Annotated in this window: 58 protein-coding genes, 1 other RNA gene and 3 pseudogenes (2 of these 62 cut by a window edge); 38 read left to right on the top strand and 24 right to left on the bottom strand. The window is 45.2% G+C overall.

Annotation, left to right across the window (positions count from 1 at the left end; all coding sequences use genetic code 11):
• Positions 1-75: the 5' portion of a LysR substrate-binding domain-containing protein gene (locus FTT64_RS05425; RefSeq protein WP_005178537.1), read on the bottom strand. 885 nt of this gene lie to the left of the window's left edge; only the first 75 of its 960 coding nucleotides appear in the window; it begins with the start codon at positions 73-75; its stop codon lies beyond the left edge, outside the window.
• A 247-nt stretch (positions 76-322) separates the two neighbouring features.
• Between FTT64_RS05425 and FTT64_RS05430 the strand changes: the two genes are divergently transcribed.
• The 4 genes and pseudogenes from FTT64_RS05430 to FTT64_RS05445 form a co-directional block, all read left to right on the top strand.
• Positions 323-1,546 (top strand): acyl-CoA dehydrogenase, encoded by a 1,224-nt coding sequence (locus tag FTT64_RS05430; RefSeq protein WP_016659032.1) that lies wholly within the window; start codon positions 323-325, stop codon positions 1,544-1,546.
• Between the two features lie 388 nt (positions 1,547-1,934).
• Positions 1,935-2,520: pseudogene (locus FTT64_RS05435) on the top strand (transposase).
• A 1-nt stretch (position 2,521) separates the two neighbouring features.
• Positions 2,522-2,722: pseudogene (locus FTT64_RS05440) on the top strand (MFS transporter); the annotation flags it as partial.
• Positions 2,709-3,377: pseudogene (locus FTT64_RS05445) on the top strand (CaiB/BaiF CoA transferase family protein); the annotation flags it as partial. The pseudogenes FTT64_RS05440 and FTT64_RS05445, both read left to right, overlap by 14 nt.
• Positions 3,378-3,470: 93 nt before the next feature.
• Here FTT64_RS05445 and FTT64_RS05450 read toward each other — a convergent pair.
• Positions 3,471-4,379: an alpha/beta fold hydrolase gene (locus FTT64_RS05450; RefSeq protein WP_168408541.1), complete on the bottom strand. Its 909-nt coding sequence runs from the start codon at positions 4,377-4,379 to the stop codon at positions 3,471-3,473.
• 21 nt (positions 4,380-4,400) lie between these two features.
• Positions 4,401-4,946 carry a PadR family transcriptional regulator gene (locus FTT64_RS05455; protein WP_160243061.1) on the bottom strand — a complete coding sequence of 182 codons (546 nt, stop codon included), beginning with the start codon at positions 4,944-4,946 and terminating at the stop codon, positions 4,401-4,403.
• A gap of 134 nt (positions 4,947-5,080) precedes the next feature.
• Between FTT64_RS05455 and FTT64_RS05460 the strand changes: the two genes are divergently transcribed.
• The 3 genes from FTT64_RS05460 (at position 5,081) to FTT64_RS05470 (ending at position 8,985) form a co-directional block, all read left to right on the top strand.
• Positions 5,081-7,105: an NADPH-dependent 2,4-dienoyl-CoA reductase gene (locus tag FTT64_RS05460; protein ID WP_005178520.1), complete on the top strand. Its 2,025-nt coding sequence runs from the start codon at positions 5,081-5,083 to the stop codon at positions 7,103-7,105.
• Positions 7,106-7,382: 277 nt separating this feature from the next.
• Entirely contained in the window at positions 7,383-7,790 is a 408-nt protein-coding gene (locus tag FTT64_RS05465) for a nuclear transport factor 2 family protein (protein WP_075166817.1), read from the top strand.
• 82 nt (positions 7,791-7,872) lie between these two features.
• Positions 7,873-8,985: a YheT family hydrolase gene (locus FTT64_RS05470; protein WP_180182120.1), complete on the top strand. Its 1,113-nt coding sequence runs from the start codon at positions 7,873-7,875 to the stop codon at positions 8,983-8,985.
• 83 nt (positions 8,986-9,068) lie between these two features.
• Here the strand turns inward: FTT64_RS05470 and FTT64_RS05475 are convergent, their stop codons facing one another.
• Positions 9,069-9,485 (bottom strand): hypothetical protein, encoded by a 417-nt coding sequence (locus tag FTT64_RS05475; RefSeq protein WP_005178512.1) that lies wholly within the window; start codon positions 9,483-9,485, stop codon positions 9,069-9,071.
• Positions 9,486-9,710: 225 nt separating this feature from the next.
• On the opposite strand from FTT64_RS05475, the gene FTT64_RS05480 reads away from it, so the two are divergent.
• The 6 genes from FTT64_RS05480 (at position 9,711) to rodA (ending at position 15,919) form a co-directional block, all read left to right on the top strand.
• A complete protein-coding gene (locus FTT64_RS05480; RefSeq protein ID WP_005178510.1) occupies positions 9,711-11,348 on the top strand; it encodes a CTP synthase in 1,638 nt (545 codons plus the stop codon).
• Positions 11,349-11,378: 30 nt separating this feature from the next.
• A complete protein-coding gene (gene kdsA, locus FTT64_RS05485; protein WP_005178509.1) occupies positions 11,379-12,236 on the top strand; it encodes a 3-deoxy-8-phosphooctulonate synthase in 858 nt (285 codons plus the stop codon).
• 44 nt (positions 12,237-12,280) lie between these two features.
• Positions 12,281-13,570, top strand: a complete 1,290-nt coding sequence (gene eno / locus FTT64_RS05490) for a phosphopyruvate hydratase (RefSeq protein ID WP_016659026.1) — start codon at positions 12,281-12,283, stop codon at positions 13,568-13,570.
• 7 nt (positions 13,571-13,577) lie between these two features.
• A complete protein-coding gene (locus tag FTT64_RS05495; RefSeq protein ID WP_075167982.1) occupies positions 13,578-13,979 on the top strand; it encodes a septum formation initiator family protein in 402 nt (133 codons plus the stop codon).
• Positions 13,939-14,676: a 2-C-methyl-D-erythritol 4-phosphate cytidylyltransferase gene (ispD, locus tag FTT64_RS05500; RefSeq protein WP_005178503.1), complete on the top strand. Its 738-nt coding sequence runs from the start codon at positions 13,939-13,941 to the stop codon at positions 14,674-14,676. Before FTT64_RS05495 ends, ispD begins: the two co-directional genes overlap by 41 nt.
• Before the next feature lie 106 nt (positions 14,677-14,782).
• Positions 14,783-15,919 (top strand): rod shape-determining protein RodA, encoded by a 1,137-nt coding sequence (gene rodA, locus FTT64_RS05505; protein ID WP_005178500.1) that lies wholly within the window; start codon positions 14,783-14,785, stop codon positions 15,917-15,919.
• A 47-nt stretch (positions 15,920-15,966) separates the two neighbouring features.
• Here rodA and FTT64_RS05510 read toward each other — a convergent pair whose 3' ends face one another.
• On the bottom strand, positions 15,967-16,821 hold the full coding sequence (locus FTT64_RS05510; protein WP_168384670.1) for a YbgF trimerization domain-containing protein: 855 nt from the start codon (positions 16,819-16,821) through the stop codon (positions 15,967-15,969).
• A gap of 288 nt (positions 16,822-17,109) precedes the next feature.
• Here FTT64_RS05510 and ffs point away from each other — a divergent pair.
• Positions 17,110-17,206: signal recognition particle sRNA small type (gene ffs, locus FTT64_RS05515), an RNA gene on the top strand.
• A gap of 138 nt (positions 17,207-17,344) precedes the next feature.
• On the opposite strand, the gene FTT64_RS05520 is transcribed toward ffs, so the two are convergent.
• The 4 genes from FTT64_RS05520 to FTT64_RS05535 all read right to left on the bottom strand — a co-directional run bounded on the left by FTT64_RS05520 (position 17,345) and on the right by FTT64_RS05535 (position 20,354).
• Positions 17,345-17,956, bottom strand: coding sequence for a regulatory protein RecX (locus FTT64_RS05520; protein ID WP_005178497.1), 612 nt, complete (start codon positions 17,954-17,956; stop codon positions 17,345-17,347).
• A gap of 89 nt (positions 17,957-18,045) precedes the next feature.
• Positions 18,046-19,089, bottom strand: coding sequence for a recombinase RecA (gene recA / locus FTT64_RS05525; RefSeq protein ID WP_005178495.1), 1,044 nt, complete (start codon positions 19,087-19,089; stop codon positions 18,046-18,048).
• Positions 19,090-19,234: 145 nt separating this feature from the next.
• The gene (locus FTT64_RS05530; protein ID WP_005178493.1) at positions 19,235-19,675 is read right to left on the bottom strand and encodes an RNA-binding S4 domain-containing protein; all 441 of its coding nucleotides are present in this window, start codon (positions 19,673-19,675) and stop codon (positions 19,235-19,237) included.
• Complete coding sequence (locus FTT64_RS05535) at positions 19,668-20,354, bottom strand: HAD-IA family hydrolase (protein ID WP_005178491.1); 687 nt, start codon at positions 20,352-20,354, stop codon at positions 19,668-19,670. Before FTT64_RS05535 ends, FTT64_RS05530 begins: the two co-directional genes overlap by 8 nt.
• A 12-nt stretch (positions 20,355-20,366) precedes the next feature.
• Here FTT64_RS05535 and FTT64_RS05540 point away from each other — a divergent pair, with 12 nt between their 5' ends.
• The 3 genes from FTT64_RS05540 to FTT64_RS05550 all read left to right on the top strand — a co-directional run bounded on the left by FTT64_RS05540 (position 20,367) and on the right by FTT64_RS05550 (position 25,054).
• Positions 20,367-21,224: a 3'(2'),5'-bisphosphate nucleotidase CysQ gene (locus tag FTT64_RS05540; RefSeq protein WP_005178490.1), complete on the top strand. Its 858-nt coding sequence runs from the start codon at positions 20,367-20,369 to the stop codon at positions 21,222-21,224.
• A gap of 55 nt (positions 21,225-21,279) precedes the next feature.
• On the top strand, positions 21,280-22,014 hold the full coding sequence (locus FTT64_RS05545) for a histidine phosphatase family protein (protein ID WP_005178488.1): 735 nt from the start codon (positions 21,280-21,282) through the stop codon (positions 22,012-22,014).
• Between the two features lie 361 nt (positions 22,015-22,375).
• On the top strand, positions 22,376-25,054 hold the full coding sequence (locus FTT64_RS05550) for a M66 family metalloprotease (protein ID WP_373685924.1): 2,679 nt from the start codon (positions 22,376-22,378) through the stop codon (positions 25,052-25,054).
• A 281-nt stretch (positions 25,055-25,335) separates the two neighbouring features.
• Here FTT64_RS05550 and rpsT read toward each other — a convergent pair whose 3' ends face one another.
• The gene (rpsT, locus tag FTT64_RS05555; protein WP_005178484.1) at positions 25,336-25,605 is read right to left on the bottom strand and encodes a 30S ribosomal protein S20; all 270 of its coding nucleotides are present in this window, start codon (positions 25,603-25,605) and stop codon (positions 25,336-25,338) included.
• 212 nt (positions 25,606-25,817) lie between these two features.
• Between rpsT and FTT64_RS05560 the strand changes: the two genes are divergently transcribed.
• From FTT64_RS05560 to FTT64_RS05590, 7 genes are all read left to right on the top strand, one after another.
• Complete coding sequence (locus FTT64_RS05560) at positions 25,818-26,483, top strand: NAD(P)H-binding protein (protein ID WP_005178483.1); 666 nt, start codon at positions 25,818-25,820, stop codon at positions 26,481-26,483.
• Between the two features lie 11 nt (positions 26,484-26,494).
• Positions 26,495-27,007 carry a ribonuclease E activity regulator RraA gene (gene rraA, locus FTT64_RS05565; protein ID WP_005178481.1) on the top strand — a complete coding sequence of 171 codons (513 nt, stop codon included), beginning with the start codon at positions 26,495-26,497 and terminating at the stop codon, positions 27,005-27,007.
• A gap of 54 nt (positions 27,008-27,061) precedes the next feature.
• Complete coding sequence (locus FTT64_RS05570; protein ID WP_034597779.1) at positions 27,062-27,838, top strand: glutathione S-transferase N-terminal domain-containing protein; 777 nt, start codon at positions 27,062-27,064, stop codon at positions 27,836-27,838.
• A 123-nt stretch (positions 27,839-27,961) separates the two neighbouring features.
• Complete coding sequence (locus FTT64_RS05575; protein WP_005178476.1) at positions 27,962-28,318, top strand: hypothetical protein; 357 nt, start codon at positions 27,962-27,964, stop codon at positions 28,316-28,318.
• Positions 28,319-28,447: 129 nt separating this feature from the next.
• Entirely contained in the window at positions 28,448-31,909 is a 3,462-nt protein-coding gene (gene mfd / locus FTT64_RS05580) for a transcription-repair coupling factor (protein WP_180182122.1), read from the top strand.
• Between the two features lie 218 nt (positions 31,910-32,127).
• Positions 32,128-32,562: an HIT domain-containing protein gene (locus FTT64_RS05585; RefSeq protein ID WP_005178471.1), complete on the top strand. Its 435-nt coding sequence runs from the start codon at positions 32,128-32,130 to the stop codon at positions 32,560-32,562.
• An 83-nt stretch (positions 32,563-32,645) separates the two neighbouring features.
• A complete protein-coding gene (locus FTT64_RS05590; RefSeq protein ID WP_171525163.1) occupies positions 32,646-34,103 on the top strand; it encodes an adenylate/guanylate cyclase domain-containing protein in 1,458 nt (485 codons plus the stop codon).
• 95 nt (positions 34,104-34,198) lie between these two features.
• Here FTT64_RS05590 and fdx read toward each other — a convergent pair whose 3' ends face one another.
• The 8 genes from fdx to FTT64_RS05630 all read right to left on the bottom strand — a co-directional run bounded on the left by fdx (position 34,199) and on the right by FTT64_RS05630 (position 40,370).
• Positions 34,199-34,537, bottom strand: a complete 339-nt coding sequence (fdx, locus tag FTT64_RS05595) for an ISC system 2Fe-2S type ferredoxin (RefSeq protein ID WP_005178469.1) — start codon at positions 34,535-34,537, stop codon at positions 34,199-34,201.
• 15 nt (positions 34,538-34,552) lie between these two features.
• Positions 34,553-36,412: a Fe-S protein assembly chaperone HscA gene (hscA, locus tag FTT64_RS05600; protein ID WP_180182123.1), complete on the bottom strand. Its 1,860-nt coding sequence runs from the start codon at positions 36,410-36,412 to the stop codon at positions 34,553-34,555.
• A gap of 39 nt (positions 36,413-36,451) precedes the next feature.
• Positions 36,452-36,967 carry a Fe-S protein assembly co-chaperone HscB gene (gene hscB, locus FTT64_RS05605; RefSeq protein WP_016659013.1) on the bottom strand — a complete coding sequence of 172 codons (516 nt, stop codon included), beginning with the start codon at positions 36,965-36,967 and terminating at the stop codon, positions 36,452-36,454.
• A gap of 104 nt (positions 36,968-37,071) precedes the next feature.
• A complete protein-coding gene (gene iscA, locus FTT64_RS05610) occupies positions 37,072-37,392 on the bottom strand; it encodes an iron-sulfur cluster assembly protein IscA (protein WP_005178462.1) in 321 nt (106 codons plus the stop codon).
• Between the two features lie 37 nt (positions 37,393-37,429).
• The gene (gene iscU / locus FTT64_RS05615; protein ID WP_005178460.1) at positions 37,430-37,816 is read right to left on the bottom strand and encodes a Fe-S cluster assembly scaffold IscU; all 387 of its coding nucleotides are present in this window, start codon (positions 37,814-37,816) and stop codon (positions 37,430-37,432) included.
• A 102-nt stretch (positions 37,817-37,918) separates the two neighbouring features.
• Positions 37,919-39,136, bottom strand: a complete 1,218-nt coding sequence (locus FTT64_RS05620) for an IscS subfamily cysteine desulfurase (RefSeq protein WP_005178458.1) — start codon at positions 39,134-39,136, stop codon at positions 37,919-37,921.
• A gap of 1 nt (position 39,137) precedes the next feature.
• Positions 39,138-39,611, bottom strand: coding sequence for an Rrf2 family transcriptional regulator (locus FTT64_RS05625; RefSeq protein ID WP_005178455.1), 474 nt, complete (start codon positions 39,609-39,611; stop codon positions 39,138-39,140).
• A gap of 111 nt (positions 39,612-39,722) precedes the next feature.
• Complete coding sequence (locus FTT64_RS05630) at positions 39,723-40,370, bottom strand: hypothetical protein (RefSeq protein ID WP_180182124.1); 648 nt, start codon at positions 40,368-40,370, stop codon at positions 39,723-39,725.
• Positions 40,371-40,556: 186 nt separating this feature from the next.
• Between FTT64_RS05630 and FTT64_RS05635 the strand changes: the two genes are divergently transcribed.
• The 3 genes from FTT64_RS05635 to FTT64_RS05645 all read left to right on the top strand — a co-directional run bounded on the left by FTT64_RS05635 (position 40,557) and on the right by FTT64_RS05645 (position 43,467).
• A complete protein-coding gene (locus tag FTT64_RS05635; RefSeq protein WP_005178447.1) occupies positions 40,557-41,024 on the top strand; it encodes a phasin family protein in 468 nt (155 codons plus the stop codon).
• Between the two features lie 169 nt (positions 41,025-41,193).
• The gene (locus FTT64_RS05640) at positions 41,194-41,466 is read left to right on the top strand and encodes an HU family DNA-binding protein (RefSeq protein ID WP_005178445.1); all 273 of its coding nucleotides are present in this window, start codon (positions 41,194-41,196) and stop codon (positions 41,464-41,466) included.
• Positions 41,467-41,595: 129 nt separating this feature from the next.
• A complete protein-coding gene (locus FTT64_RS05645; protein ID WP_168399949.1) occupies positions 41,596-43,467 on the top strand; it encodes a SurA N-terminal domain-containing protein in 1,872 nt (623 codons plus the stop codon).
• 70 nt (positions 43,468-43,537) lie between these two features.
• Here FTT64_RS05645 and FTT64_RS05650 read toward each other — a convergent pair whose 3' ends face one another.
• Complete coding sequence (locus tag FTT64_RS05650) at positions 43,538-44,410, bottom strand: DUF2797 domain-containing protein (RefSeq protein WP_075174536.1); 873 nt, start codon at positions 44,408-44,410, stop codon at positions 43,538-43,540.
• A 35-nt stretch (positions 44,411-44,445) separates the two neighbouring features.
• Here FTT64_RS05650 and FTT64_RS05655 point away from each other — a divergent pair, with 35 nt between their 5' ends.
• On the top strand, positions 44,446-44,916 hold the full coding sequence (locus FTT64_RS05655) for a DUF6231 family protein (protein ID WP_005178437.1): 471 nt from the start codon (positions 44,446-44,448) through the stop codon (positions 44,914-44,916).
• A gap of 107 nt (positions 44,917-45,023) precedes the next feature.
• The gene (locus FTT64_RS05660; RefSeq protein WP_104498286.1) at positions 45,024-45,635 is read left to right on the top strand and encodes a YidB family protein; all 612 of its coding nucleotides are present in this window, start codon (positions 45,024-45,026) and stop codon (positions 45,633-45,635) included.
• 107 nt (positions 45,636-45,742) lie between these two features.
• On the opposite strand, the gene FTT64_RS05665 is transcribed toward FTT64_RS05660, so the two are convergent.
• The 5 genes from FTT64_RS05665 to FTT64_RS05685 all read right to left on the bottom strand — a co-directional run bounded on the left by FTT64_RS05665 (position 45,743) and on the right by FTT64_RS05685 (position 49,906).
• The gene (locus tag FTT64_RS05665; RefSeq protein ID WP_180182125.1) at positions 45,743-46,783 is read right to left on the bottom strand and encodes a porin; all 1,041 of its coding nucleotides are present in this window, start codon (positions 46,781-46,783) and stop codon (positions 45,743-45,745) included.
• A gap of 354 nt (positions 46,784-47,137) precedes the next feature.
• Positions 47,138-47,551, bottom strand: coding sequence for an HIT family protein (locus FTT64_RS05670; protein WP_180182126.1), 414 nt, complete (start codon positions 47,549-47,551; stop codon positions 47,138-47,140).
• A gap of 27 nt (positions 47,552-47,578) precedes the next feature.
• A complete protein-coding gene (locus FTT64_RS05675) occupies positions 47,579-47,848 on the bottom strand; it encodes a YARHG domain-containing protein (RefSeq protein WP_045795400.1) in 270 nt (89 codons plus the stop codon).
• Between the two features lie 82 nt (positions 47,849-47,930).
• On the bottom strand, positions 47,931-48,803 hold the full coding sequence (locus tag FTT64_RS05680; protein WP_180182127.1) for an NAD(P)-dependent oxidoreductase: 873 nt from the start codon (positions 48,801-48,803) through the stop codon (positions 47,931-47,933).
• On the bottom strand, positions 48,800-49,906 hold the full coding sequence (locus FTT64_RS05685; protein WP_180182128.1) for an alpha/beta fold hydrolase: 1,107 nt from the start codon (positions 49,904-49,906) through the stop codon (positions 48,800-48,802). The genes FTT64_RS05680 and FTT64_RS05685 overlap by 4 nt, the downstream gene beginning before the upstream one ends.
• 137 nt (positions 49,907-50,043) lie before the next feature.
• Between FTT64_RS05685 and FTT64_RS05690 the strand changes: the two genes are divergently transcribed.
• The 9 genes from FTT64_RS05690 to trpB all read left to right on the top strand — a co-directional run.
• Entirely contained in the window at positions 50,044-51,231 is a 1,188-nt protein-coding gene (locus tag FTT64_RS05690; RefSeq protein WP_005178426.1) for an O-succinylhomoserine sulfhydrylase, read from the top strand.
• Positions 51,232-51,311: 80 nt separating this feature from the next.
• Complete coding sequence (locus tag FTT64_RS05695; protein ID WP_005178423.1) at positions 51,312-51,641, top strand: YbaB/EbfC family nucleoid-associated protein; 330 nt, start codon at positions 51,312-51,314, stop codon at positions 51,639-51,641.
• A 12-nt stretch (positions 51,642-51,653) separates the two neighbouring features.
• Positions 51,654-52,250 carry a recombination mediator RecR gene (gene recR / locus FTT64_RS05700; protein WP_005178420.1) on the top strand — a complete coding sequence of 199 codons (597 nt, stop codon included), beginning with the start codon at positions 51,654-51,656 and terminating at the stop codon, positions 52,248-52,250.
• Positions 52,251-52,469: 219 nt separating this feature from the next.
• Positions 52,470-53,612 (top strand): HRDC domain-containing protein, encoded by a 1,143-nt coding sequence (locus tag FTT64_RS05705; RefSeq protein ID WP_104472778.1) that lies wholly within the window; start codon positions 52,470-52,472, stop codon positions 53,610-53,612.
• Between the two features lie 129 nt (positions 53,613-53,741).
• Positions 53,742-54,050 (top strand): YcgL domain-containing protein, encoded by a 309-nt coding sequence (locus FTT64_RS05710; RefSeq protein ID WP_005178417.1) that lies wholly within the window; start codon positions 53,742-53,744, stop codon positions 54,048-54,050.
• 21 nt (positions 54,051-54,071) lie between these two features.
• Positions 54,072-54,455, top strand: coding sequence for a hypothetical protein (locus FTT64_RS05715; protein ID WP_045795396.1), 384 nt, complete (start codon positions 54,072-54,074; stop codon positions 54,453-54,455).
• Positions 54,456-54,492: 37 nt separating this feature from the next.
• Positions 54,493-55,344 carry a MoxR family ATPase gene (locus FTT64_RS05720; protein ID WP_045795395.1) on the top strand — a complete coding sequence of 284 codons (852 nt, stop codon included), beginning with the start codon at positions 54,493-54,495 and terminating at the stop codon, positions 55,342-55,344.
• Positions 55,345-55,359: 15 nt separating this feature from the next.
• Positions 55,360-56,547, top strand: a complete 1,188-nt coding sequence (locus FTT64_RS05725; RefSeq protein ID WP_005178414.1) for a VWA domain-containing protein — start codon at positions 55,360-55,362, stop codon at positions 56,545-56,547.
• Positions 56,548-56,573: 26 nt separating this feature from the next.
• On the top strand, positions 56,574-56,796 hold the 5' end (the start) of the coding sequence (gene trpB, locus FTT64_RS05730) for a tryptophan synthase subunit beta (protein WP_180182129.1). It continues 986 nt past the right edge of the window; the window shows 223 of its 1,209 coding nt (coding positions 1-223); it begins with the start codon at positions 56,574-56,576; its stop codon lies beyond the right edge, outside the window.

A 56,796-nucleotide genomic window follows, 5' to 3' on the forward strand; every position in this document is an offset into this window, starting at 1 on the left:
ATGAGTATAACTGCAATGCTTGGCTGCCGACTCAAAGCAGAGCAAGGCCTGTAAAGAGGGAATATTACGCCGCATTTCAGATCATCCTTTATCTGCACAGGTATTTGAAAATAGCATAGATGAAGGCACTATGATCGCCAATTTGTTTATTTTTTATTGTTTCTTCACAGGTTTTAGCGCGATGCGCAGCTCCAGTATGAATATGCTTATTTAAGATATGCGGAGAATGCATATCTGCATTAAAAAATCTCGTTTGAAAATATTATTTTTCACACATAGTATCAACACAAACAACGAGAACATCATTCAGGCAGAGGAAGCTATGAATCAAATGGTAAATTCACATTCAGGCCGTAAAGTACATTTTGACTGGCAAGACCCATTCCTGCTGGAGCAGCAGCTGACTGCAGAAGAACGCATGATCCGTGATACTGCTGCGGCCTATTGTCAGGACAAGCTGATGCCACGTGTATTAGAACAGTTCCGTCATGAAAAAACCGATCCGACCATTTTCCGTGAAATGGGCGAGCTCGGTTTGCTGGGCCCGACCATTCCTGAGCAATACGGCGGTGCCGGTTTAAATTATGTCAGCTATGGTCTGATTGCCCGTGAAGTTGAGCGTGTTGATTCAGGCTACCGTTCTATGGCCAGTGTACAAAGCTCGCTGGTGATGGTGCCAATTAATGAATTTGGCTCGGAAGAACAAAAACAGAAGTATTTACCAAAATTAGCTACGGGTGAATATATTGGCTGCTTTGGTCTGACCGAACCGGATCATGGTTCTGACCCGGGCAGCATGATTACCCGTGCCAAAAAAGTCGATGGCGGTTATCGTTTAACAGGCGCAAAAATGTGGATTACCAACAGCCCAATTGCCGATGTATTTGTGGTCTGGGCCAAAGAAGTTTCACCTGAAGGCAATGTCGGTGACATTCGCGGCTTTATTCTGGAAAAAGGCTGGGAAGGGCTGTCTGCGCCTGCGATTCACGGCAAGGTCGGTTTACGTGCTTCCATCACCGGTGAAATTGTAATGGATAACGTATTTGTCCCAGAAGAAAATGCTTTCCCAGAAGTCCGTGGCTTAAAAGGTCCGTTTACCTGTCTGAACAGTGCCCGTTATGGCATTGCCTGGGGTGCGATGGGTGCGGCGGAGTTCTGCTGGCATACCGCACATCAGTACACCATGGACCGTAAACAGTTTGGTCGTCCTTTGGCTGCCAATCAGTTAATCCAGAAAAAACTGGCTGATATGCAAACTGAAATCGCTTTAGGTTTACAGGCCGCATTACGTTTTGGCCGCATGAAAGATGAAGGTATTGCCTCGATTGAAGGAACATCTTTAATCAAGCGTAATAACTGTGGCAAGGCGCTGGATATTGCCCGTTTGGCCCGTGACATGATGGGTGGTAACGGTATTTCGGATGAATTTGGTGTGGCGCGTCATCTGGTGAATCTGGAAGTGGTGAATACCTATGAAGGGACGCATGACGTACATGCCTTAATTCTGGGCCGTGCACAGACCGGAATCGCTGCATTCTGTAATTAATGTCATAGAAAAATAGCCAGGATGTTCAGGATGAACATCCTCAGGATAGTTGTGTCTAAAAAATCTGATTCATAACGTAAATAAAGGATTCATCGGCAGACTCTCGGGTCTTGCTGTGGGCGAGTTTTGGCTGTCATGCGCTACTGAATAAAAAAGAATAAAAAGCAGAAAGGCAGAACCCATAGCAAAAAATACCGGTGACTCATTTGGGAAAATGAGATAACGACAAGATGAAAAACGATATACACGCTGAAGCCGGAACACTGGGCTTAAAACTGCCATCGAATGTGGGTACCGCCCATCGAATTAGGGTCTGTTGACATTTACTGTGCAAAAAAAAATAGCGAGAAAGTAGAGTTTAATCGCCAAACCAAATCTACTCCTCGCTATGCCTCGTACAATGTTGACTGATCAACACTGGTCTAAGTTAGAAAACATTTTCCGTAATTTTCGTATTTATCTCAAACAAAATCTTCGAAATTTTATTGAAGCTATTCTTTATAGAATCCGTACAGGCTGCCCGTGGCGGGATTTACCTGCTGCCTTCGGAAAGCCAAACTCCATATTCAAGAAATTTTCCCGGTGGTCGAAAGATAATAAGTTATTAAAAATATTTAAGTTAATTTCATCTAATGCTGATCTAGAGTGGGTGTTTATTGATGCTAGCCATATTAGTTAACAATATAGACCTGCACGAGACAGAAATTCTCTGTGCCGATAAGGGTTATGACTCTGAATCCTTGAGAGAACAGATAGAAAAAACGGGAACTCAAGCTAATATTCCCAAGAAATCCAATACACTTTCAAATAATGATCATGTGGATTGGTATTTTTATAAAATCAGGCATTTAATTGAGAATACTTTTGCTAGATTAAAGCAATTTAGAGGAATTGCCACACGCTATGACAAGCTAAAGCAAAGCTATGAAAATTCTGTTGCCTTAGCTTGTATCTTTATTTGGCTACCATTATGAAATGTCAACAGACCCTAATAAAAACACCTGGAAACTGGCCTTTATTTTTGCCTTTGTATCTTTGGTGATTGATGGCGTAGACATCATGCTGCTGTCTTTCAGCTTAACCAGTTTAAAAGCAGAATTTGGTTTAACCACCTTTCAGGCCGGAATGCTCGGCAGTGCATCACTGGCCGGCATGGCCTTGGGTGGCGATTCAGGCAGCATTATTGGCGCGGCATCATACCGGACGTGGACAATATATTGATCTGTCTTTATTGGATGTTCAGGTGGCAACGCTGGCCAATCAGGGCATGAATTATCTGAGCAGTGGCCAGTCACCGCAGCGCATGGGCAATAAACACCCGAATATTGTGCCGTATCAAACCTTTAAGGCTAAAGATAAGGAATTTATTATTGCCTGTGGTAATGACAAACAGTTCAAGGACCTATGTCTGGCCATTGGTTATCCGGAATTATTGAACAATCCGAAATTCTTACGTAATCAGGACCGGGTCAAATACCGCGATGAGCTGATTCCAGCTCTGGCTGAATTTTTTCTGAGTCAGGATGCGGAGGAATGGGTACGCCGGATTCATGCGGTCAAAGTACCGGTCGGTGTAATTAACTCGATTGAAGATGCCTTGGCTGAGCCGCAAATTCAGCATCGGCAGATGCTGGTCAATTTGCCGCACAGTTTAAATGCGCAATTTAAAATGATTGCATCACCGATCAAGCTGTCAGATACACCGGTCGAATACCGGCAGGCACCACCGCAACTGGGTGAACATACGGCCTATATTCTGTCCCGCTTTAAATCTGCTGAAGAACTGCAGGCTTTAAAACAGCAGGGCATTATTGATGGGAAAATTGCCTAGTGCTTTGCCTTGATTGTTAGTCTTCACTTGCTTTTTGCCGAACCTTACACCGTTCGGCTTTTTTTATTCAGCTATAAATATTGATGTAGATATTTACTGATGCTGCAATAAAAAGCGTTTAAGTTCGCGGGTAAATTTCAGCGGCTCAGTCAGTAGCGGAGTATGCCCTGATTTTTCAAACAACACCTGCTGTGCCTGTGCCACACTTTGGGCAATCAGGGTTTGTCCCTGTACCGGATAGAGCACCGATTGCACCCCGCTAAAAAACACCGTAGGACAGTTCAGCTGGCTTAAGGCTTCACGATAATCTTCGGCATGTTCTAAATAGTTGCGGATATACCAAGTCATATAGTCCAGTCGAGATGAGGGTAACAGCAGATGTTGTAAACGTGGCTGTTGCAGGATTTTACAAAAGATGGCTCGCTGGCGAGGGTTGTTATTTTGCAGCTCAATAAACTGCATCCATAAAGCAAACAGTTGATCTTTGGCCGTATCATTTAAATCGTGAATCCACTGGAGATGTGCGTGTTCCGTAAATAGCGCGGACAGTTCGGATAAGATCTGTTTGAAGCGGCTGTGCTGCTGGCCAAACAGGCCATAGGCCCAGTGTTCATCCACCATGATTTTCGGGGTCTGATCAATATGCAAATAAGCTTTTAACTGCGCTGCCAGCTGTCCATATTGCATACCATGCATGGCAGTGGTCGCACCCATCGAATAGGCAACGATTATAAACTGTTGCAGCTGTAGTTGCTGAATTAAGGATTGCACATCCTGCCAGTGGCTGGAAATGGCATCCAGCTCCGGAATCCGGCACTGTTTCGAACCGCCAAAGCCGCGCCAGTCGGGAATAATAAAACGGAACTGTTTGCGTAGCGGCCACAAAAACGGCAGCCATTGCCAGCTGTGCATGCCCAAACCGGACAGCACCAGCACCGGCTGGCCCTGACCAAATTCACGCACAAATAAACCTTCGCCATCGGGCATGACATAATACGGCATGAGATTTCATTCCTTGAAATTTTATTGTTGTTGATCAAAAGCTTTTAGCGCCGGAATCACCGCTTCCAGCCAGCGAATCCAGCCGATTTCCTGCTCGATACCCAGCTGTAAAATCATTTTATGAATATATAAGGTACGATTTTCGTCGGTCTGCTGGGCAAAGTCTTTGGCATAAATGGCCTGATACAGCTGCAATTTTTCCTGATGCAACTGTAAATGCCGCTCTAGTTCGGGCAAAACCTCATTACCGCCGAGTTGTGCTTCGGCCCGTAAACGCACCATCAGTTCTTCACGGAGCTGCGCCGGAGGACCTTGCTTGACCATCCAGTCGGCCAGTTCGACCCGGCCTGCGGCCTCAACTTGATAGGTTTTTTTACGGCCTTGGGCATCTTCTTCAGCCAAAGTGGAAATCCAGCCTTTGCTGAGCATGCTGTTTAATTCACGATAAATCTGCTGATGGGTAGCATTCCAGAAAAAGCCCATCGAGCGATCAAAGCGCCGGGCCAGTTCAATGCCCGTACTGGGTTTTTCAATCAGGCTGGTGAGTAATACATGGGCTAAAGACATAGACGAGATCATGCAAGTATGAATCTAAAATATTATGCAACATGTTGCATAAAAGTCAAAATTCGCATATAAATTTATGCAACAAGTTGCATTAACATAAAAATAGCCCGCTTTTGGCCAGCCAAGGAGAGAATATGTCGAATTATCCGCATCTGTTAGCCCCGCTTGATTTAGGCTTTACCACCTTAAAAAACCGCGTACTTATGGGTTCTATGCACGTGGGTCTTGAAGAAGCACCAAATGGTTATGCACGGATGGCAGCATTCTATGCAGAGCGTGCCAAAGGCGGCGTGGGCCTGATTGTGACCGGCGGGATTTCTCCAAATGATGCCGGCTTAACCTTTGCAGGTGGCAATAAACTTGACACCTTGGCCGAAGCTGAAAAACATAAAGTGGTCACCCAAGCCGTGCATGAAGCGGGCGGTAAAATCGCCTTGCAGATTTTGCATACTGGACGTTATTCCTATCAGCCGGATATTGTGGCGCCATCCGCGATTCAGGCGCCTATTAACCCGTCTAAACCGCATGCACTCACCTCGGCCGAAGTACAGCAGACCATTGCCGATTTTGCCAACTGTGCCAAGCTGGCCAAATATGCCGGTTATGACGGTGTTGAAATTATGGGTTCGGAAGGCTACTTGATTAACGAGTTTATTGCCAAGCGTACCAATCATCGTGATGATGAATGGGGCGGCAGCTATGAAAACCGGATTCGCTTTCCAATTGAAATCGTGAAACGTACCCGTGCTGAAGTGGGTGAAAACTTTATTATTATCTATCGTCTGTCAATGCTGGATCTGGTCGAAGGCGGATCAAGTTTTGAAGAAGTGGTGCAGCTGGCCAAAGAAATTGAAAAAGCGGGTGCGACCATTATTAATACCGGTATTGGCTGGCATGAAGCACGTATTCCGACCATTGCCACCAAAGTGCCGCGTGCGGCTTTTAGCTGGGTCACAGAAAAGCTCAAAAGTGAAGTCAAAATTCCTTTAATCACCTCCAACCGGATTAACACCCCGGAAATGGCAGAGCATGTACTGGCGACTGGCCAGGCCGATATGGTGTCGATGGCGCGTCCATTTTTGGCAGATGCCGATTTTGTAGTAAAAGCCGAGCAGGGCCGTAGCGATGAAATTAATACCTGTATTGCCTGTAACCAGGCCTGTCTGGACCATATTTTCTCCATGAAAATTGCCTCCTGTCTGGTCAATCCGCGTGCCTGTCATGAAACCGAACTGATCTTTAAAGAAGCCAGCCAGCCGAAAAACATTGCGGTGATTGGAGCGGGTCCAGCCGGTTTAAGCTTTGCAATTTATGCGGCAGACCGTGGTCATGAAGTGACGATTTTTGAAGCCTCTAACCAGATTGGCGGGCAGTTTAATATTGCCAAGACCATTCCGGGCAAAGAAGAGTTTTATGAAACCTTGCGTTATTTCAAACGTCAAATTGAGTTGCAGCCACGCATTCAGCTAAAACTGAACCATACGGCCAGCTTTGATGAGCTGAGCAAAAGCAGTTTTGACGAAATTGTGGTGGCAACCGGGGTGACTCCACGTCAGCTGGAGATTGAAGGAATTGATCATCCTAAAGTTCTGAGCTATCTGGATGTGCTGAAAGAGCGTCGACCGGTGGCGAAACGGGTTGCGATTATTGGTGCTGGTGGAATTGGTTTTGATACCGCAGAATACTTAAGTCATGCCGGTGAAAGTGGCAGTCTGAATCCGGAAAAATTCTATGATGAATGGGGGATTGATACCGAATATGAGCATGTCGGTGGCCTGAAACCGGCACAGGTAGAAGCCTCCAATCATGAAATCTATTTATTGCAGCGTAAAGCATCTTCGGTGGGAGCAGGCCTGGGCAAAACCACCGGCTGGATTCATCGTACCGGCTTAAAAAACCGCGATGTTAAAATGATGGCAGGCGTAAGCTATCAGAAAATTGATGATCAGGGCCTGCATATTACGGTCAATGACCAGCCGATGCTGTTGGAAGTTGAAAATGTGGTGATCTGTGCCGGACAAGAATCTTATACTGCTATGTACGATCAGCTGCAAGCTGCGGGTAAAAATGTGCATCTGATTGGCGGTGCCAAGGAAGCCGGTGAGTTAGATGCCAAACGCGCAATCCGTCAGGGCGCAGAGTTGGCGGCGAAAATTTAATGCAATTCCTTCACCCTCTCCCTATGGAAGAGCGCTGGGGAGAGGGTGAATAACCGCCTCTGCCCTGTGCAGCAGGGTTGCTCATCTTCTGGAAGCTGAGGGAATTCACTGAATAGAATCAACTCCTTCCTTTGAAAAAGGGAGGTTGGGAGGGATTCTTGTAGAAAAACCCTTCTAAATCCCCCTTTCTTGCACTTCGTTTTAAAGCAATGCTTTAAAACTTGCTCAGGGGGAGTTTATATAGCAATGAAATATCAAAATAAAAAAGGACCCAAAAATGACCTTACACATCACCAAAACCGCGATTGCCCGTTGGCACCAGATGCTTGAACAGCGTGATATGGCCATCCTGAATGAACTGCTGGCCGATGAGGTGGTGTTTCGTTCTCCGGTGGCCTATCAGCCTTATGCCGGCAAGCAGGTGGTGTTTTTTATTCTGACCAATGTAATTCAGGTCTTTGAGAACTTTAGCTATCACCGTGAATTTTATGCTGCAGACGGTAACAATGTTGTGCTTGAGTTTTCTGCCCAGGTGGGAGATAAAAAACTCAAGGGTATTGATATGATCCGCTTCAATGATCAAGGTCAGATCATTGATTTTGAAGTGATGATTCGTCCTAAAAGCGGCCTCGAAGCTTTGGCTGCCGAGATGGGACAACGGATGGCACAATTTATGCCCACCTGATCTAAGCCCTGAACTCAACTGACTTCATAACATGAGAGAACTAGCATGATATAAGCCAAACCATACAAGGGGGGAACAAAACATGAAATTTGTGATCCAGAAAATGGCCCAGCTCACCCAGCGCTTGATTGATGAATGGACCGGCGCCGCAGAACCGACCTTATATTTTAATCCCGAAGGTCAAATCCGGCGCTGTATAGATGTTTTACCGCAACTGAAACAGAAATACCGGCCAACCCCGTGGCTGTCCAATACCCATGCGCATCTGCTTTATTTTGACTTAATCAAGAAAAAAACCATCCGCCTGCATTACGATGCCATTGAGCAGCTGAACATGTCCGATGGTGGCGTAACGGCTATTGCCTGGTACGGTCTGCATCTGCCACCACGCACCCCAACCATTATTGTAATGCACACCATTGTCGGAACTGCCGAGAGCATGAGCGAGCTGGTGCGGGATTTACATCAGCAGACCGGCTGGCGTATTGCCTTATGTTTACGCCGTGGTCATGCCAACTTGCCTATGCCGGTTCCGAAAATCTGCCTGTTTGGTTCCACCGAAGATTTACGGGAACAGATCCAGTTTATTCAGAAAAAATTCCCGGTTTCTGCCCTATATGGGGTAGGTTCATCGGCCGGTACCGGTTTGCTGGTGCGTTATTTAGGTGAAGAAGGCGATAAAACGCCGTTAAAAGCCGCTTTTGCACTGTGCCCGGGGTATGACACTGAAATTGGCTTTAACCATGTCCATCCGTTTTATAGTAAGGTCATGACCAAAAAGGTGATTCAGGCCTTTATTGAGCCTTATCGGAGTAGCTGGCAGAAAACCAAATCGCTGGCCAAAGTCATTACCGCGCAAAATCTGGCCGAATTTGAACAGGCCTATTTTGAGATGGCCGGCTATCATGATTATGAAAGTTATAGCAAAGCCATCAACCCGATTTATGTGTTCCAGAATGTCAAAATTCCCCTGATGATTTTAAACGCCGAAGATGATCCGGTTTGTCATATTAAAAATCTGGAACCGTATAAAGAAAGTATTCAGAAAATGCCGAATATTATGGTGGTGACCACCAAAAAGGGCAGTCATTGCGGTTTTTATGAAGGTTTAGGTGCGCCACAGTCCTGGGCCACACGTTTAATGGCTGATTATTTAAAGAACCAGCATCAACAGGGTGAACGTTCTTATTCCTGAATGGAACAGCTTCATAAAAAGGCCAATAAAAAACCCAGTACATGGACTGGGTTTTTTTATGCAACAGTGCTTGAAGGCTGAAATCAGTTTTCAAGCGCTGGGGTTGCTGCGGCAATGGCTGCGGCAACAGCGTCATCTTGTGACTGGCTGTCCGGGTCCGGGTTGGCTGGACGGGCTTCTACCGGCTTGTCTTCAGCAGGAGCGGCCTGAGCTGGCTGAGGGGCTGGCGCAGGTTCACGTGGCGTCACTTCACGACGAATTTCAGTTGTGGTGTTTTCAGTTTCAGTACGTTCAACTTCGTATTCCACTGGCGCTTCAGTTTCAGACACTTCTGGCGTTTCTGCTTCAAGTGGCTCGAACTGGGCTGGCTCAGTGATCTGCTCAGTTTGCTGAACCTCAACTTCAACCTGTTCTTCTTCCTGAGGTGCTTCTTTTTTAACACAGGCACTCAGGAATAAACTGGTTGCAATTGCACCACAAATCAAAAATTTTTTGTTCATAATCTAAAAAAGGAGGGTTCAACGAGATGCGCGTATTATAACAGCAAAAAATCAGATGAAAATCCTATGAATAAAATCTAATTTTTTATCGGAAATGCTGATAGAATAGCCAATTGTTTATTGTTCTATGAATTGATGCGGAATGACTTTGCTTTATAGGTGCAGAGTAAAGTAAAATTGCGCAACATTGCAGGCCAGTTTAGGCTCGATTGTACGAGAAACCCAATGACCCATTTTATTTTCGTGACTGGTGGTGTTGTTTCATCACTAGGTAAAGGTATTTCAGCTGCTTCAGTTGCTGCACTTTTAGAAGCCCGTGGTTTGAAAGTAACCATGGTCAAAATGGATCCATACATCAATGTCGATCCAGGGACGATGAGTCCTTTCCAACATGGTGAAGTTTTTGTCACAGAGGATGGTGCTGAAACTGACTTAGACTTGGGTTATTACGAACGTTTCTTGCGTCGTGCGAAGATGACGAAGTTAAACAACTTCACATCAGGTCGCGTGTACCAAGACGTCTTAAATAAAGAGCGTCGTGGTGATTATCTGGGCGGTACCGTTCAGGTGATTCCACACATCACAGATAATATTAAAGAGCGTGTCCTTCGCGCAGGTGAAGGTTATGACGTTGCCATCGTTGAGATTGGCGGCACGGTCGGTGACATTGAATCTCTCCCATTCATGGAATCGGTCCGTCAGCTTATGGTTGAGCTCGGTCATAAACGTACCATGCTGATGCATTTAACCCTGTTGCCATACATCAAGTCTGCAGCAGAGTTAAAAACCAAGCCAACCCAGCACTCGGTTAAAGAATTACTGTCAATCGGTATTCAGCCAGATATCTTAATCTGCCGTACTGAGCACGATGTAGACGCAGATACTACCCGCAAAATTGCACTGTTCACCAACGTTGAAGCGCGTGCAGTTGTGGTGTGCAAAGATGCCAAAACCATTTATCAAATTCCACGTACCTTCTATGAGCAGGATGTGGATGATCTGATCTGTGAACGTTTTGGTTTTGATGTGCCAGAAGCAGACCTGTCTGACTGGGATAACGTGGTTGAAGCCTTACTGAATCCGGAATATACCGTACGTGTAGCGATGGTTGGTAAATACGTTGAACTGCCAGATGCCTATAAATCGGTGAACGAAGCATTATTGCATGCCGGTATTCAAAACCGTGTCAAAGTACAGATTGACTATGTCAATGCAGAAGACCTGGAAAGCCAGGACGTTGCAGCCGTACTGAAAGATGCTGACGCAATTCTGGTACCAGGCGGCTTTGGTGAGCGCGGTACTGAAGGCAAAATGGCGGCCATCCGTTATGCACGTGAAAACGGTGTACCATTCCTGGGCATCTGTTTAGGTATGCAGCTTGCCGTGATCGAATACGCACGTAATGTTGCCGGTATTGCAGATGCGACTTCAACTGAATTTAACCGTTCAACCAAATCTCCATTAATTGGTCTGATTACCGAATGGTTAGATGAGCGTGGTGAAGTACAGCAGCGTTCAGTTGATTCTGACCTCGGCGGTACCATGCGTTTAGGTGCACAAAAATCAGAACTGGTTGAAGGCACCAAAACCTGTGAAGTGTACGGTTCAGCAGAAATTATTGAACGTCACCGCCACCGCTATGAAATGAATAACCGTTATATTCCTGTTCTTGAAGAAAAAGGCATGAAAATCTCAGGTTATTCACCAGTACAGCACTTGGTGGAAACAGTTGAAATCCCTCAACATCCTTGGTTTATTGCGGTACAATTCCACCCAGAATTTACCAGCTCGCCACGTGATGGACATCCGCTGTTTGCAAGCTTTATTGATGCTGCCAAAAAGCAGTACCAAAACAAGCACTAAGCGGTAAAAGGAATAAACCAGGAAGTTTAAATGTCACAATTAAAAGCACAAGAAGTTGTACGTTTAGGCGATATACAAATGGCAAACCACTTGCCATTTGTACTATTCGGCGGCATGAACGTACTTGAGTCCAAAGATTTGGCCTTTGAAATTGCAGAAACCTATATTGATATCTGCACACGTTTGAATATTCCTTACGTTTTTAAGGCCAGCTTTGATAAAGCCAACCGTTCAAGCCTGAACTCATTCCGGGGCCCAGGCCTGGAAAAAGGGATTGAGTGGCTGGCAGACATCAAAAAACACTTCAATGTTCCGATTATCACCGACGTGCATGAGCCGTATCAGGCTGCGCCGGTGGCTGAAGTTGCTGACATTATTCAGCTTCCTGCCTTTTTAAGCCGTCAGACCGATTTAGTTGAAGCTATGGCCAAAACACAGGCCATCATCAACATTAAAAAAGCCCAATTCCTTGCGCCGCATGAAATGCGTCATATCCTGCATAAATGTCTGGAAGCTGGTAATGACAAACTGATTCTTTGTGAACGGGGCTCAGCCTTTGGTTACAACAATCTGGTTGTTGACATGCTGGGCTTTGACATCATGAAAGAGATGAATGTGCCGGTATTCTTCGATGTGACCCATGCGCTGCAAACGCCGGGTGGTCGTGCCGATTCAGCAGGTGGTCGCCGTGCGCAAATCACCACACTGGCGCGTGCTGGTATGGCGACCGGGCTTGCAGGTTTATTCCTGGAAGCGCATCCAGATCCGGATGTGGCCAAATGTGATGGCCCGTGTGCGCTGCGCCTGTCACAATTAGAGCCATTCTTGGCGCAATTAAAAGAATTGGATACTTTAGTTAAAGGATTCAAAAAGTTAGATACTCATTGATGCCCGCAACAGCATCTATTATTCAATCAACTGAGGAATTGTTCATGAGCCAAATCGTTGACATTCGTGCACGTGAAATTTTGGACTCTCGTGGTAACCCAACCATCGAAGCAGACGTAATCTTAGCATCTGGCGTAGTTGGCCGTGCATGTGCACCATCTGGTGCTTCAACTGGTTCTCGTGAAGCTTTAGAACTTCGTGATGGCGATAAAGCACGTTACTTAGGTAAAGGTGTGAAAACTGCCGTAAACAACGTTAACACGCTAATCCGTGATGCGCTGGTGGGTAAATCAGTATTTGAGCAAAAAGACATCGACAATACGATGATTGCTTTAGACGGTACTGAAAACAAAGAAAAATTAGGTGCAAACGCAACGCTAGCCGTATCTTTGGCTGCTGCACGCGCTGCTGCTGATGAAAAGAAAATTCCTCTTTTCCAATACATCGCAGATTTACGTGGTCAAACCATTTTGACTATGCCTGTGCCAATGATGAACATCCTGAACGGTGGTGCGCACGCAGACAACACTGTTGACATCCAAGAGTTCATGATTGAGCCAGTAGGCTTCACTTCATTCGCTGAAGCATTACGTTCAGGCGCTGAAGTATTCCATGCGTTAAAATCAGTATTAAAGAAAAAAGGTTTGAACACAGCTGTAGGTGATGAAGGTGGTTTCGCGCCGAACTTACGTTCAAACGAAGAAGCAATTACCGTAATTCTTGAAGCAATTGAACAGACTGGCTACAAGGCAGGTTCTGACATGATGCTTGCGCTTGACTGTGCATCTTCTGAATTCTACAAGAATGGTCAATACGTACTGGAAGGCGAAGGCAACAAAGCATTCACCAGCAACCAGTTTGCTGACTATTTAGCTGGCTTGGTAAACCAATATCCAATTATCTCAATTGAAGATGGTTTAGATGAATCTGACTGGGAAGGCTGGTCTTACCTGACGTCAATTCTTGGCGACAAGATCCAGTTGGTCGGTGATGACCTGTTCGTGACTAACCCTAAAATCCTGCAACGCGGTATCAACGAAAAAGTGGGTAACTCGATTCTGATTAAATACAACCAGATTGGTACCTTGACTGAAACTTTAGATGCCATCTACCTTGCAAAAGCCAATGGTTACTCGACTGTTATTTCTCACCGTTCAGGTGAAACTGAAGACTCGACCATTGCCGATCTTGCAGTAGGTACAGCAGCAGGTCAAATCAAGACTGGTTCTCTATGCCGTTCTGACCGTGTAGCGAAATATAACCAATTACTTCGTATTGAAGAATTGACGAATGCTGCATATCGCGGTAAAGCTGAGTTTAAAGGTTTAAACTAAGCGACAGATGTCAATGTTAAGTGTATTCGACTCGAAATCGAGTAAAGTACTGTTGGGCCTTGCGATCGTTCTGATCGCAGGGTTTCAATATTTATACTGGTTTGGTGAAGGTGGTTATCGTGAACATCAGGAACTGACCCAGAAAATACAACAACAAACCGAACTCAATAATGAATTAAAAGAACGTAACCGGGTTTTGGCCGCGGAAGTTTATGATTTAAAAAATGGTGTAGAAGCCATCGAAGAACATGCCCGTCTTGATCTGGGCTTAATTAAACCACATGAAACTTTTGTACAGATGAGTACCATCAGTACCCAATATAAGCCGATTTATATCAATCCGAATGCCCAGGTAGATTTACGTACCAATGAAGCACCACAGCCAGCTGCAACAACCCCTACACCATAAACTTTGGGCCGTTATTCCGGCAGCAGGCTCGGGCAGTCGCTTTTCCAAATCCGAACTCAAGCAATATCAGATGATCCAGGACCACACGGTGCTGGAGCATACGGTAGCACGTTTAAACCAGTTGCCGCTGGCAGGTTATGTGCTGGCCATTGGTGCACAGGATGATGTGGCCCAGCGTTTGCCGTTTGCACATCAGGATAAAGCCCATTTTTGTCTGGGTGGCGCAGAGCGGGTCAACTCGGTGCTGAATGCCTTGCAGTATTTATCTGCTATTGCATCGGACGAGGACTGGGTGCTGGTGCATGATGCCGCGCGTCCCTGTGTGGCGGTTGAAAACTTATATGCGCTGGTGAATCAGGCGGTACACAGCAACCAGAGTGCCATTCTGGCCATTCCGGTCCGTGACACCCTCAAGCGCGTAGAGACGCAGCAGCAGATTCAGACCACAGTAGACCGTGCCCAGCTGTGGCAGGCGCAAACCCCGCAAATGGCGCGCTTAGGTGAGCTAAAACGCGCGATTGAACAGGCATTGGCGCAAGAGGTGAATATTACCGATGAAGCCAGTGCGCTGGAGCATGGTGGCTATCCGGTACAGGTGGTACAGGGACGCTCGGACAATATTAAAATTACCTATCCCGATGATCTGGAGCTGGCGCGTTTAATTCTGCAAGCCCAGCACGCCGCAACCACTGCATAAAAAATCTTTGCTGAAATCATGAGTCGAGTGTGTATTTCCGATTCACTCTGCGCATGGTTCATCCTATAATTGCCGATGATTTGTTATCTGGATTGAATGGGGCGCAATGATACCTTCTCAGCAGTATCGTTTTTTACGTCACTCTTTACGTGATGGAAGAAGCATTAAAAGCGATACCTCTCGCTGGACCAAACTACACCTCGATCCTTGGCTATTATGCTTCCTGATCCTGAATGCAATTTTAGGGCTGATGGTGGTGTATAGTGCCACCGCACAGGATATGGGAATGGTGATGCGTCAGGGCATCAGCTTTGGTATCGGCTTTATTGCCATGTTTATCTGTGCGCAGATTCCGCCCAAGGTCTATCAGGCCGCCAGTCCCTATTTTTATGCCCTGGCCGTGCTCATGCTGGTACTGGTGCTGCTGATTGGTGAAACCCGCATGGGGGCCAAACGCTGGATCAGTCTGCCCGGTATTGGCAGTATGCAGCCCAGTGAATTCATGAAATTTACCATGCCACTGATGATGGCCTGGTATTTTGCTCGTAAACCGTTTCCACCCAAATTCCTGCAAATCGTCGGTGCGCTGGTGCTGCTCGGTATTCCTTTTGTGCTGGTGGCACTACAGCCGGACTTGAACATTGGCCTGATTATTCCAGGCATTTTTGTATTGTTTCTGAGCGGTATGTCCTGGCGTTTAATTGGCGGGGCATTTGCGGCGATGGCCATTGTTGCGCCGCTGGCCTGGATGTTTTTATTACAGGAATATCAAAAGAAACGGATTTTAACCCTGTTTGATCCGGAATCTGATGCACTCGGCGCCGGCTGGAATATTATTCAATCCAAAATCGCCATTGGTTCGGGCGGCCTGACCGGTAAGGGTTATCTGGAAGGCACTCAGTCGCATTTGGGTTATTTGCCGGAGCATCATACTGACTTTATTATGTCGACCTATGCTGAAGAATTTGGCTTCTTTGGCGTATTTTTACTGTTCGCGCTGTTTGCTGCAATTATTATCCGCTGCCTGATTATCAGCCTGAGCTGTTTTCATAATTTCGGTCGCCTATATGCCGGTGCAGTTGGCTTGACCTTCTTCTTCTTTGTGTTTTTAAACTCCGGTATGGTCAGCGGGATTTTACCGGTAACCGGCGATCCATTACCGTTAATGAGTTATGGCGGTACGGCTGTGGTCAGTCTGTTGGCCGGGATGGGCATTGTTATGTCAGTACATACCCATCGTTAAACACGATCCTGCTGTTATAAAAAAAAGCCTCATCTGAGGCTTTTGGGTTATGAGCTTTTCACAAAGCTGGCTTCCTGGGAAGACGGGTATTTGGTCAGCAGGGTGCTACGATACTGCGCGGCCAGTGCATCATTCTTGTCGACATTTTTGGCAATACTATACAGACGATACACCGCATTGGAGGCTTTAGACGAATTTGGATATTTGCTGGCAACAATTTCAAAATTCTTTTTGGCTTCGCTGTAATTGGTCGGTTCAATTGCCAGATTAAACTCGGCCAGCCAGAAATAGGCATTGCTGATATACACGCTATTCGGATGGTTTTTAATAAAGTTCTGCATCGGGGCAATGGCTTTTTTGGCCCCGCCTTGTTTATAGGCATCCAAAGCGATGGTATAGGCGGCTTTTTCCAGTTCTTCCGTCGAGCTTTGTGTGCTAACCACGGTGGTCGCTGCTGGTGCTGGGGCAGCGGTATTATTTACGGGGTTACTGGTGGGTTGGCTGCTGCTGGCTGTACTGGGAGAACTATCCTGTTGATTATCCTCCTCTACAGCAGGTGCTGCTTCCGGATCAATTTTCTGATTGAGCAGTTCAAGACGCTGGTCTAAATCGGTATAACGGTTGGTCAGTTCATGCTTGAGCTGGGCAATCTCGTTTTCCTGTTCTTCCATTTTGCCACGCAGGGTGCGAATATCATTTTCAAGCTGCTGGTTTTTTTGCATCAATTGCCAGTTCAGGTTGGTGGTGACCGGAGCGCCGCTATTGGAGGCGCCAATGGCCGCCGGGGTGCTGGCGCTGCCGCTGTTCTGACTTAAGCCGCGTGATTCAATGGGAATATTGGCCAGTGCTGGCGCAGAGCAGAGCAGGGTGAGTGCACAGAGCGTATGCTTTTTTAGCATCATTTTCATATCCATCTTTTATCTTTACTGGGAATGTGCGGTCAGGAAAGGGCTCATTCCAAATCATCATGTGCACATTAAAAACGGCCCGAACCCGAATTGCAATAAGCTTTTACAAAGTTGTCATGAATTAGGCATCTGTCAAAATTCTCGGAATTCTGTTGCAAAATAACCAATTAAATACAAACTGTTTTTTTAATAATCAAATAGATGGCTGATTTATATAAAAGCGCAATCAGGACTTGCAAGTTCAATAAAATTGTCTATACTCTGTTTCTGCAATGGTAGCCCTGCCGGTTACTTCGCAATTTCACCCTGTGAACCCCGCCAGGACCGGAAGGTAGCAACGGTAGCAGACGTGGGATGTGCCGAAGCTTTGCTGGTAGGGTTGCCACCATTTTTATAATTCTTAGAATATCGCTTTTTTCTTTTTAATTTCCTTTCGATTTAATCCCTATATTATTTTCTTATATTTGTCGATGTTTCATCCTAGTTAGATGCTTATCTACATCTCTAGCTTCAGTTTTTAATCTTCTGCTTTACGGTTAATCGCCTTCATAATCGCATCCATTTCAAAACCACGATACATTAAAAAGCGGATCTGTCTGGCTTTCAGTTTCGGATCTTTCGTGACATCAGGACCAAACTTTTTAACTTTTAATTCGTAGGCTTGCTGCACCCAGTCGGTTTCTTTCAGTTCTTCTGAAATTAAAGCGGTATCAATTTTTTTGCTTTTCAGCTTCATTTTAATCTGATTGGGGCCTTTGCCTTTGCGCTTTTGGCTGGACAGCAGGGTTTCGGCCACACGCTGGTCACTCTGGTAATTCTCGCGTGACAGTTCATCGACCAAAACGACCACTTCTTCACGGTTTTCTGCATACAGCGCCAGTTTCTCAATCAGTTCAGCTTTGGAATATTCTTTACGGGTCAGGACTGCAAAGGCATAAGAGCGCAAACGTGAACCGCTTAAACCGGGTTTGTGTTCCTGACTGTTATTATGATCGAATAAACGTTCTTCAGGATCAAATTCAGGCGGGGCAGTTGCAGATACAGATGGTGCTGGCTGATCTTCTGCATCGCCAAATTGCTGCTTTAAGGTTTCATAGTCCAACAGTTTAGTGAATTTCGCATCTGACATAAGCATCTCGCAGAAAAGGGCCATCAGCATAATAACAAAACGCCCCGTAGGGCGTATTGTGTAATGTCTAAAGTCTCAACAGTTGAGTCTTACAGATCTAATGAAAAGTCAGGTTCCTCTTCGTCTTTTTCTTCCACCACATTGCCTGTGGTTAACAGTTGTTCACGAATCAGTTTTTCAATGGTCTGTGCCAGTTCAGGATGTTCTTCCAGATGGCGAATGGTATTGTTTTTACCTTGGCCAATCTTTTCACCTTGATATGAATACCAAGCACCAGCTTTTTGCACAATCTCTTGCTGCACAGCCAGGTCGACCAGTTCACCTAAATGGTTCACACCTTTGCCGTACAGAATCTGGAACAGCGCTTCACGGAACGGAGGTGCCATCTTGTTTTTCACCACTTTCACTTTGGTTTCAGAGCCGACAATTTCGTCACCTTCTTTAACCTGACCAACACGGCGAATATCTAAACGTACTGAGGCATAGAATTTCAGTGCGTTACCACCAGTGGTGGTTTCCGGGCTACCAAACATCACACCAATCTTCATACGGATCTGGTTAATGAAGATCACCATACAGTTAGAACGTTTGGCATTACCGGTAATTTTACGTAGCGCCTGGCTCATCAGACGAGCCTGCAAGCCCATATGTGAATCACCCATTTCGCCTTCAATTTCGGCACGTGGGGTCAGGGCTGCAACAGAGTCGACAACGATCAGGTCAATTGCGCCTGAACGTACCAGCATGTCTGCAATTTCTAGCGCCTGTTCACCGTTGTCCGGTTGCGAGACCAGCAGGTTGTCAATATCTACACCCAGTTTGCGTGCATATTGAGGATCAAGAGCATGTTCGGCATCAATAAAGGCACAGGTGCCGCCGGCTTTTTGACATTCCGCAATGGCTTGCAGGGTCATTGTGGTTTTACCTGAAGATTCAGGGCCATAAATTTCAATAATACGGCCTTTTGGTAAACCGCCAATACCGAGCGCGATGTCCAGCGTTAATGAGCCGGTAGATACTGCTTCTACAGCCTGTACGGTATTGTCACCAAGACGCATTACTGTGTTTTTACCAAACTGTTTTTCAATCTGGCTTAGGGCAGCATTTAGCGCCTTGCTTTTATTCTCATCCATCTTACAACCTCAATACGATGTCACCAAACAATATACTCAAGTGGATGTATGTACTTCAAACTCTTTCCACCCGAGTATAGTGACAGAATTTATGTTTCTCTTCTATGAAAATCAGTGGCCTTGCGACACATTCTGACGCTTAAAATTAATCATCATGATATGACCAGGACTGGTCATAGGACTGATCATTTTCTTGTTTAAATTTACTGATTTGTCGTCGGTCTTTTTTACTTGGACGATGATCAGGCCGTGCTAGATTATGCAACTTTCTTTGTGATGCAATCAATTCCCGACGAGCAATACTGACCTCAGTTTCTTCATAAAGTTGCTGGGCCACCGGTGCCGGACCACGGACTGCCGATAAAGACAGCACTTTGACCGTTTTGCGGTCAAAGCCCTGTTGTACGGTCAGCTCCATGCCAACCCGGATTTCCTTGGAAACTTTGACGCGCTCACCATTATGATGCACCTTGCCGCCTTCAATGGCTGCTTTGGCAATTGAACGGGTTTTAAAAAAGCGGGCCGCCCAGAGCCACTTGTCAATACGCATGCTTTCTACAGCTTCGTGTTGAGCAGATTTAGGCATATATTTTGTTTTCCTCAGCGTGTTGCAATAGGGGAATCAGGTCGGTCAGCGCATGCAGCATCGGATAACGGCTGTCTGCACGGGCTGCTTTGCCTGATGAAGGCTGCTGAATGGTCAGCAGCTGTTGAATACCGAATTTTGCTGCACCATTGAGTACTTTTTCGGTATCATCAATAAAGTAACAGCGGGCAGGATCAAAAGGATGCTGCTGTGCCAGGTGTTGCCAGAACGCGACAAATTCTTTGGCATGTCCAACGCTTTCACTGCTGATCATGACATCAAAATAGTCGGCCAGACCAGTCTGCTCAAGTTTAAAGGCCAGGCCGGCGCAGTCGGCATTGGTGGCCAGCCAGATTGGATAGCCATTGGCTTTTAGGTAATCGAGCAGCTCGATACAGCCCGGTCTTAAAGCCACCTTATGTTTGTGCTCAATCTGCATGGCCAGTACATCGACCCCGACTTTACTGGTCCAGAAGCGCGATGAATACCAGTTGAGGGTATGGTTGTGTTCCTGATAAAACTGGAACAGGGTATCCCGGCTTTCGGCCAGACTGCATTGATGCAGCTCGGCATAGCGCACCGGTAACAGCTCATTCCAGATGAAATCATCATAGGCAAGGTCAAGCAGCGTACCATCCATGTCAAAGATGATGGTGGGTTGATCAGAATAATTCGACATATAAGGCTATCTATGTTTAAAAAAACCACAGCACCACAAGATCCACTGATTTTGCAGCTGATGCCCATTGTGACACAGGCATGTGAAATCTTGCGAGAAGAATATCAGCGTTATTGTTCCGGTGCCGATTTTGATATTGAACACAAAAGCGATGAATCGCCCGTAACCCAGGCCGATTTTCGGGTGAATGCCTTCATTACAGAACAGCTGGCCCAGCAGTTTCCAGATGTGCCGCTACTGTCAGAAGAAGGCGCAGTTTATGATCGGGCGCGGTGGGACACGTTCTGGCTGCTTGATCCACTCGATGGCACCAAAGAGTTTTTACATCAACGTCCGGAATTTACCATTAACCTGAGTCTGGTCGAAGGCATTCATACCACCTTTGCCATTCTGGCGATTCCGGGCGAGCAAACGGTGTATATCTGCCCCAAACAGGGCCTGCCGCTACGGTTTAATATCCAGCAACAGCAATGGTACGCCTATCTATATGTAGACAGTGGTCCGCAGATTCAAGTCGGTTTAAGTCAAAGTAGCCAAAATAAACCGGTCTATGAGCAGTATCTACAGGCGCTCGCTACGATTGAACAGGACTATACGGTTTTTCGTGCTGGCAGTGCTTATAAGTTCTGCATGATGCTGGAAGATAAAGTGGATTTATATCCGCGTTTTCACCCAACCAGTGAATGGGACACCAGTGCTGGCCAATGCCTGATTGAACGGATTGGCGGTGGCCTGATTGATTTTCAGGGACGGCCATTTTTATATAACCATCGTGATACGCTGTTAAATGGCAATTTTATTGCCTATAAAAATGCCGAAATGAAAGAGATTGCCTTGCGTGCTCTAGCACTTATGGCGAATGAACATTGAGCTAATTTGCCAACATGCTATAGTGGGCTTAACACCTTTGTATTTGGCTTGATCCATGGCGTTAGAGCTGCTTCCACCGAGTATGTTAAAGGCAATTGATTTGTTGCCCGATGTACATACTCCCGTGACCTTGTTTACCCGGCATTCCATTCGTGAAAATGTGGCTGGACAGGGGCTGGCGGGCTATGATTTGCAGTTAACCGGTCCGGGGCGTGAACTGGCGCAAAAATGGGGGGCTTATCTTATTGACCATAGCGGACGCGCCATTCAGCATTGTATCTCTAGTCCAATCCAGCGCTGTGTCGATACTGCCGCCTTAATGATTGAAGGCGCCGACTCGGTACATATTGCACCAAATACCCATCATATTGAAATTGTCGAGCAGGGCTTGCTGGTCGAGCCGGGCAGTTTTGTGCTGGACATCAAGCAGGCCGGGCCATATTTTCGTCAGCAGGGTGCGTTGGGCTTTATTAACAGCTTTGTCAATAATGCCTTGCCGGGCATGAAACATCCGATTCATGGCGTGGTGGATGTGCTGGAACTGATTTATAACACTCATCCTAACAGTCCGGGCGGCCTAAGTCTGGCGGTCAGTCATGACACCATTCTGGCTGCGATTATTGCGGTAATTTCAGGGCGTAATGAGGTGTCACAGGAAGACTGGCCACAAATGATGGAAGGGCTGTTTGTCTGGTTTGAAGGTGAAAATTTTCTGGAATCACAGTTGAAATGGATCTGGCGCGGCAAAGTACATACCTTGGATATCTCGCAGTTTCATCAAAAAGTTTAATATAAATTTGCGCTGGGGATGGTTTGTGAAGGTGAGCTATGGCTGGCTTTAATATATCTTGCTCACACTCAAAAAAAATCCACCTAAAATGACTATGTGTTACGCCTATTTCTATTGGGGTGCAAGAGTCTTGTTTGTCTAAAAACCGCCTAAATCAAAATTTTCTTTTCTGCTGCATTTTTGTCCATCATTTAAAAAATAAAAATTAGCTTTCTCTGTATCTGCTCAATAAAGTACAACACATTGCTTTGGACTCTAAACTACTTTAATATATTTAATTAAGTTATTGAAAAATATGTGTTTATTTTTTTATTTTTAGTCATAAATTGACATTGGGGTAAAGTAAATAGTGAAAAGTGTGATCAAGTTTCCGCTTAGTTTGTTAAGTGTAAGTATATTGTCGTTTATGCTGACGGCATGTGGCGGTGGTGGTAGTGATGGAGAAAGTCAACAGCCGAACAATGGGACAGCACCAGATGCTCCGCTGCATGGAAGTCATTATCCTGAGCCAACGCAAGATGTGGTAAGTCCATCTGTTTTGGGTTTTTATGATTTTAATGCCCAGTCTGAATCACGTGAAGTGCGTAATGATTTAACAGGTTCTTTGCAGGCGATGGTGCAGTTTGCCCAAGGCCATGTGGTTGACCCGAATGGTAACGAAGAGAAAAAAATGCCACGTTTAACCGCAGAACGGGAGGCATTGTTATTAATCACACCGATGCAGGAGATGGATCAGATTAATGCACTGCAGGTTGAGGTGTATCAGAATGAACGGCTGTTACGCCGTATCAACCTGGCTGATCCGACTCAAATTCCGGCCTCGGACCAGAGCAATCGTGATGGCCGTGCAGAAGTGCGCTACAGTAAACGGGCCTGGTCAGCGCGCTTAAACTGGGATGAAGTACGTCCGGGCTTAAAATTACGGATCATTGACAGCAAAAACCGCAGTGGTGATTTACTGGCAGAGCAGATTGATTTTGCTGCGCCTGGTGAACTGGTACTAAATAATATTCGGATTGGACTGCTCACTGCGCCCCCACATTCAACAGGGCATGCCATGCTGCTTGAACCGGAAAAGTCAGGCTCAGACTATTTCCAGACCATTCCGGCAGCGCACATGACGGTGGCTAAATATGATGATATTCAGCTGGATCGGGTGATGGTGGCCAACGGCACCATCTACGATAGTCAAAGTGCAGGCGAAGGCGGTGTTTATTCGGGGGATATGCGTGAAAACACGGCGAAATCGACCTTTAGTGTGGGAATTAACTTGGCCAACTCGGGGGTGACCAGTGCCTCGATGCTCAGTCAGCAGCAGCCTCAACTGACTCAAACTGTGGTGACTCACCATGCGCGCGGTAAATATAGCAATGGTGAACAGACCCATGGCTTGAGTGGCGGTAACGGTATGTTGACCCTGTATAACTCGGTGGGTAACGAATTTAGCCATGAAATTGGCCATCATTATGGTTTAGGCCATTATCCGGGCTCTTTTAAAGTAGATGATACCACCACCAATTATTTCTGGTCGGCACATCATGCCGATAGTGGCTGGGGCTATATAGGCTATCGCAACAAAATGCGCGGTAATTTGGCCTGGCAATCCTCCAATCTGGGCGATGGCAAAAACGGGGTGCCAAATTTCCTGAAACTGTATCCGTATGGTTGGGATGCCATGTCAGGCGGTGCCACCAATAGCAGTATTTCACGTTATACCCATTACACCGGTTATAGTACCTTTTTGCGTATCCAGCCGCATTTTACCAATCGTCATGTGTGGGATGAAAGCTCGCCATCCGGCTATAAACGCTGGAATCCGGACAGCCGCCAGATGGAAGTGGTCTATCCGAAAGTGCCGAATTCAAGCGAGGTCTGGTATAACAGCGCCGATGGCTATTATTTAAAACCGCGTTTATTTGGGGTGCCGGTGATTACCATTATTGGCGGCTATGATCCGGAAACCCAGCAAGGGGTGTTGTATCCGGCAGCACGCAGCAACTGGGGCAATGTCTATGATTTGCCGGCTGCACAGCGTGGCGCAGAGCAGGCGGCTTGCTGGTTAGATGTTCAATATACCAATCGCAGCCAGAACGTGGCTTTGGCACCTCATCGTATGCGTGGTAATGCCAATAAGCTGCATGTGAACCTGGCCATTACAGATCAGCCGCAACAGGTTAATTTGTACTGCAAAAAAGCCAATGAAGCCGAGAAATTATTATCGACACTTACGATTCCTCAATACGGCACTGCCATTTCAGCTGCTGTAAAAATTGGACGTGAGGATGGTTATACGGCGCTTAGAAAAGTGGAATTGCCGGAATTCCAGCAGCAATTGGAAGCACAGGCCAATCAGGCGGTGATCGCTTTAAAGCCAGCTGCACAATTACTATATGATTCTTATGCAGAAAATCGTCATGAATTGAGTGCACTAGCTCAGCAGCAGTTGCAGCGTTATGAACAGCAGCAACAGAACATCTACCGTTTGAATCGCTGGATGAATGTCTACCGTGCCGATCTGGAGCATGCAAAACCTGAAGCGCAAACAGCGCTGGAAGGCTTCGTGACGCAGTTGGGACTGGCCAATGAAGATCTTCTGGCTGAAGCAACGCTACTTAAAAACAGAAATAACTGTTTGAAAGTGGAAACTCTGGCGACAGGTCAGAAAAATGTCTATATCAGTGGTGCAAGCGCCTGTACCGGAGATGACACCGAGCAATGGATTTATGATGGTTTGGGCCGGATTCATAGTAAAGCCGAGATGGATCTGTGTTTAAGCAATAACGGCAATATGGTAACACTGGCCAGCTGTAGCACCACACAGGACAGTCAGGTGTGGACAATGCATACAGAAACCGGAACCATCCGCCAGGGTGCTCAATGTTTTGATCTGGAACATGGCTATTTAAAAGACAATCGTGCCCGTTTAATCCGCTATGGCTGTACCGGTGGGGCAAACCAGCAATGGACCCAGTTAAGCGCTAATAATAGTCTGCAACTGGCTTATTTAACCCCAGAAAACTTAAGACTGATGCTGAAATAACAATTCATATTCAACATTCTAGTCTGAATTATATAAACACCTTCTAAGTAGTTTAGGAGGTGTTTTTTTATGGGGGATGTTGTGGCAATCAAAAATATAGGGGGACAGATTTATTTTCTAGTGATGGTAGGTCGTGTGATGGTTAGATGTTTTTTAGACGGTTTAGTGTGGAATTGAGATGGAATCGATCGGGACGTAAACGTATTGAGGATAAGATCGGACCAAAATAAAATCTACAGATACAAAAAAAGCCCTGAATCAGGGCTCTTTCTGCTTTGCGATTAGTTAGAAGCTAATGCTTTAACTTGCGCGTTCAAGCGGCTCTTATGACGAGCAGCTTTATTTTTATGGATGATGCCTTTATCAGCCATGCGGTCGATTACAGGTACAGCTTTTTTGTAAGCTTCTGAAGCAACAGCATAGTCACCAGCAGCGATAGCAGCTACTGTACGTTTAAGATAGGTACGAACCATAGAACGCAAGCTTGCGTTATGTTTACGTGCTTTAACGTTTTGACGAGCACGTTTTTTAGCTTGAGCAGAGTTTGCCACTCGTGCACTCCTTGAAATAGATTGGTCTGGGCGGGCCGCAATTCAACTGAAAACCACATCAGCAGAATTTCACCAGCCCGTAAACAAGTGCCATATTTTGATTAAACAATGCGTCGAAGTCAAGTCTTGACAAGCTTTGACAACATTTAAGATGCAGAAAAAAATGAAAGAAAACGTTAGATTAGTGTGAGTGCCTGAATATTGGATAAAAAATGACTCAAATCATAAAAAAAGCCATTGTCATTGGATCGACCGGTTTGGTCGGCCGGGCGCTGGTTTCTGCCTTAAATGATCATCCTGCCTGTCAGCAGGTTACGGCGGTGGTGCGTCGCCCGGATACAGCCTTTGAACAGATGGCCAAAGTACAGCCATTGGTGCTGGAAGATTTACTGATGCTGAATGATCAGGATGTCAGCGAGCATAGTCATGGCTTTAGCTGTTTGGGTACCACCCTGAAAAAAGCCGGCTCAAAAGATAACTTTTATGCGACCGACTTTACTATCAATGCCCATTTTGCCGAGCTGTTGCAGCAAACCTCTGCCCATTATCTGCTGGTCAGTGCCTTGGGGGCCAATGCCAGATCGCCATTTTTTTATAATCGGGTCAAAGGTGAACTGGAACAGTACATTCAGAACTTATCTTTAAGCAAAGTTTCACTGCTGCGCCCATCGTTATTGCTAGGCGAGCGTCAGGATGCACGTTTTCTGGAAGATCTGTCACAGCAGCTGTTTCAGCGCTGTTCATCTTTTTTGCCTAAAAATTTTAAACATCGGCCAGTGACAGCCGGGCAGGTGGCTCATACTATGGTCGAGGCTGCCTTAACTCAAACTGAAAAGTTTGAAATTTATGATAATTTACGCATACAACATACAAAATGAGGGAAACACACGTGTCTACAGTCGCTTTCGTTACTTGTGATTTGCTGGATGATAACCCGGATAAACAGCTGCAAGTGGTCACCCCATCAATGGATGGCAAATTTTTCAAAAGCTATGGCGCGCGTAAAAGTTTTGGCGGTCAGGTGGTGACGGTAAAATGCTTTGAAGATAATTCGCGTGTAAAAGAATTACTGGCGACTGAAGGCCGGGGCAAAGTGCTGGTGGTGGATGGTGGTGCGTCAATGCGCTGTGCACTTATGGGCGACCTGATTGCCGAATCTGCAGTAAAAAACAACTGGAATGGTGTGATTATTTACGGTTGTGTACGTGATGTCGATGCCATTGCTGAACTGGATTTAGGCGTACATGCGCTGGCAGCAATTCCACAAAAAAGTAACCGTAAAGGCGTGGGTGAGGTCGATATTCCGCTCAGCTTTGGTGGTGTGAATATTCAGTCGGGTGATTATATTTATGCCGATAATAATGGTATTGTGGTGGCCAAAGAAGCATTGGTGGAGCTGTAATCAACCCGATTCGGCATTCATCTTCTAGAACATAACAAGAACAGGAAGGTCATGATGTTGCATCATCAAATTAAAGTGGTACAGGCATTGGCTTCTGCTTTGACCGAAGGCGGGCGCGGAAGCAATGGCACAGCATTTCCCAAGCAACCTGAGCAGCCGCTCAAGTTGTATGAGTTTGAAGGTTCACCATTTTGTCGACGTGTACGCGAAGTCATGACCTTGCTGAATCTGGATTATGAAGTCTATCCCTGTCCTAAAGGTGGTAAAAAATACCGTCCGCAGGTCAAGGAATTGGGCGGTAAACTGCAATTTCCATTTCTGGTAGATGAAAATACCGGAGATCATCTCTACGAATCGCAGCAGATTATTCATCATCTGTTTAAACACTATGGCAAAAGCGGGAAAACCCCGCGGCGCTATGCACATTATCCAAAAATTCCCTTTGTGGCCTTTGCTGGTACGCTGCTTAATGGTGCACGCGGGGTCTGGGTCAAGAAAAAGATTAAAAACCGTGCGGCACCAGAGCAACTGCTGGAGCTGTGGGGTTTTGAAGCCAGTCCGTATACGCGCATTGTGCGCAGTACCTTAACCGAGCTGGAATTGCCTTTTATTTTCCATAATGTGGCCAAAGAGCGCTGGCAGGATCAGGGGCTGGCCAAATTACGTTTAAAGCCAGGTAAATATGTACCTTTAAAGGGCGGTAAACGTGAGAAAGTCTTGGCACTGATGGGAGAGAATATTCAGGTGCCTTATCTGGTTGATCCGAATACCGGCGCTCATATGTTTGAATCGGATGATATTGTGCATTATTTACAGCGCCAGTATGGTTAAAACTCTCAAGTTAAAAGCATCTTCGGATGCTTTTTTGTTTTTATGAAGATATCCGCGTTCAAACGCTGGATCTCCATGCTAAAGCCGATACACTAGGCACAGCGAATTTCAGGATATAACCATATGTTCAATAAAGTGGCGCAACTGTTTAAAAGCAAGCCCTCTCCAGAAGCAGAATTTCTGGCTGAACATCAGATTCAGTTTGATCCGCAACACGGCTATATCGTCGATGGTATTGTGCTGAATGATGCTTTATCGGAGCGGCTGGAGTATTTGTCTAATCGGCGTATGAATCGTTTTGATGACCTGAAAGAACTGTATTTTACCGCCATGCTGATCAATGAAAAAATTGATCTGGAAATTGCCACGCAAAGCTTTGTGACGCGTTTGGGCAACACAGAAGAAAACCTGTTGCAGTTTAAAAGTATCGTGAAACGCCTGAATGATTATTATCGTCAGTTCTTGCGTGAGAAAAAGTAAGCTTCAATCCATCTTTTCAGCTAGATGCAGTCTCATTTTTCAGATAAAGATTAAGAAAAATTAACGTAATGGATGGAAATGCTCGTGTTAGTATAAGCCGCATGTTGATTAGACCTAAAAGCTATATACATGTTCCAACACGAAAGCTCCCAACTCAATCTGAAACAATTAAAAACGGGCGAAAAACGCTGGGTGGGCAATTTGCAGGGCTCATCCGCGGCCTTGCTGATCAAGCAGCTGAGTACCCAGCATAAACAGTTATTGATTGTGGTGGCGCGTAACAGCCAGCATCTGGGGCAGTTGGAAAGCGAATTTGAGTTTTACGGTATTCAACCGACCATTTTCCCGGATTGGGAAATTTTACCTTATGACCGTTTATCACCGCATCAGGATATTGTCTCTGAGCGTCTGGCGATTTTATCGAATATGCCACAGCAGGGCGTACTGCTGGTGTCGGCTGCAACCCTGGCGCAGCGTGTGGCGCCAACCTCTTGGGTCTTAGGTGAGCATTTTGATATTCAGGTTGGCCAGAAGTTTGAACTGGAACAGCAAAAGAAACGCCTGATTCAGGCTGGTTATCATCTGGTCGATACAGTCTATGACCATGGTGAATTTGCGGTGCGCGGCAGTATTATGGATATTTTTGCTTCAGGGCAAGAAGCACCAATCCGGATTGACCTGTTTGATGATGAAATTGAAAGCCTGAAGTTTTTTGATCCGGAAACCCAGCGGACTACCCAAACCATTCAGCAATTTTCAGTACTACCCGCCAAAGAGTTTCCTCTAAAAGAAGGCCGTTCGCTGTTCCGCGATCGTTATGCAGAATTATTCCCAAGTGCAAATCCAAAGAAAAGCCCGGTGTATCAGGATGTACTCGATGGCATTGCCTCGCCGGGGATAGAATTCTATTTCCCGTTGTTCTTTAACGCTCAGGCGATGGCTACTGAAAGCACTTTAATGGCGTACTTACCTGAGAATGGCATTGTCATTACAGATAAGGGGCTGGAAGAAGGTTTAAACAGCTTCTGGCAGGAAGTAAACCGCCGTTATGAAGATCGCCGGCATAATATTGACCAGCCTATTTTGCCGCCCGAGCAACTGTTTTTATCACCGCAGCAGGTGCTGGGACAGTTAAACCAGTTTGGCCGCATCATTGCCTCGGCAGATCATTTTGCCGAAAAAGCCGGTGTGGTAAATCTGACCACTGAAGCACCACCTAAACTGCCGGTCGATCCGAAACGGGAAAAACCGTTCAGTCTGGTCAAAGAATATATTAACGCGGCCAATCATCCGGTGTTGCTAGTTGCAGAAAGTGCTGGTCGCCGTGAAACTTTGAAAGATGCTCTGCGTTCCACTCTGGGAGCAATCCCAACGGTTGAGAACTTTGTTGAATTCCAGAAATCTTTATACGCCGTTGCCATTACCAACGCTCCTTTAGATCGTGGTCTGGTAATTCAGGGCCAGCTTTCGGTCATTTCGGAAAATCAGCTCTATGAACATCGTGTGGTTCAACGTCGGCGTAAACGTCAGCAGGAAGTCTCGGAAGAGTTTTTAATACGCAGTCTGACCGAGCTGAGTATTGGCGCGCCGGTGGTACATATTGATCACGGTGTGGGGCGTTATGCCGGACTGGTGACGCTGGAAATTGATCAGCAGGATCATGAATTCTTGCAGCTCGATTATGCCGATGGCGCCAAAGTCTATGTGCCAGTGACTAATTTGCATTTAATTAGCCGCTATAGTGGTGGCGATCCGGATTTGGCACCGCTGCATAAACTTGGTACTGATGCCTGGAACAAGGCCAAGCGCAAGGCTTTAGAGCAGATTCACGATGTCGCAGCTGAATTGCTGCATATACAGGCACGCCGTCAGTCCAAGCCGGGCTATGCCTTTGAGCTGGATGAAAAACTGTATATGCAGTTTGCGTCGGGGTTTGCCTATGAAGAAACCCTGGATCAGGCCAATGCCATTGAAGCGACTTTATATGATATGCAGCAGGCCAAACCGATGGACCGTCTGGTTTGTGGGGATGTTGGCTTTGGTAAAACTGAAGTGGCCATGCGTGCCGCCTTTGTCGCCGTGCAAAATAATAAACAGGTAGCGGTCTTGGTACCGACCACCTTGCTGGCACAGCAGCATTATGAATCCTTTAAAGACCGTTTTGCCGACTGGCCGGTGCGTATTGAAGTCCTGTCGCGTTTTGGTTCATCCAAAACCCATACTAAAATCATTGAAGATTTGGCCGAAGGCAAAGTCGATATTGTGATTGGTACCCATAAAATTTTGCAGGAAAATGTCCAGTTCAAACAGCTGGGCTTGATGATTGTCGATGAAGAACACCGTTTCGGTGTGCGCGATAAAGAGCGGATTAAAGCCTTGCGCGCCGATGTTGATATGCTGACCTTAACGGCAACCCCCATTCCACGTACCTTGAATATGGCCTTTAGTGGTATGCGCGATTTATCCATCATTGCCACACCACCTGCGCGTCGTTTAGCCGTAAAAACCTTTGTGCAGGAACAGACTGGTGATTCAGTCAAAGAAGCGATTTTGCGTGAATTGCTGCGTGGCGGTCAGGTGTATTTCCTGCATAATGAAGTCGATACCATTGAACGTGCAGCAGAAAATATCCGCCAGCTGGTGCCGGAAGCGCGAGTCGCAGTCGCACATGGCCAGATGCGTGAGCGTGAACTGGAGCAGGTGATGCAGCAGTTCTATCATAAAGAATATAATGTGCTGGTCTGTTCCACCATTATTGAAACCGGGATTGATGTCCCGAATGCCAATACCATTTTAATTGAACGCGCCGACAAGCTCGGCCTGGCGCAATTACACCAGCTACGCGGCCGGGTCGGACGTTCGCACCATCAGGCTTATGCCTATTTGCTGGTGCCGTCGATTAAAGGCTTAAAAGGTGATGCTGAAAAACGTCTGGATGCGATTCAGCGTGCATCGACCTTGGGTGCCGGTTTTATGCTGGCCACCGAAGATCTGGAAATTCGTGGTGCCGGTGAACTTCTCGGGGAACAGCAAAGCGGTTCGATGCAGGCCATTGGTTATAGCCTGTATATGGAAATGCTGGAAAAAGCCACTAAAGCCATTCAAAAAGGCAAAACCCCAAATTTCGATGCGCCGTTGTCGTTAACAGCGGAAATCAACCTGCACATGCCAGCCTTGATTCCGGATGAGTATCTGGGCGATGTGCATCAGCGTTTATTATTCTATAAACGTATCAGCAATACCGATACACAGGAAAAACTCGACAACATCCGTATGGAACTGACTGACCGTTTTGGTATTCCACCACAACCGGTAAAACAGCTATTTGCCGTGCATCAGCTGCGTCTGAAAGCCGAGCAGCTCGGTATTACCAAAATTGATGTGGGTGCCAATGGTGGCAATATCGAGTTTTCACCAGATACCCCGGTGCAGGCAATCAGCATTATCCAGATGATGCAGAAACATCCGACCTATTTCCGGATGGATGGCGGACAGCGTTTAAAAGTCATGGTGCTGCTGGATGAACATCAAAAACGGATTCAGTTTATTTCCGATTTGCTGGAGCAACTGCTGCGTGAGCTGCCAGCCTGAGTTAGCGCTCAGTCCTGATGCAATTCCTGCTGTTTATTTAATCGCTGACTGCGCAAAGAAGTCTTGATTATTTAAGGAAATTTATTGAAGATAGGGGATTGCTCTGGCTGGCTGCAAATAGTGTGTTATTTGTGGTGAAACGGCCGTTATAGAATATTCACGTCCTTTGGGATGTGATAGTATTAGCCATCATTCTAATTTGCGTCATTTATAAAGATATGTTTAGTTTGCATCCACAACTTGCTCAAGATACTTTTTTTGTAGGCGACTTTCCCTTGTCAACATGTCGTTTAATGAATGATATGCAATTTCCTTGGCTCATTCTTATTCCACGTGTGCCGGGCATTACCGAACTCTATGAATTAAGCCAGGCCGACCAGGAACAGTTCCTGCGTGAATCGAGCTGGTTATCTAGCCAACTGTCACGTGTATTCCGTGCCGATAAAATGAATGTCGCTGCACTGGGCAACATGGTGCCACAATTGCATTTCCATCATGTGGTGCGTTATCAAAATGATGTGGCATGGCCAAAACCGGTCTGGGGAACACCAGCAGTACCGTATAACAATGAAGTGCTGAACCATATGCGCCAAACGCTAATGTTGGCACTACGCGGTCAGGGCGATATGCCATTTGACTGGCGAATGGACTGATATTCGTGTTTGCATCATGCAGGGATGTATGGTGTGACCAGATCCGCTAAGGAGAGTAGAGTACGGTGTCACTAGGTTATTGGATGGATCGAGATCCTACACAATTTGATTACCTGCATCGGGTTATGGGCTATGCCAGTTTATCGCTGATCCTGATTGTCTATCATTACACCTATCCAGACACCCAGTACCAAATTTATATTCCGGTTTTATTGGCATTTTTGCTGTTTATTACCCCGAAACTGTCGCGCTGGCTACAATCTAAATATAACTATCAGATTAAAAGAAATATCTTATTTATTATAGATATTATGATTGTGGCCATCTGTCTGTCGGCCGTGCATTTAAATCTGGTTCTAACCTTTGCGGCGATTTTTGCCTTGCTGTATACCGCCATTAATGTCAAAGTATCGTTCTTTTTGGTGTCGCTGGCGGCTTTATTTGCAGCGTCGGTATTCTATCTGTGCAATATTTTCGTATTTGGCTTTGGTGAATATTTTGAATACACCACCAATGAGCTGACCATTCTGGCCTTCCTGTGCATGATCGTGTATTTCGGGATGGGCAGTGTTTATCAGACCCGCCGGATTCGTGCCTCTAACCATAAGCGTGAACATTATTATCAGCAAATGAACCGCTATATGGAATTTGCCAACCAGTTGAGTCGTTATGCGCCGCTTCAGCTCTGGCATTCGATCATGAAAGGCGAGTCAGAAGCCAAAATTGAATATAAACGTAAAAAACTCACCATTTTCTTTTCCGATATTCAGGGCTTTACCGAGCTGTCTGAAACCCTGATTCCAGATGATTTAGCCTACCTGCTGAATGACTATTTGAGTCATATGACTGAAATTGCCAAGCAGTATGAAGCCACCGTCGATAAGTTTATGGGGGATGCTATCCTGATTTTCTTTGGTGATCCAAGCAGTCAGGGTGTGGAAAATGATGCCAAGACCTGCGTTGAAATGGCCATTGCCATGCGCCAGCAAATGAAACTGCTGCGTGAACGCTGGATTAAAATGGGCTATCCGCCGTTACATATCCGCATGGGCATCAGTACCGGTTATTGCCACGTGGGTAACTATGGTGCGGCGCATCGTATGGCTTATACCATTGTCGGCCGCGATGCCAATCTGGCAGCGCGTTTGCAAAGCGCAGCCGAAGTTGATGAAATCCTGCTGTCAGATGATACCTATCAACTGGTGAAAAATGATTATCTGTGTGCGCCGAAAGCGCCAATTTTCCTGAAAGGTATTCAGGGTCCGGTGAAAACCTGGCAGGTCATGGAAAAATATGCGGCCAGAAAATCCGATTATCAGCGCTGGTTTGACTATGAATACAAAGGTTTTCATCTGTTGCTGAATCTGGATGAAGTGCAAAACTTTGAATATCCGGAACTGATTGGTGTGCTGGAAAAAATGATTAAACGGATTCAGACCCAGCAAAAACTGACCAACTCGCAGGGTATTGTGAAATTAAAACTGGAAGATGAAGTGATTGAAGAAGTCGAGGTTAATCGACCAGATCGGGAATTTCATTAACTTATAAAGATAGATGATCTGCTTGATCGAAGATTGTTGAGTGTTCTATCAAGTCAAAAAAACCACGCCGGAGCGTGGTTTTTCTGTTTTAAGTCTTAGTGATTTTCAGAAGCATGGTTAATGGTGTATTTTGGAATTTCAACTTCCAGATCTTCATCAACCACCTGTACCTGACATGATAAACGTGAGTCAGGTTCTAGACCCCAAGCACGATCTAACAGATCAGCTTCGACATCATTCATTTCTTCCAGGCTGTCAAAACCGCGGCGTACCACCACGTGACAGGTGGTGCAGGCACATGACATATCACAGGCATGTTCAATTTTAATGCCGTTTTTTAACAGGCTTTCGCACAGGTTGGCATTTTGTTCAACTTCAAACTCAGCACCTTCTGGGCAGAATTGCGCATGTGGAAGTACTTTAATACGTGGCATAGTCTTTACCTTAAATTAGTTTGAGTTTGACCAGTCATCGAGCTTGGTGCCTTTAAGAGCAGCATCAATATGCTGGTTCATGCGAAGCGCAGCAAAAGCATCACTGTGTATTTTAAGCTGTTCAATAGCCTGTTCAATAGCCTGAATATCGGTTGTTTCAAGCTGGCTGTACAAATGGGTTTTCGCACCATTCAATGCGTCCAGTTGTTCTGTGCTCAATAGCTGTGCATCAACTTTTAGTGCCTGCTCCAGAGCTTCCAGTTCACGCTGTGCTTCGACCTTGGTTTCCTGTAAATGACGCAGGTGTTTGTCTTCTTCTGCGTATTTGAAACCGTCAAGCAGTAAACGTTCGGTATCTTCGCTCGATAAACCATAAGACGGTTTAATGTCGATATGCGCGGAAACGCCAGAAGTCGTTTCTTTGGCAGAAACACTAAGCAGGCCATCGGCATCAACCTGGAAGGTGACTTCAATACGCGCCTGACCGGCAGTCATTGGTGGGATACCATGCAGGACAAAACGGCCTAAACTACGGCAATGCTCAACCAGATCACGTTCACCTTGCACCACATGAATCAGCATGGCGGTTTGTCCATCCTGATAAGTGGTGAATTCCTGACGACGCGCGACTGGAATTGCAGTATTACGTGAAATTAAACGCTCGACCAGACCGCCCATGGTTTCCAGACCTAAAGACAGTGGGGTAACATCTAAAAGCAATGAACCATCTTTGGTATTACCAATCAGCTGATTGGCCGTAATAGAGGCGCCAATCGCAACCACTTCATCCGGGTTAATAGTACACAGCGGTTCCTGGTTAAATACCTCACGGACAGCTTTTTGCACCGCATAGGAGCGGGTAGAGCCGCCAACCAGTACCACGTTTTGAATATCGGTCAGTTCCAGTTTGGCATCGCGCAGTACGCGTTTGCAGACGCTAATGGTCTTGTCTAACGCCACCTGAATAATGCTTTCAAAAGTCGCACGATCCAGTGTCAATGTTTGATCTAACAGTTGTAGTTCTACTGATTCCGCATCCGACAGCGCTTCTTTGGCCTGACGCGCTGCGACCACAAAGTGGGCATATTCAGTATCATTTAATGTGTCAATATTCAGCTGTTTTTTCGCCCATTTGACAATTAAACGATCCAGATCATCACCGCCTAATGCAGTATGACCACCGGTCGCCAGTACTTCAAATACACCTTGCGAGAAACGTAAAATCGATACGTCAAAGGTACCGCCGCCTAAGTCATAAATCACATAGTTGCGATCGGTACTTAAATTGCTGTCCTGATCCAGACCATAGGCCACTGCAGCAGCAGTCGGTTCATTAAGTAAGCGCAGCACATTCAGGCCAGCCAGTTGAGCTGCATCACGTGTGGCTTGACGCTGAGCTTCATCAAAATAGGCCGGAACAGTAATTACTGCGCCATTGACCGGATTTTTCAGGCTGTCTTCAGCACGGTCTTTCAGCTGTTTTAAAATTTCAGCCGAGATTTCTACCGGTGTTTTACGACCTTGTGCAGTTTCAAAAGCCGGCATTTCATTGGCTTCACCCACTAAATCGTAAGGGTGCTGAAACTTGATGTCTGCCTTGGAGCGACCCATAAAACGTTTCACTGAAACAATGGTATTTTTCGGATCGCTGGTGATAAACGGTTTGGCATCATTGCCATATTGCGTGGTATTTTCGGCATAATGAACAATTGAGGGAAGTAACACACGACCTTGTTCATCATGAAGGACTTTGGCTTGCGCCGAAAGAACAGTGGCCACCAGTGAATGTGTGGTGCCTAAATCAATTCCAATCGCAATGCGATGTTCATGCGGTGCGCTTGATTGTCCTGGTTCTGCAATTTGCAAGAGCGCCATTGTGTTACATCCTTTGCACGTTAATTTGAAAAAATAAAATTAAAAATCGTCATCTAAGTCAAAGCTGTCATCGTCGAGGAAACGATCTTCAGCCTTGTCAATATCGGTCATGACTTTCTGGAAGAAACGCAATTTACGTACTGTATCGCGTGCTTCGCCCCAGTCTTCATCTGCATAATCAATTTTAAATTCGCGAACCAGACCATCAATCCATTGCTGGACTTCGGTTTTCAGGGAAGCCAGTTCATCGGCAGAGCGGGCATCATCCAGCTGCTCACGAATTTCCAAGGCAGACTGTAAAAACTCAAAATCACTGATTGACTGATCCAGATGATAATCCTGTTTTTTTAAGCTCAGTAAATAACCTGCGCGGCTGTCAACCTGAGATAAAACTTTATACGCCTGGTTGATTTCGCTGGACTGAATCAGCGCCTGGTCTTTATCTTCGGCTTTATCGGGGTGATATTGTTGCTGTAACTTTAAAAATTCTGCTTTTAAAGTAGCCAAATCAATATCGAGTGCTACAGGCAGGTTAAACAGCTCAAAATGATTCATGGGAGAGATAATCCGCGATTGATTGCAAAAAAGGACTGCATAAATGCGATTAAAACAGTGTACAAGACACTGTTTTAATCTGCAAAAGAAGGGAGGGTCGGGAATTAAACCGTGAAGGATTCACCACAACCACATTCACCTTTTTTATTCGGGTTATTGAATTCGAAGCCTTCATTCAAGCCGTTTTTGACATAGTCCATCTCTAAACCTTCAAGATAGACTAAACTTTTCGGGTCAACGAATACTTTTACACCGTGCTGTTCAAATACCTGATCGTATGCATTGACGTCATCAACAAACTCAAGCACATAGGCCAGACCTGAACAGCCGGAAGTTTTCACGCCAACGCGAATACCTTCACCCTTACCGCGATTCTTTAAGTAATTGCTGATATGAGTTGCAGCATTTTCAGTTAAATGGATCATGAAAACTCCGTTAATCTGTCTTTAAAACGAGAAACAATTAAGCTTTTTGCTGTTTGGTACGATAGTCTTCAACAGCCGCTTTAATCGCGTCTTCTGCAAGTACAGAGCAGTGTACTTTAACTGGTGGTAAAGCCAGTTCGTTTGCAATATCAATGTTTTTGATGGCTTGAGCTTCGTCCAAGGTTTTACCTTTTAACCACTCAGTCACCAGTGAGCTTGATGCAATTGCCGAACCACAGCCATAGGTTTTAAAGCGTGCTTCTTCAATTACACCGTCATTATTCACTTGAATCTGTAAACGCATTACGTCGCCACATGCTGGTGCACCGACCATGCCTGTACCTACGTTGTCTGCATTTTTGTCTAAAACACCAACGTTGCGTGGGTTTTCGTAATGATCAATTACTTTTTCGCTATATGCCATTTTGCTTCTCCAAACCTCGGGGTCAGCGTTAATATTAATATGGGGTCAATATTCGTTTTATCAATGAGATGAAGCTGAATAAAGCTTCATCTCAGTGTCGAATTAGTGTTCCGCCCACTCAACTGTAGAAAGGTCGATACCTTCCTTATACATATCCCAAAGCGGAGAAAGTTCACGTAATTTCTCAACAGCAGCTTTGGTAATTGATAACACATGATCAATATCTTCTTCAGTGGTGTATTTGCCAAAACTGAAGCGAATTGAACTGTGCGCAAGCTCGTCAGACAGACCTAGCGCACGCAGTACATAAGATGGCTCAAGCGTTGCAGACGTACATGCAGAACCTGAAGATACTGCTGCATCTTTAAGCGCCATCATTAACGATTCACCTTCAACAAAGTTGAAGCTGACGTTTAAGTAGTTGGCTACGTTTTGAGTCGGGTGACCGTTCAGGAACACTTGTTCAAGGTCTTGCAGGCCATTCCAGAGTTTGTCACGTAACACGCGTAAACGGGTTTGTTCAGCTTCCAGGTTTTTACCTGCCAGCTCAAATGCTTCGCCCATACCTACGATTTGATGGGTCGCCAGCGTACCAGAACGCATACCGCGCTCATGACCGCCACCGTGCATTTGCGCTTTCAGACGCACACGCGGGCTACGGCGTACAAATAAGGCACCAATGCCTTTAGGGCCATAGATTTTGTGTGCAGAGAAGCTCATTAAATCAACTTTTAAGGTTGAAAGATCAATCTCGACTTTACCTGCAGCCTGTGCAGCATCAACGTGGAAGAAGATTTTGTTGGCACGGGTAATTTCACCAATTGCAGCAACGTCAGTCACGGTACCAATTTCGTTGTTCACCATCATCAGGGAAACAAGAATAGTATCTGGACGAATTGCGTCTTGAACCATTTCCGGGGTAATTAAACCGGTTTGTGGTTGTGGCTCAAGATAGGTAATTTCGAAGCCTTCAGACTCAAGCTCGCGGCAGGTATCTAAAATTGCTTTGTGTTCAATTTTAGAGGTAATGATGTGCTTGCCTTTAGATGCATAGAATTGAGCCACACCTTTTAGGGCAAGGTTGTCAGATTCAGTTGCGCCTGAAGTCCAGACAATTTCACGTGGGTCAGCTTTGATCAAGTTCGCAACTTGTTCACGTGCATATTCCACTTTTTCTTCTGCTTGCCAGCCATAGGCATGTGAACGAGATGCTGCATTACCGAAGGTGCCTTCGAAAGTTAAGCATTCCATCATACGTTCTGCAACTTGAGGGTCTACAGGAGTTGTTGCTGCATAGTCAAGATAGATCGGACGTTTCATGTCAAATACCTGTAACCGATAAAAGGGCTGAATCAAAAGATGCTGAATTTTGGCGAATTGCAACGGCTTGAACGTTGTCACGAGCTACAAGATCAGCAAGGGTGATTTTTGCAAGATAATCGGCAATATGGTGGGAGAGTTCTTGCCATAAATCATGGGTTAAGCACATTGCACCATTCTGGCAGTTGCCTTTATGGTCACAACGGGTGGCATCAACCGTTTCATTTACAGCTTCAATGATTTCTAATACGGTGATTGTATCGGCACTGCGCGCCAGGTGATAACCACCATTGGCTCCGCGAATACTGGAAACCAGGCCGTGACGCTTTAATTTCGCAAATAACTGCTCAAGGTAAGCGACAGAAATAGATTGTCGAGCTGCAATTTCTGCAAGAGTGATCGTTTGTTCAGTTGGCTGCAAAGCTAGATCAAGTAGAGCAGTCACTGCGTAGCGACCGCGAGTGGTTAAGCGCATGATTCGATACACATGGTTGGACTAGATGTGTAGATTCTATGAATCCTGACTAAAATAGTCAAGTTTTTTTATTATTCGGATATTCGATTCAATCACAGGGAAATTAAGGATTTAAACGATCCATAAATTATACACTAATAACGCAATTAATAGCAGAGTAATTAGACTAAAAGCCAGATTAATTCGCTTTTGGTTGCGCTGCATGCGACGAATGCGGTTTTTATACTGTTTAACTTCTACCTGCAGGGTATTAATGGTCGAGCGTTGCAGGTCAATTTTCTCTAATAACGGGGCAATCCGGCGTTTAGAGGTTTCCAGTTCCTGCTCGTGTTCAGGATCGGCCAGCCATTGACGCCAGTCCGAAAGTACTTTAGGGATACTGAATAAGGTCAGCAGGTCGCGGAATTCATCTTTTAAGGTCGGGTCGCCTTCAATGCGCATGGCTCGAATACTGCGGCGATTCCCCAAGACAAAAATCTTAATCAAATCCAGCAATGTGGTACGGACATCTAATTCGACGGCTTTTTCAGGTGCTTTTAGATCAAACAGGATGCCGTGTTCGCTAAACTGCAAATAGAAGTCGAAATAGGGGATATAGCTGTTAATTTTGACTGCAATTTTCTGGTCTACAAATTTTTTGGCCTGAAGTGCAACAACACGATCATATTTCAAGATAAAGCTAAAGATTGTTTCCAGAACAATCATCACCATCGTCAGCAACAAATGTGATTCATTTTGTCTTTGTTGCGATTCATTCATACAATTTAGTCCCTAACCAGATCGAGTCATGCATATCCAAGCGGTGCATTACCAGGAAGTAATACATAATATTCTTGCTTTGTAGAACAGTTTAACAAAACGTTCAAGTGCTTAATTTGCTATTATAAGAGCATTTTGTTGGTTTATGATATTGAATGGTATACAAAATAAGCAGGAGAAATGCGAATGGATGAAGCAGCAGTAGAATCGCCAGAACCACAAAACGAAAATGAAAAAGCGTCTAAAAACAAAGCAAGAGTACGTTCTGGGCGTAAATCGGCGCTGGATTTTCGCAAATATACCAAACAGATCTGGCTGGCCGGCTTAGGCGCGTTTTCCCGTGCTGAAGAAGAAGGCAATAAATTATTTGACTCACTGGTCAAGGTGGGGGAAGAACTGGAATCCAAAACCACCGAAATTGCCGATCAGACCGTAGAAAAAGTTTCTGAAAAGGCCAAAGAATCGGTGGTCGATACCAAAGATAAGGTCGAACGGATGATTGACCATAGTGTTCATCATTCCTTGAACCGTATAGGGCTGGTAACCGTGAAAGATATCCAGCATTTAGAGCAGCTGGTGCTGCAACTGCACAGCAAAGTCGATGCTTTAATTGAAGAAAATAAGCAATTAAAAGAACAACTCCTGAAAAAGTGAAAATCTCGACAGCTTTGGCATTTTTTTGGCAGATTTTTGCAACTTATTTTGTATAAATGCGTCTGGAGAGTATTGCTTTTACCCTCAAAGCATTGCTATAAAGGCATTACGGTAACTTAAACGAAATCTTTGGACCTTAAATAAACGATATTAAGAGGACGTAATCTTCATGAATAAATCAGAATTAATTGATGCAATTGCAGAGAAAGGGGGATTGTCTAAGACTGACGCTGGTAAGGCTTTAGACGCTACAATTGCTTCAATCACTGAAGCGCTGAAAGCAGGCGACACAGTGACTTTAGTGGGCTTCGGTACTTTCAATGTGAAAGAACGTGCTGCTCGTACAGGCCGTAACCCACAAACTGGTGAAACACTTGAGATTAAAGCAAGCAAAGTACCTAGCTTCAAAGCGGGTAAAGGTTTAAAAGATTCTGTAGCTTGATCTTTTAAGCAGTATTAAACGCGCCTCCTGGCGCGTTTTTTATTAATAATCAGAGTTTCGGGTTTTAATACATTCATTCGCTGAGGGTTTTCGGTTAAAATCCTGCACAAGTAAAATATTGGAATACTTATGGAATCTTTTCGTAATGTTATTAAGGGCTGGTTGGGCAAGGTTTTGCTCGTTCTGTTTCTGATCCCTTTAGCACTTGTAGGTATTGAAGGATATTTTAGTGGCGGCAATTCTGCCGACTCGGCAAAATCAGTAAATGGGCAACAGGTTTCCAAACAGGAATTAGAAGCCTTATCCAACTCATTAAAACAACAATATCTCAGCTATACACAGGGCGATGAGACCTTGTTGAATCAGGCGTATATTGAAAATAAAGCACTCGATACTCTGATTGCACGCACCTTGCTGTTACAACAGACTGAACATTTGGGTATTTCCTTAAGCGATGCGCAAATTGAGCAGATGATTGCCCAGCAACCAAGCTTTCAGGAAAATGGCCAGTTTTCTGAAGCACTGTATGCCAATTACCTGCGTTCAGTGGGTATGAGCAGTCAGGCTTTAATCCAGAATCTGCGTCAGGATCATGCCTTGAAAATGCTTAGCGCGAGCTTTATGGATCATGCCTTGGTGAGCGAGCTGGATATCCAGCAGATTGCCAATTTACAAACCGAACAGCGTACCTTGCATTTATCCAGCATTAAACTGGATGAATATAAGAAAAATATTCAGGTTTCAGCGCAAGAAATCAGTGATTATTACAATAAACATTCGACCCTGTTTAAGCAGGTCGCCAATGTTGATGTCGACTTTATTGTTCTGACGCCAGCACATATTTCCGCGACTGAAGCTGCAATTACCGATGCAGAATTGCAACAGGCCTATGACAAGTTTGTTGAAGCCCAGCAAAAAAATGCAGCGCGTGAGGTTAAACATATTTTAATTACCACCGATGCACGTGATGATGCAGCTGCCAAAAAACTGGCGGATCAGGTGTATGCTGAAATCCAGCAGGGCACCAGTTTTGCCGCTGCTGCACAGAAATATTCAGAAGACCCGGAATCTAAAGACAAGGGTGGCTTATTTGAGGCTTATGACGTGGGTGCCTTTGGCAATGCCTTTGATCAGGCAGTCACCAGTCTGAAATCAGGTCAGATTTCTCAGCCGGTGAAAACCCAATATGGTTATCATCTAATTCAGGTTGAAACCGATGCAGTTCAGGTGCCTTCTTTTGAAGCGGAAAAAGCCCGTTTAACTGCAGAACTGAAAAAGACCAAACAGCAAAATGCCTTCTCGGATACGGTAAATAGCCTGAATGAGATGGTGGTGGGTAGTGATGCGCTGGATGTGGTATCTCAGGAAGTCAAAGGCACCAAGGTTGAATCGGTAAAAGGCTTTAGTCTGGCCTCTCAGCATCCAGTATTATCTGATCCAAGTGTGAAGGTGAAACTGTTTAATGATGATGTGAAAAACGGCGATCGTAACGCTTCAAGTAACATTCAAATGGCCAATGGTAATGTGGTTTGGGTGAAAGTACGTGAGTATCATGCTGCGGGTGTGCAAACCCTGGCTGAAGCAACACCACGTGTACGTGCCAAACTGATTGAAGAAAAAGCCTTTAATGCAGCCAAAGCCAAAATCCAGAAATCACTGGATGAGTTCAAGACGCAACCGGCTGCAGAAGTCTTGGCTCAGCAGCAAATCCGTTTTGAAGATGCTGGTGTATTTACCCGTGCTGAAGGTCGTTTAAAGCGTGAAATTGAGCGTGCTGCATTTAGCTTGATGCCACCGAAGCAAGGGATGTGGTCTGTGACCACGGCAGCTTTGCCAAATGAACTGGTGGTCGTGGCAGTATCGAATGTGAACCGTACCACTTCAAATGCTTTAACGCCTGAACAGTTACAGGAGCTGGCCAAGTTGTATCAACAGCTGCGCGCCCAGCAAGAACTGGATGACTATACCCAGTATCTGAAAGCTAAAGCAGATATTGAATAAGTCTGACTGCATAATAAAAAACCGGCGCAAACGCCGGTTTTTTTATTGTGCTTATATTTTGGTGAAAAGTTTATTCAGTACGGATAATCAGTTCATAGCCGGTATATTTACGGATATTAATTACGCCAGTATCTAAAATTAAATATTGTCCTTTAATCCCGAAAAGTTTGCCGCGAATCACCGGGGTTTTATCCAGATTATGCGATTTAATTTTTTCAGGATACTGTTCCACCGGATAAATAAACTCACGTGGACGTTCCTGCTCCATCAATTCCAATGTTTCATTAAACTCAAGATTCTGGTTAAATTCTTCACGAATGGTGCTGATTTTTGGTGCAAATTCTTCAATCAGCTGGTCACGGGTCGCAATTAAATCGACCGGTTCAGCTTCACCTTTGAGCAGTTTGCGCCAGTCGGTTTTATCGGCAATTTGCGAACCAAACATGATTTCCAACTGGCCAGATAAACGACGAGAGCCGACTTTCATAATCGGTAAGGCCTGAGTCGCCCCTTGATCCAGCCAGCGTGTTGGCATTTGGCCAATACGGGTAATCCCGACCTTTAAGCCACTGGAGTTGGCCAGGTACACCACATGCGGTTGGAAGCAGACAGATCGTGCAAATTCTTCTTCGCGGCAAGTGCCTAAATGATAATGACAGGTTTCCGGTTTCATAATACACATGTCACAGGACGCTTTGGTTTTAAAGCATTTAAAGCAGTGACCTTGTGAATAGGATTTTGGGGTTTTGCTGCCGCAAGAAACACAGTAAATATTGCCGGTCCATTCAATTTCTATTTCTTGACCCAAGCGAAAAGGCAGTTCGATTTCTGAGCGATCCAGAATAAATTTATATTCAACATTTGCCCGGTGTGTCTGTTGATCAGTTACACTAAGGTCCTTTAGACCTGCATGCATTTTATGGCAAATGCCTTGTAGTTCCATAAAAAATACTCACTTTCATCATAAGGAATGCAGTCATGGCTGAGATGAATGTCATCACTTCTATGCTAGACGATTTAACCCAGGAGCAGCCAGTTTCTACTGCATTGTGTATTGGTCAACATCTTGAACAATACGATCATCATCAGACAATTCAATGGCAATATTTTAACGTAACTACGCTTTTAAATCTGCCTTTTACCCAGCGTTTTGATTTGGCTTTTGTACTACTCGATACTGAAGAAATGGCAGATTTGAGCAGCGCGCAGAAATCGCAGCTTTTGGTGAAACTGCGTGATTTGCTGGCCAAACGTATGGTGGTGGTGACTAAACGTCAAGATGAACCTTTATTACGTGCCTTGGGCTTTACCCAACTGATGGATAAAAGCCAGCCGCAGCATGACCTAATGTTGTGGCAATTTAATATTTTGACCTATAAGCATGTACCGGACTGGTTTAATTCCAAATTCTGGGCTAACCCGGAAAACTGGGATAAATATCGCTGGTAATGCTCAGCTTTTCTGCGGTTTTTGCAAAAACATAACAATTTCGGATGTTTCAAATGAATGAAGCATCGTATGCTGAGTGAATGTCATTAAAGGAAGAAATAAAAATCATGACAAACTTAAGCAATATTGTGGAAATTTTGGCGAAACAGGCCTTAGGTTCAAATTCCAATCAGCACCAATCCCAACAAAGTGGTGGGCTAGGCGGTATTCTCGGTTCAGTTCTAGGTCAACTTGGAAATAATCACCAGCAGAGTGGGCAAAGCCAGCAAGGCGGTTTGGGTGGGATTTTAGGCTCTGTGCTGGGCCAATTCGGTGGTTCCAGTCAGGGGCTAGGTGGTAGTTCTAAAACTTCTCTTCTGGTTGCGGTATTGCCTTTGGTGCTGGCCTGGATTCAAAAGCAGGGTGGTTTGCAAGGTGCACTGGACAAATTAAAAGGTCAGGGCCTAAGCAGCCAGGTGGATGACTGGGTTTCGACCGGGCCGGGCGAGAATGCCAGTGTGAATCCGCAGGAAGTCCAGAATCTGTTTGATGATGAAGAAGTGGAACAGGTAGCGCAGCAAACCCATGCCCCTAAACAGGATATTTATGGCGCAATTTCACAGGTGTTGCCACAGATTATTGACTCTTTAACTCCACAGGGTGAGCAGACCAGTAAAACTGAAGCCAATAATGATATTCAGAATGTACTGAATATGGTGTCAGGTTTCCTGAAAAGATAAGCCTGTTTATATGATGAAGCCAACCTGAGGTTGGCTTTTTAAATCCATAAATCTGGATATAAAAAACACGCCGAAGCGTGTTTTTTTGCTTTTTAGGTAGGTTAGACTTAGAAGTCGTAACGGAAACCTAGAGAAAAACCGAATGCATCTTCGCCATCAACACCGCCTACGCTATTTGAGCGGCCTTGAGCCCATGGAGTCAGATTTGAGTTTTCATCATTCAGTACAGTAGCCAAGTTACCATACACACGTACTGCTTTGTCTAGGCGATGTTCAAGACCCACTGCAAGAAGAGTTGCATTTGCATCATCTGCATCTACATCACGGTGGAACACTTGACCACGTAAATAAGTTTTTGGCGCAAACTTATAATCCGCTGCTACACCAAATACTTGAGCATCTGGGTTGTCAGCATCGTTATCATGCGTTAAATACTGATATAAACCACCGAAGTTTAATTCAGGTGTGATTTTATATGCAGCTGCAACACGGAAGCCATCACGTTCACCACGGTTTGCATCTTCTTCATAGTGTTCATACGCAGCAGCAAAATCAACTGGACCTTCTTTATATGTTAAAGCAAGGTCATAAGCTTTATCTTTATTTGCTTCGTTATCTACGCTGTTATCTTCGTGTAGAGATAATGCGCCGATTACATTAAAGCCACCGCCAAATTTTGGTGATTTATATTCAATCGTATTGGCATTACGTTCATCAAAACGTAAGTCACCTTCACGTGTTACGTTACGGATATCACCTAATTGGTCACCAAAGAAGTTGACTGGACCGCGAGCCACTTTAAACGGGCTGTCAAAGCGACCTACACGTGCCTGACCAAAATCACCTTTTAAACCAACGAAAGTATCGCGAGTTGCAAACTCTAAATCATCGTTTGCTGAACCGCTAGCGAAGTTAATTTCTTGTTCGATTTGACCAAAAACAGTCATGCCGTTTTCTAATTTTTGTTCAGCTTTGAAGCCTAAACGAGAAGAGTTTGAAGATAGTCCAACTTCATTATAGTCTGCACCATCATCAAGATAGTCTAAAGATACGTGTGCACGACCATATACTTTTACATCAGCAGCCATAGCTAATGCTGGTGTAAATAAGGTTGCCCCAACTGCTAATGCGCAAAGCGTTTTTTTCATGTGTAGCTCCAATACAGACTATTGTTTTTAGTCCTAAACATTGTTCAGAAGTAGGGTAGATCTACTGCTGTTCTCTATTGGTGCTAAGTATTCCTTACAAATGCGACAGTAATATTAAGGAAATATTTCAAAATTATTAAAAAGTACAAATTAGATCAAAAACTTACCTTTAATCGCAAATTTTAAGTGAACAAGTTTTTAAATTTAGAAAAAATTTATGAAATGAATAACTTAATTGCAAGGGGAGTGACATATTATTGTCATCAATGCTGTGGTTAATCGTGAAATTAAAACATGAAGCGAAAAAAATGGAGCGAGTGCTCCATTCATTTTTAATACAGTTTTGGAAATATTTTAAAGCGCTGCTTTAATCTTTTCAGCCAGTTGCATGATTTTTTCCTGGTCACCCATCTGCGCAGCATGTTTACCGAGTTGATGTACCGAGGTAGGAATGAGGTGGAAATGAACATGCGGTACAGTTTGTCCCGCAGCAGCGCCAGACAGCTGCATTAATACAATTCCATCTAGTCCTAAGGCTTTTTCCATGGCTTTAGCAATTTTTTGCACAATCTGGATGGTATATGCTGCAGCTTCGGCAGGTAGGTCCAATAATGTGACTGCAGGTGTTTTAGGAATAACCAAGGTGTGACCATCGGCTTGAGGCATGATGTCCATAAACGCAAGAACCTGTTCATCTTCATAGACTTTAATTGCAGGCAGTTCTCCACGCAGGATTCTTGCAAAAATATTTTGATCATCGTAAGCCATGATATTTCCTTTAATCAATGCATTGAATTATTTACAGTTCAATTCTTTCTGACGCGCCTTGATTTCGTCAAGTCGTTGTTGCTCTCTTTCAGAAAATTTTGGCTTGGTGGTATAGCAGTTGTCATTGCCAAACTTGGCTTTGGCTTCAGGATCTTTAAAGCAGAAGCCTTTTGATGCATAAATCACATCATGATCATTTTTCAGCTTTTGACATTCCTGTGCTGAAGCAAAAGCCGTGGTATTTGCCCCAATGAATGTTGCAAGACTGGTCAATAATGCAACAGTGAGCTTATTCATACGAGTTTCCTCTGTAATAACATTGTGGGTAAGCATCTACTCACAATATTAGGTTTTATTCTGATTATTCAATGGCCAGATCTTACTCAATTGTAATCTTGCTCCAGGCCTCATACATTTTAACGGCGCTGGAGAAGTCGCTATCTGGTTCAGCAGTAGCATTGGCAGCCTGAATCAAACTTTGGGCCAGTCCGAGTACCGGTGCTGAAAGTTTTGCATCGCGTACCAAGTCTAAAGCAATTCCGGTGTCTTTGGCCAGTAGCGGCAGGGCAAAGGTTAGTGGAAATGCGCGATTAAGAATACGCTGGGGTAGCACCATTTCCGTTACCGCGCTTTTGCCGCTTGAGGCATTAATACAATCCAGCGCTTCGTTTAAGTTTACCCCATGCGCTTTTAAGGTGGTAAATCCTTCGGCAACGGCGCATAAATTGACAGCCATCAACATGTTGTTAATGGCTTTAACAGCAAAACCAGCGCCCGGTTCACCGACATGCTTGATCAGTTGCCCAAAAGCCTGCATTGCGGGTAGGGCTTTTTCAAAAGCTTGCGCATCACCGCCCACCATCACGGTTAAGGTGCCTTTTTCTGCGCCTAGGGTTTGTCCACTGACGGGTGCATCTAAAAAATCGACCTGTTGTACTTTGAGCTGCGCAGCCACTTTTTTGGCAGAATCTGGAACACCGCTGGTACAGTCCACCCAGATAGAGCCGGCTTTTAGCGTCAAACCCTCTAACAGATGTTCTACATCCTGGCTGGTCGGCAGGCAGGAAAAAATCACATCGGCCTGTACGGCCTGTTCAAGCTCAACCGCCTGTGTAGCATATTCCGCTGCGTGTTGCTCGGCTTTGGCAAAATTACGGTTCCAGACATAGACTGTATCAAAATGCTGGGGTAAATGTGCGGCCATGCGGTATCCCATAGCGCCCAAACCAATAAATGCAACAGACTGAATCATGCGGTTTCCTTGTGTATTTTTGTCGATCTTTGCTCGAGCCACCGGGTCAGCTTGGGCCAGAATTCATTGGCACTTTTCTGGCTGGACATCAGGCCTAAGTGACCACCCGGAATAAGAGTAAACGTGACATCTGTACTACTTGTCAACTGGCTTAAAGGCTGTGCAGCGGCAGCCGTCACAATCTGGTCGCTTTGCCCGGCCCCGACAAATAAAGAACAGCGAATATTTTTTAGTTCAATATGTTCATCCTTCAGGCGGATAATGCCGTTTTTTAACGGATTTTGCAGCCAGACATTCAGTACCATGTCCTGATTAATCCCGCCCGGATAATCAATCATATTGTTCAGGAAATTCCCCAGCGTGGCATGTTCATGCAGCACTTGCGGGTCGTTCAGATTGAGAAACAGCTGGCGCTGACTGTCCAGCCAGCCTTTAGGATCTAGAATTTTAAAACCTAAAGCGTTGATGATGCCGGGCGTATGAATGAAATGTGGGGGAATAGAGCCCTGATGTAAGGCCTGTTTTAATTTGTGATTACGTGAAATCAGCTGGTTGCTGCGTTTAAACAGCTGGCCGATGCGACCGGAAGCATAACTATCTACCGGGCTGCCCAGCACCATCAGGTTTTTCACGATCTGAGGTTGACGATAGGCGGTATACAGCATCACAAAGACGCCGGCCATACTCCAGCCATGTAAGGAAATCTGCTCACTATGGGAATGCTGTCGAATCTGTTCAATACAATGCGGAATTGCGGCATTAATAAAGTACATAAAATTTAAATGACGATGGGCATAGTTTAAACGTCCCCAGTCAATCAGGTAGACATCAAAACCGCTATGCTGGAAATGCTTGATTAAAGAGCGATAGGGATACAAATCATAAATCGCCATATTAATCGCCAGCGGCGCAACAAAGACCAGCGGCTCCTGATAGGCTTTATTGGGTGAAGCGTAATAACGGATTTGTGCGTGTTGGTATTCGCCAATGATCTCATACGGTGTGGTTTGGGAGATCACCAAAGTCTTGCTGTTAAAAAGCCGGGTCGATAAGTTTTTTAACTTCTTGCGTTGATCTGCAAATTTTTTCTGTACTGGGTTCATAGCCTCTATCTGCTTGTCATGACGCTGAGTTGGATGAAGTCTAAGCGATATTTCCATATTTTACCTTGACCTTAAACACCTTGGGCGCTCAAAATGTTGGCAATTCTTATAACGGTAGTCTAAGGGCGAAAATCGAGATGAGCGAACAAGACGAGATCGAATATCAGTTAGATACTTTGGCAATTCGTACTGGTCATGACCGTACCTTCGAGGGTGAGCATAGTGAACCCATCTTTTTAACATCGTCTTTTGTTTGCGAAAGTGCAGCTGATGCAGCCGCCAAATTTTCTGGGCAAATTGAAGGGAATACCTATTCCCGTTATACCAATCCGACTGTCCATACTTTTGAAAAACGCTTAGCAGTGCTCGATGGCGCAGAACGTGCCGTGGCCACCAGTTCAGGTATGGCTGCAGTACATGCAATTACCCTGGCCTATTTAAAAGCCGGCGATCATGTGGTGTGTTCACGCGCGGTATTCGGTTCGATCATTTCATTATTTGAAAAATACGTCATGAAATTTGGCGTAGATGTAACCTTTGTTGATCTGGAAGATTTAGCGGCCTGGCAGCAGGCGATTCGCCCGAATACACGTTTACTGTTTATTGAAACCCCATCTAATCCATTGGCGCAAGTGGGTGATTTGCAAGCGATTGCTGATATTGCCCATGCAGCCAATGCTTTGTTTGCCGTCGACAATACTTTCTGTACCCCGGTTTTACAGCAGCCGATTAAATTTGGTGCGGATTTAATCATTTATTCATCAACCAAATATATTGATGGTCAGGGCCGTGCCCTGGGTGGTGCTGTGGTCGGTAATCACCAGTTGCTGGAAGAAATTAACGGCGTGATTCGTACCCTGGGTAACTCGATGAGCCCGTTTAATGCCTGGGTCTTCCTTAAAGGTCTGGAAACCCTGAACCTGCGGATGAAAGCCCACTGTGCCAGTGCACAGAAGCTGGCAGAATGGCTGGATGCCCATCCAAAAGTGGAAACCGTATATTACGCCGGTTTGCCGCAGCATCCAGGGCATGAGTTAGCGAAAAAACAACAAAGCGGTTTTGGCGGTGTTGTATCGTTCGTGGTGAAAGGTGAGCGTGAAGGCGCATGGACTGTCATTGATAACACGCGTTTCTTATCCATTACCAGTAACCTTGGTGATGTAAAATCTACAATTACCCATCCTGCTACCACCTCACATGGCCGTATGTCTGCCGAAGCCAAACAGCAAGCCGGTATTTCAGAAGGTTTAATTCGTGTTTCTGTGGGTCTGGAAGATATTGATGATATTATTCGCGACCTTAGCCGTGGTTTAGACCTGATTTAATTTATAAATTCTGACATCTTTTTGCTGAATTTTCGTGTAGAGTGCTTAGCCAAAGATGTCAGTTTTGTTCGGAGATTTTTATGAACATTAATATGTTAATGCAGCAAGCGCAGCGCATGCAGAAAGAAGTAGAAAACAATATCAAGAAAGCCAAAGAAGAACTGGCACAAACTGAAGTGCATGCCGAAGCGGGCGGTGGTCTGGTCAAAGTAACCATGACCTGCCGTAACGTGGTGAAGCGTATTGAAATCAATCCTGAACTGTTACAAGACGATCCAGACATGATTGAAGACCTGATTGCTGCGGCCATGAATGATGCAGCGCGTCAGGCAGAAACCATTTCTGAAGAACGTATGAAAGCAGCGAATTCTGGTATGGGCTTACCACCAGGTTTGGCAGGCATGTTCTAAGGTAGCGCATCTGTGTTCAGCGATCGTTTTGATCAACTGGTACAAGCCTTGCGTATTTTGCCAAGTGTTGGGCCAAAATCGGCCCAGCGCATGGCCTTGCACCTGATCATGAAAAACCGTGAAGGCGCGCTGGGTCTGGCTTATGCCTTAAATGAGGCGACCACGCATATTCACGAATGTTCCATCTGCCATTCTTTAACCGAAGATGAAGTGTGCAATATCTGCGCATCTTCGGAACGTGATGAAGAATTACTCTGCGTGGTGGAATCACCAGCCGATGTCATGGCAATTGAACAAAGTGGCAGCTTCCGCGGTAAATATCATGTTTTGGGCGGGCATTTATCGCCGCTTGACGGGATTGGTCCGGAAGAAATCGGGATTCCAGCTTTAATTCACCGTTTAAGCTCGGGTCAGGTCAAAGAAGTGATTCTGGCGACCAATGCCACGGTAGAAGGTCAGGCGACGGCGCATTATCTGGTCGAAGCGACCAAGCATTTACCGGTGCAGATGACCCGGATTGCCCAGGGCGTGCCGCAAGGTGGTGAACTGGAATATATCGACAGTCACACTTTAAGTCAGGCTGTCCATAACCGTATGCGCATGAAATAAGTACTCCGATGCTTATTTCATCAGATTTCAACTTTTTAAATTGTGTCTTAATCCAATATTGAAACTTTAACTAAGATATAAAAAATATAAACTTTTGTTTATCTTGAGCTTAAACTTTAAAAAAATCAGCAAAATATACCGTAAGTTTTATTTTTTTATAGCTAAATTATATTTATTGGTTAAAATACCCCTTGAGAAACTTTAACGACTCTCTCTGCTATGTTCCAATTTATTCAACAGCAACAAGACTTTGAAAATGTTTTAACATTAATGAGTCAAAACTCTACCTATGGACTGGATACCGAATTCATCAAGGTTGATACCTTATGGCCCAAATTGGGGGTGTTCCAGATTAATGTCGCAGGAAAAGTTTATTTGTTGGATGGAACAACGCTGAATCTTTCGGCGTTCTGGGAAAAAATCTTCCAGGCGCAGCAGAATATTTTCCATGCTTGCGGCGAAGATATCGACCTGATCTATCATTATGCCCAGCAAAAATCACTGAAAAATGTATTTGATACCCAGGTTGGCATGTCCTTTTTGGGCTATGGTCTGCAGGTCAGCTATCAGAATGCTCTAAAGCAGGTGCTAGAGGTCGATATTGACAAAGACCAGACCCGCTCGGACTGGCTGGCGCGACCATTATCACCGGAACAGTTGCAATATGCAGCCAATGATGTGCTGTATTTAATGCAACTGGCAGAAAAAGTACAGCAGGACTTGCAGCAAAAATCGTTACTGAATCTGGTGGTAGAAGACTGCCGTCATTTAACCCAGGAAATTGGGGAAGATACACCGCTAGAGCGTCTGTATCAGGATGTCGGTAATTACCGCCATTCACGCCGTCAGCTCATGCAGTTGCAGCAATTGGTGGTCTGGCGTGAACAGATGGTTAAGGCTTTAAACCAGCCACGCAGCTTTATTCTGAAAAATACCACCTTACTGGATCTGGTTGAAAAAAATCCGAAAAATAATTTCCAGCTGTCACACGTGAAGGAAATCCGTCCGAATATTTTACGTGAACATGGCAAAACTATTTTAGACCTGTTGAAATTCCTACCCGATCCAGAGCATTGGCCGCTGCGCATGGCGCGTCCAATTCGCCATTCTTCCAAAGAAGTCGGGCAGCACATTGAGCAGGTGATTCAACGCGGCGTCAATGAAACCGGCATCCCTAAAGAAGTGCTGATGCGGAAAAAATGGCTGAATGCCCTGTATCAGCATGTGGTATTTAAAAATGATGAGCAGGATTTACCAAGCTATTTATTGGGCTGGCGTTATGATCTGCTGACCAAGCCGCTGATTGAAGTGCTGCATCAAGATCAGCAGTATTTATCCAATCATATGAAAGTGATGGATTAAAAAAACAGCAAACTGCTGCCAGAATTATGATTTGTACACAATCACGACTGATGCGTTAATAATCACTAATGTATCCGTCTTTTTTTTGATGTATGCTTTGGCCTGAGTTAAACGAGTATTGTGCTGAATATGTTCTGTTCAATTTATAAATCGAGCAAAAAAGATGAAATGTATCTTTATGTCGCTCGTATTGAAAGCCAAGATGATCAAGCAGAAGCGGCAGATCCGCTTGAAGTGGTACCGGAAGTACTGCGTACTGCATTTGGTCGTGCAACGTTTGTCATGGATTTAGAATTGCATGAAAACCGTAAACTCGCGCGGGCCAATATTCTGCATGTCATGGATTCGATTCAAACAAAAGGCTTCTTTATTCAAATGCCGCCAGAAGGTTTAATTAATCCGAATGCGGTTGAGCCAGAAGGCTTACGCGGTGCCTAAGTTAAATTCAGGAGTTGAGTGATGGAAAATTTAATGACTTTTTTAGAATCAATTCCTGAAAATACCATTGCCGTTACGGTCTATCTATTGGGTAGCCTGATTATTTTATGGTGCTGGTATGAAATTGCCAAACGTCTGCCTCATCCACTTGGCGGCGTAAGCTGGATTGTGGTCTTTGCTATCTTGCTGACGCCTACCATTTCCGAAGGGCATAATGCAGGTATTGCACCGGCCACCTTTGGTTTGCTGTTTGGTGTATTAACCAAGGAAATGCCGCTGGTCTGGTCCAATTTATCTGCCATTCTGGTGGTGATTGGTTTAGGACTGGTGGTTGGTTATTTCTGGTCTAAATATAGCCAGCGTAAGGCAGGTCTTGCTGCCAAGAACAACAGCACAGCGCTTTAATTACAAAAATAAGTTTAAATTGAAATAAGGTTATCTCATGTCTGTAGATACACAACACTTCACTGGTACTGATCAATACATCGCCACTGACAGCTTAAAGCTGGCGGTGCAGGCGGCACGTCGTTTACAAAAGCCCCTGTTAATTAAAGGTGAACCGGGTACCGGTAAAACCTTACTGGCCGAGCAGGTCGCGCAAAGCCTGGGACTGAAACTGATTACCTGGCATATCAAATCGACCACCAAAGCCCAGCAAGGCCTGTATGAATATGATGCCGTGTCGCGTTTACGTGATAGCCAGCTGGGGGATGACCGGGTTTATGATATTAAAAACTACATCAAGCCGGGCAAACTGTGGGAAGCGTTTAGCAGTGAAGAGCGCTGTGTACTGCTGATTGATGAAATTGACAAGGCCGATATCGAGTTTCCAAACGACTTGCTGCATGAGCTGGATAAAATGTCCTTTTTCGTTTATGAAACTGGCGAAACCATTAGCGCAACGCAGCGTCCGATTGTGATCATCACTTCCAATAATGAAAAAGAACTGCCCGATGCTTTCTTGCGTCGCTGTTTCTTCCATTATATTGATTTCCCTGATGAAGCCACCATGCGCGACATCATCAATGTGCATTTCCCGAATATCTCCACGACTTTGGTGTCAGAAGCCTTACAGGTGTTCTTTAAACTACGCCAGATTCCGGGCCTGAAAAAACCGCCTTCAACCTCTGAGCTGATTGACTGGCTGAGTCTGTTAATGGCGGATGACATGCCGGACGATATTCTGCGTAATGCTGACAAAACCAAAGCCATTCCACCGTTGTACGGTGCGCTGATTAAAAACGAGCAGGATGTTCAGTTACTGGAACGCTTAGCCTTTATGGCTCGTCGTTAAGGGAGTAATCGCCACATGTTTGTGCGATTGTTTTATACCTTAAGAAAATACGGCGTCCCGGTCACCACTCGTGAACTGATTGACCTGAACCGTGCAGTGGCAGAAGGTCTGGTCTTTGCCAATCAAGATGAGTTTTATCATCTGGCCAAAACCATTATGGTCAAGGATGAACGCTTTTTTGACAAGTTTGACCGGGCCATGAAAGATTACTTTGATGGTATCTCGACCTTTGATCTGGATGAATTGCTCAATCAAGTCCATAAATTACCCAAAGACTGGTTCGATCTGGAGCTACTGGAAAAGCATTTAACCCCAGAGCAGCGCGAAGAACTGAAAAAAGCCGGTTCATTGGAAGAGCTGATGAAAATGCTGGAAGAGCGTTTACGCGAACAGCATAAAAAGCATCAGGGCGGTAACCGCATGATTGGGACCGGTGGAACCTCGCCGTTTGGTGCCTATGGTGATCATCCTGAAGGGGTGCGTATAGGCGGGCCGGGCCGTAAACGTTCAGCGGTTAAAGTCTGGGAACAGCGTCAATACCGTAATCTGGATGATGACCAGCTGCTCGGTTCACGGCAAATGCAAATGGCGCTGCGCCGTCTGCGTAAGTTTGCCCGTCAGGGCGCGGCTGAAGAATTAGATGTCGATGGCACCATTCGTGAAACCGCCAAACAGGGCATTTTGGATGTGCAACTGGTACCCGAACGGCGTAACCGGGTTAAAGTGTTAATGCTGTTTGATGTCGGCGGCTCCATGGATGCGCACATCGCCCAGTGTGAAAAGCTGTTTAGTGCGGCCAAAACCGAATTTAAAACGTTGGAATATTTTTATTTTCATAACTGCCTGTACGATTATGTCTGGAAAGACAATGTACGCCGTTCACACACCCGTATGAATACCTGGGATTTATTCAACACCTACGGACGCGACTATCGTGTCATTGTGGTCGGGGATGCCAGTATGGCACCTTATGAGCTGAATGCCGTTGGGGGTTCAGTGGAATATATGAATGATGAGGCCGGGCAGGTGTGGTTGCGCCGTTTACGCCAGCATTTTGATAAAACCGCCTGGCTGAACCCGGAACAAGAGCAATATTGGCACTACACCCAGACCATCGGTTTAATTCAGCAAATTTTTGAAAATCATATGTATCCCATGACGTTAAAGGGGATTGAAGATTTAACCCGTTATTTGGCGCGTTAAGCTTCATAAAATAGAAGGAATACTGCATGAACTCTCAGATGAATGGCATTGCCTTACCCAATGAAGATGGCTTTTTTGGTGAATATGGCGGGCAGTTTATTCCACCGCATCTGAAAGCGGCGATGGATGATATTAAAGTGGCCTACGAAGAAATTCGTCAGACTCCGGAATTTCAGCAGGAACTGGCTGAGCTATTCGCACATTATGTGGGTCGTCCAAGTCCGCTATTTCATGCCAAGCGTTTATCTG

The sequence above is a fragment of the Acinetobacter sp. Q186-3 genome, from assembly GCF_013420655.1.
Lineage (GTDB): Bacteria > Pseudomonadota > Gammaproteobacteria > Pseudomonadales > Moraxellaceae > Acinetobacter > Acinetobacter indicus.

Bases quoted from the DNA above. Each gene is read 5' to 3' on its own strand.
- FTT64_RS05665 (WP_180182125.1), bottom strand. From the start codon at position 46,783: ATGAAAAAAACGCTTTGCGCATTAGCAGTTGGGGCAACCTTATTTACA.
- FTT64_RS05640 (WP_005178445.1), top strand. From the start codon at position 41,194: ATGAATAAATCAGAATTAATTGATGCAATTGCAGAGAAAGGGGGATTG.
- FTT64_RS05670 (WP_180182126.1), bottom strand. From the start codon at position 47,551: ATGGCTTACGATGATCAAAATATTTTTGCAAGAATCCTGCGTGGAGAA.
- FTT64_RS05620 (WP_005178458.1), bottom strand. From the start codon at position 39,136: ATGAAACGTCCGATCTATCTTGACTATGCAGCAACAACTCCTGTAGAC.
- FTT64_RS05625 (WP_005178455.1), bottom strand. From the start codon at position 39,611: ATGCGCTTAACCACTCGCGGTCGCTACGCAGTGACTGCTCTACTTGAT.
- FTT64_RS05570 (WP_034597779.1), top strand. From the start codon at position 27,062: ATGTTGCATCATCAAATTAAAGTGGTACAGGCATTGGCTTCTGCTTTG.
- FTT64_RS05540 (WP_005178490.1), top strand. From the start codon at position 20,367: ATGTTTAAAAAAACCACAGCACCACAAGATCCACTGATTTTGCAGCTG.
- FTT64_RS05475 (WP_005178512.1), bottom strand. From the start codon at position 9,485: ATGAACAAAAAATTTTTGATTTGTGGTGCAATTGCAACCAGTTTATTC.
- FTT64_RS05685 (WP_180182128.1), bottom strand. From the start codon at position 49,906: ATGAACCCAGTACAGAAAAAATTTGCAGATCAACGCAAGAAGTTAAAA.
- rodA (WP_005178500.1), top strand. From the start codon at position 14,783: ATGATACCTTCTCAGCAGTATCGTTTTTTACGTCACTCTTTACGTGAT.
- ispD (WP_005178503.1), top strand. From the start codon at position 13,939: ATGAAGCACCACAGCCAGCTGCAACAACCCCTACACCATAAACTTTGG.
- kdsA (WP_005178509.1), top strand. From the start codon at position 11,379: ATGTCACAATTAAAAGCACAAGAAGTTGTACGTTTAGGCGATATACAA.
- FTT64_RS05675 (WP_045795400.1), bottom strand. From the start codon at position 47,848: ATGAATAAGCTCACTGTTGCATTATTGACCAGTCTTGCAACATTCATT.
- FTT64_RS05680 (WP_180182127.1), bottom strand. From the start codon at position 48,803: ATGATTCAGTCTGTTGCATTTATTGGTTTGGGCGCTATGGGATACCGC.
- FTT64_RS05650 (WP_075174536.1), bottom strand. From the start codon at position 44,410: ATGGAACTACAAGGCATTTGCCATAAAATGCATGCAGGTCTAAAGGAC.
- iscU (WP_005178460.1), bottom strand. From the start codon at position 37,816: ATGGCATATAGCGAAAAAGTAATTGATCATTACGAAAACCCACGCAAC.
- FTT64_RS05725 (WP_005178414.1), top strand. From the start codon at position 55,360: ATGTTTGTGCGATTGTTTTATACCTTAAGAAAATACGGCGTCCCGGTC.
- FTT64_RS05520 (WP_005178497.1), bottom strand. From the start codon at position 17,956: ATGTCAGATGCGAAATTCACTAAACTGTTGGACTATGAAACCTTAAAG.
- FTT64_RS05645 (WP_168399949.1), top strand. From the start codon at position 41,596: ATGGAATCTTTTCGTAATGTTATTAAGGGCTGGTTGGGCAAGGTTTTG.
- FTT64_RS05715 (WP_045795396.1), top strand. From the start codon at position 54,072: ATGGAAAATTTAATGACTTTTTTAGAATCAATTCCTGAAAATACCATT.
- FTT64_RS05590 (WP_171525163.1), top strand. From the start codon at position 32,646: ATGGATCGAGATCCTACACAATTTGATTACCTGCATCGGGTTATGGGC.
- FTT64_RS05630 (WP_180182124.1), bottom strand. From the start codon at position 40,370: ATGAATGAATCGCAACAAAGACAAAATGAATCACATTTGTTGCTGACG.
- FTT64_RS05430 (WP_016659032.1), top strand. From the start codon at position 323: ATGAATCAAATGGTAAATTCACATTCAGGCCGTAAAGTACATTTTGAC.
- eno (WP_016659026.1), top strand. From the start codon at position 12,281: ATGAGCCAAATCGTTGACATTCGTGCACGTGAAATTTTGGACTCTCGT.
- FTT64_RS05495 (WP_075167982.1), top strand. From the start codon at position 13,578: ATGTCAATGTTAAGTGTATTCGACTCGAAATCGAGTAAAGTACTGTTG.
- FTT64_RS05585 (WP_005178471.1), top strand. From the start codon at position 32,128: ATGTTTAGTTTGCATCCACAACTTGCTCAAGATACTTTTTTTGTAGGC.
- iscA (WP_005178462.1), bottom strand. From the start codon at position 37,392: ATGATCCATTTAACTGAAAATGCTGCAACTCATATCAGCAATTACTTA.
- FTT64_RS05545 (WP_005178488.1), top strand. From the start codon at position 21,280: ATGGCGTTAGAGCTGCTTCCACCGAGTATGTTAAAGGCAATTGATTTG.
- FTT64_RS05465 (WP_075166817.1), top strand. From the start codon at position 7,383: ATGACCTTACACATCACCAAAACCGCGATTGCCCGTTGGCACCAGATG.
- FTT64_RS05460 (WP_005178520.1), top strand. From the start codon at position 5,081: ATGTCGAATTATCCGCATCTGTTAGCCCCGCTTGATTTAGGCTTTACC.
- hscA (WP_180182123.1), bottom strand. From the start codon at position 36,412: ATGGCGCTCTTGCAAATTGCAGAACCAGGACAATCAAGCGCACCGCAT.
- FTT64_RS05635 (WP_005178447.1), top strand. From the start codon at position 40,557: ATGGATGAAGCAGCAGTAGAATCGCCAGAACCACAAAACGAAAATGAA.
- FTT64_RS05720 (WP_045795395.1), top strand. From the start codon at position 54,493: ATGTCTGTAGATACACAACACTTCACTGGTACTGATCAATACATCGCC.
- FTT64_RS05560 (WP_005178483.1), top strand. From the start codon at position 25,818: ATGACTCAAATCATAAAAAAAGCCATTGTCATTGGATCGACCGGTTTG.
- FTT64_RS05450 (WP_168408541.1), bottom strand. From the start codon at position 4,379: ATGCCGTATTATGTCATGCCCGATGGCGAAGGTTTATTTGTGCGTGAA.
- FTT64_RS05455 (WP_160243061.1), bottom strand. From the start codon at position 4,946: ATGTCTTTAGCCCATGTATTACTCACCAGCCTGATTGAAAAACCCAGT.
- FTT64_RS05710 (WP_005178417.1), top strand. From the start codon at position 53,742: ATGTTCTGTTCAATTTATAAATCGAGCAAAAAAGATGAAATGTATCTT.
- FTT64_RS05690 (WP_005178426.1), top strand. From the start codon at position 50,044: ATGAGCGAACAAGACGAGATCGAATATCAGTTAGATACTTTGGCAATT.
- FTT64_RS05510 (WP_168384670.1), bottom strand. From the start codon at position 16,821: ATGATGCTAAAAAAGCATACGCTCTGTGCACTCACCCTGCTCTGCTCT.
- FTT64_RS05480 (WP_005178510.1), top strand. From the start codon at position 9,711: ATGACCCATTTTATTTTCGTGACTGGTGGTGTTGTTTCATCACTAGGT.
- FTT64_RS05705 (WP_104472778.1), top strand. From the start codon at position 52,470: ATGTTCCAATTTATTCAACAGCAACAAGACTTTGAAAATGTTTTAACA.
- FTT64_RS05660 (WP_104498286.1), top strand. From the start codon at position 45,024: ATGACAAACTTAAGCAATATTGTGGAAATTTTGGCGAAACAGGCCTTA.
- mfd (WP_180182122.1), top strand. From the start codon at position 28,448: ATGTTCCAACACGAAAGCTCCCAACTCAATCTGAAACAATTAAAAACG.
- fdx (WP_005178469.1), bottom strand. From the start codon at position 34,537: ATGCCACGTATTAAAGTACTTCCACATGCGCAATTCTGCCCAGAAGGT.
- hscB (WP_016659013.1), bottom strand. From the start codon at position 36,967: ATGAATCATTTTGAGCTGTTTAACCTGCCTGTAGCACTCGATATTGAT.
- FTT64_RS05470 (WP_180182120.1), top strand. From the start codon at position 7,873: ATGAAATTTGTGATCCAGAAAATGGCCCAGCTCACCCAGCGCTTGATT.
- FTT64_RS05575 (WP_005178476.1), top strand. From the start codon at position 27,962: ATGTTCAATAAAGTGGCGCAACTGTTTAAAAGCAAGCCCTCTCCAGAA.
- FTT64_RS05695 (WP_005178423.1), top strand. From the start codon at position 51,312: ATGAACATTAATATGTTAATGCAGCAAGCGCAGCGCATGCAGAAAGAA.
- FTT64_RS05655 (WP_005178437.1), top strand. From the start codon at position 44,446: ATGGCTGAGATGAATGTCATCACTTCTATGCTAGACGATTTAACCCAG.
- FTT64_RS05535 (WP_005178491.1), bottom strand. From the start codon at position 20,354: ATGTCGAATTATTCTGATCAACCCACCATCATCTTTGACATGGATGGT.
- recA (WP_005178495.1), bottom strand. From the start codon at position 19,089: ATGGATGAGAATAAAAGCAAGGCGCTAAATGCTGCCCTAAGCCAGATT.
- FTT64_RS05530 (WP_005178493.1), bottom strand. From the start codon at position 19,675: ATGCCTAAATCTGCTCAACACGAAGCTGTAGAAAGCATGCGTATTGAC.